Source organism: Ramlibacter sp., assembly GCF_036676645.1.
In the GTDB taxonomy this organism is placed as follows: Bacteria; Pseudomonadota; Gammaproteobacteria; order Burkholderiales; family Burkholderiaceae_C; genus Ramlibacter.
In genome coordinates this window covers 1-49,394 of sequence record NZ_JAKFCM010000010.1, presented here as the reverse complement: position 1 = coordinate 49,394, position 49,394 = coordinate 1, and the positions used below count along the sequence as shown (strand labels likewise).

51 protein-coding genes are annotated in these 49,394 nt (G+C 72.1%); 22 read left to right on the top strand and 29 right to left on the bottom strand.

Annotated features, from left to right (window positions below):
• Positions 1-523 precede the first annotated feature (523 nt).
• The gene (gene pyrE / locus V6M57_RS01255; RefSeq protein WP_332813162.1) at positions 524-1,204 is read right to left on the bottom strand and encodes an orotate phosphoribosyltransferase; all 681 of its coding nucleotides are present in this window, start codon (positions 1,202-1,204) and stop codon (positions 524-526) included.
• Between pyrE and V6M57_RS01250 the strand changes: the two genes are divergently transcribed.
• Positions 1,203-2,006: an exodeoxyribonuclease III gene (locus V6M57_RS01250; protein WP_332813161.1), complete on the top strand. Its 804-nt coding sequence runs from the start codon at positions 1,203-1,205 to the stop codon at positions 2,004-2,006. The two genes, pyrE and V6M57_RS01250, sit on opposite strands and share 2 nt — an antisense overlap.
• A gap of 16 nt (positions 2,007-2,022) precedes the next feature.
• Here V6M57_RS01250 and V6M57_RS01245 read toward each other — a convergent pair whose 3' ends face one another.
• A complete protein-coding gene (locus V6M57_RS01245; RefSeq protein ID WP_332813160.1) occupies positions 2,023-2,427 on the bottom strand; it encodes an HIT family protein in 405 nt (134 codons plus the stop codon).
• 204 nt (positions 2,428-2,631) lie between these two features.
• On the opposite strand from V6M57_RS01245, the gene V6M57_RS01240 reads away from it, so the two are divergent.
• The 3 genes from V6M57_RS01240 to V6M57_RS01230 all read left to right on the top strand — a co-directional run bounded on the left by V6M57_RS01240 (position 2,632) and on the right by V6M57_RS01230 (position 4,473).
• Complete coding sequence (locus V6M57_RS01240) at positions 2,632-3,012, top strand: hypothetical protein (protein ID WP_332813159.1); 381 nt, start codon at positions 2,632-2,634, stop codon at positions 3,010-3,012.
• A gap of 81 nt (positions 3,013-3,093) precedes the next feature.
• Positions 3,094-4,014: a cysteine synthase A gene (cysK, locus tag V6M57_RS01235; protein WP_332813158.1), complete on the top strand. Its 921-nt coding sequence runs from the start codon at positions 3,094-3,096 to the stop codon at positions 4,012-4,014.
• An 87-nt stretch (positions 4,015-4,101) separates the two neighbouring features.
• Complete coding sequence (locus V6M57_RS01230; protein WP_332813157.1) at positions 4,102-4,473, top strand: PA2779 family protein; 372 nt, start codon at positions 4,102-4,104, stop codon at positions 4,471-4,473.
• 4 nt (positions 4,474-4,477) lie between these two features.
• Here V6M57_RS01230 and fusA read toward each other — a convergent pair whose 3' ends face one another.
• The 3 genes from fusA to V6M57_RS01215 form a co-directional block, all read right to left on the bottom strand.
• On the bottom strand, positions 4,478-6,529 hold the full coding sequence (gene fusA / locus V6M57_RS01225; RefSeq protein ID WP_332813156.1) for an elongation factor G: 2,052 nt from the start codon (positions 6,527-6,529) through the stop codon (positions 4,478-4,480).
• 167 nt (positions 6,530-6,696) lie between these two features.
• Positions 6,697-7,041, bottom strand: coding sequence for a RidA family protein (locus V6M57_RS01220; RefSeq protein WP_332813155.1), 345 nt, complete (start codon positions 7,039-7,041; stop codon positions 6,697-6,699).
• Between the two features lie 83 nt (positions 7,042-7,124).
• On the bottom strand, positions 7,125-8,414 hold the full coding sequence (locus V6M57_RS01215) for an O-acetylhomoserine aminocarboxypropyltransferase/cysteine synthase family protein (RefSeq protein WP_332813154.1): 1,290 nt from the start codon (positions 8,412-8,414) through the stop codon (positions 7,125-7,127).
• Positions 8,415-8,704: 290 nt separating this feature from the next.
• Between V6M57_RS01215 and V6M57_RS01210 the strand changes: the two genes are divergently transcribed.
• Positions 8,705-9,115: a hypothetical protein gene (locus V6M57_RS01210; RefSeq protein ID WP_332813153.1), complete on the top strand. Its 411-nt coding sequence runs from the start codon at positions 8,705-8,707 to the stop codon at positions 9,113-9,115.
• Positions 9,116-9,140: 25 nt separating this feature from the next.
• On the opposite strand, the gene V6M57_RS01205 is transcribed toward V6M57_RS01210, so the two are convergent.
• Positions 9,141-9,854, bottom strand: a complete 714-nt coding sequence (locus V6M57_RS01205) for a Crp/Fnr family transcriptional regulator (protein ID WP_332813152.1) — start codon at positions 9,852-9,854, stop codon at positions 9,141-9,143.
• 141 nt (positions 9,855-9,995) lie between these two features.
• Here V6M57_RS01205 and V6M57_RS01200 point away from each other — a divergent pair, with 141 nt between their 5' ends.
• Together V6M57_RS01200 and V6M57_RS01195 are read left to right on the top strand one after the other, a co-directional pair.
• Positions 9,996-11,345, top strand: coding sequence for an NAD(P)/FAD-dependent oxidoreductase (locus tag V6M57_RS01200; protein WP_332813151.1), 1,350 nt, complete (start codon positions 9,996-9,998; stop codon positions 11,343-11,345).
• An 18-nt stretch (positions 11,346-11,363) separates the two neighbouring features.
• A complete protein-coding gene (locus tag V6M57_RS01195; RefSeq protein ID WP_332813150.1) occupies positions 11,364-11,747 on the top strand; it encodes a DUF5368 family protein in 384 nt (127 codons plus the stop codon).
• A gap of 42 nt (positions 11,748-11,789) precedes the next feature.
• Here V6M57_RS01195 and V6M57_RS01190 read toward each other — a convergent pair whose 3' ends face one another.
• The 4 genes from V6M57_RS01190 to V6M57_RS01175 all read right to left on the bottom strand — a co-directional run bounded on the left by V6M57_RS01190 (position 11,790) and on the right by V6M57_RS01175 (position 14,841).
• Complete coding sequence (locus V6M57_RS01190) at positions 11,790-12,293, bottom strand: hypothetical protein (RefSeq protein ID WP_332813149.1); 504 nt, start codon at positions 12,291-12,293, stop codon at positions 11,790-11,792.
• 153 nt (positions 12,294-12,446) lie between these two features.
• On the bottom strand, positions 12,447-13,850 hold the full coding sequence (locus V6M57_RS01185; RefSeq protein ID WP_332813148.1) for a sensor histidine kinase: 1,404 nt from the start codon (positions 13,848-13,850) through the stop codon (positions 12,447-12,449).
• Positions 13,847-14,509, bottom strand: coding sequence for a response regulator transcription factor (locus tag V6M57_RS01180; RefSeq protein ID WP_332813147.1), 663 nt, complete (start codon positions 14,507-14,509; stop codon positions 13,847-13,849). The genes V6M57_RS01185 and V6M57_RS01180 overlap by 4 nt, the downstream gene beginning before the upstream one ends.
• Positions 14,509-14,841 (bottom strand): PepSY domain-containing protein, encoded by a 333-nt coding sequence (locus V6M57_RS01175; protein ID WP_332813146.1) that lies wholly within the window; start codon positions 14,839-14,841, stop codon positions 14,509-14,511. Before V6M57_RS01175 ends, V6M57_RS01180 begins: the two co-directional genes overlap by 1 nt.
• A gap of 124 nt (positions 14,842-14,965) precedes the next feature.
• Between V6M57_RS01175 and V6M57_RS01170 the strand changes: the two genes are divergently transcribed.
• Genes V6M57_RS01170 through V6M57_RS01155 form a run of 4 tightly spaced genes read left to right on the top strand, consistent with a single transcriptional unit; the run spans position 14,966 to position 17,385 of the window.
• Positions 14,966-15,394 carry a DUF1924 domain-containing protein gene (locus V6M57_RS01170; RefSeq protein WP_332813145.1) on the top strand — a complete coding sequence of 143 codons (429 nt, stop codon included), beginning with the start codon at positions 14,966-14,968 and terminating at the stop codon, positions 15,392-15,394.
• Positions 15,391-15,903, top strand: coding sequence for a diheme cytochrome c (locus V6M57_RS01165; protein WP_332813144.1), 513 nt, complete (start codon positions 15,391-15,393; stop codon positions 15,901-15,903). The genes V6M57_RS01170 and V6M57_RS01165 overlap by 4 nt, the downstream gene beginning before the upstream one ends.
• A gap of 20 nt (positions 15,904-15,923) precedes the next feature.
• A complete protein-coding gene (locus tag V6M57_RS01160) occupies positions 15,924-16,721 on the top strand; it encodes a cytochrome b/b6 domain-containing protein (RefSeq protein ID WP_332813143.1) in 798 nt (265 codons plus the stop codon).
• A gap of 28 nt (positions 16,722-16,749) precedes the next feature.
• Positions 16,750-17,385: a lipoyl protein ligase domain-containing protein gene (locus V6M57_RS01155; RefSeq protein WP_332813142.1), complete on the top strand. Its 636-nt coding sequence runs from the start codon at positions 16,750-16,752 to the stop codon at positions 17,383-17,385.
• Here the strand turns inward: V6M57_RS01155 and V6M57_RS01150 are convergent.
• The 3 genes from V6M57_RS01150 to V6M57_RS01140 form a co-directional block, all read right to left on the bottom strand.
• The gene (locus tag V6M57_RS01150; RefSeq protein WP_332813141.1) at positions 17,354-18,541 is read right to left on the bottom strand and encodes a phospholipase A; all 1,188 of its coding nucleotides are present in this window, start codon (positions 18,539-18,541) and stop codon (positions 17,354-17,356) included. The two genes, V6M57_RS01155 and V6M57_RS01150, sit on opposite strands and share 32 nt — an antisense overlap.
• Before the next feature lie 138 nt (positions 18,542-18,679).
• Positions 18,680-19,078, bottom strand: coding sequence for a hypothetical protein (locus V6M57_RS01145; RefSeq protein WP_332813140.1), 399 nt, complete (start codon positions 19,076-19,078; stop codon positions 18,680-18,682).
• Entirely contained in the window at positions 19,075-21,156 is a 2,082-nt protein-coding gene (locus V6M57_RS01140; protein WP_332813139.1) for an ATP-dependent helicase, read from the bottom strand. Before V6M57_RS01140 ends, V6M57_RS01145 begins: the two co-directional genes overlap by 4 nt.
• Before the next feature lie 115 nt (positions 21,157-21,271).
• Here V6M57_RS01140 and V6M57_RS01135 point away from each other — a divergent pair, with 115 nt between their 5' ends.
• On the top strand, positions 21,272-22,237 hold the full coding sequence (locus V6M57_RS01135; RefSeq protein WP_332813138.1) for an AEC family transporter: 966 nt from the start codon (positions 21,272-21,274) through the stop codon (positions 22,235-22,237).
• A gap of 154 nt (positions 22,238-22,391) precedes the next feature.
• On the opposite strand, the gene V6M57_RS01130 is transcribed toward V6M57_RS01135, so the two are convergent.
• From V6M57_RS01130 to V6M57_RS01120, 3 genes are all read right to left on the bottom strand, one after another.
• Entirely contained in the window at positions 22,392-23,918 is a 1,527-nt protein-coding gene (locus tag V6M57_RS01130; RefSeq protein ID WP_332813137.1) for an MFS transporter, read from the bottom strand.
• A 44-nt stretch (positions 23,919-23,962) separates the two neighbouring features.
• The gene (locus tag V6M57_RS01125) at positions 23,963-24,265 is read right to left on the bottom strand and encodes a hypothetical protein (RefSeq protein WP_332813136.1); all 303 of its coding nucleotides are present in this window, start codon (positions 24,263-24,265) and stop codon (positions 23,963-23,965) included.
• 92 nt (positions 24,266-24,357) lie between these two features.
• On the bottom strand, positions 24,358-25,545 hold the full coding sequence (locus V6M57_RS01120) for an esterase/lipase family protein (protein WP_332813135.1): 1,188 nt from the start codon (positions 25,543-25,545) through the stop codon (positions 24,358-24,360).
• A 238-nt stretch (positions 25,546-25,783) separates the two neighbouring features.
• Between V6M57_RS01120 and V6M57_RS01115 the strand changes: the two genes are divergently transcribed.
• Positions 25,784-26,188 carry a hypothetical protein gene (locus V6M57_RS01115; RefSeq protein ID WP_332813134.1) on the top strand — a complete coding sequence of 135 codons (405 nt, stop codon included), beginning with the start codon at positions 25,784-25,786 and terminating at the stop codon, positions 26,186-26,188.
• A gap of 148 nt (positions 26,189-26,336) precedes the next feature.
• Here the strand turns inward: V6M57_RS01115 and V6M57_RS01110 are convergent, their stop codons facing one another.
• The 3 genes from V6M57_RS01110 to V6M57_RS01100 all read right to left on the bottom strand — a co-directional run bounded on the left by V6M57_RS01110 (position 26,337) and on the right by V6M57_RS01100 (position 28,268).
• Positions 26,337-26,786 carry a universal stress protein gene (locus V6M57_RS01110; RefSeq protein WP_332813133.1) on the bottom strand — a complete coding sequence of 150 codons (450 nt, stop codon included), beginning with the start codon at positions 26,784-26,786 and terminating at the stop codon, positions 26,337-26,339.
• An 81-nt stretch (positions 26,787-26,867) separates the two neighbouring features.
• Entirely contained in the window at positions 26,868-27,806 is a 939-nt protein-coding gene (locus V6M57_RS01105) for a 1-phosphofructokinase family hexose kinase (RefSeq protein WP_332813132.1), read from the bottom strand.
• Positions 27,807-27,842: 36 nt separating this feature from the next.
• Positions 27,843-28,268 (bottom strand): Hsp20/alpha crystallin family protein, encoded by a 426-nt coding sequence (locus V6M57_RS01100; protein ID WP_332813131.1) that lies wholly within the window; start codon positions 28,266-28,268, stop codon positions 27,843-27,845.
• Between the two features lie 170 nt (positions 28,269-28,438).
• Between V6M57_RS01100 and V6M57_RS01095 the strand changes: the two genes are divergently transcribed.
• Entirely contained in the window at positions 28,439-29,446 is a 1,008-nt protein-coding gene (locus V6M57_RS01095; RefSeq protein WP_332813130.1) for an asparaginase, read from the top strand.
• A gap of 105 nt (positions 29,447-29,551) precedes the next feature.
• On the opposite strand, the gene V6M57_RS01090 is transcribed toward V6M57_RS01095, so the two are convergent.
• The 8 genes from V6M57_RS01090 to V6M57_RS01055 form a co-directional block, all read right to left on the bottom strand.
• Complete coding sequence (locus tag V6M57_RS01090; RefSeq protein WP_332813129.1) at positions 29,552-30,691, bottom strand: YeeE/YedE family protein; 1,140 nt, start codon at positions 30,689-30,691, stop codon at positions 29,552-29,554.
• A gap of 139 nt (positions 30,692-30,830) precedes the next feature.
• Entirely contained in the window at positions 30,831-32,243 is a 1,413-nt protein-coding gene (locus V6M57_RS01085) for an enolase C-terminal domain-like protein (protein WP_332813128.1), read from the bottom strand.
• Entirely contained in the window at positions 32,236-33,087 is an 852-nt protein-coding gene (locus tag V6M57_RS01080) for a sugar phosphate isomerase/epimerase family protein (RefSeq protein WP_332813127.1), read from the bottom strand. The genes V6M57_RS01085 and V6M57_RS01080 overlap by 8 nt, the downstream gene beginning before the upstream one ends.
• On the bottom strand, positions 33,084-34,589 hold the full coding sequence (locus V6M57_RS01075; RefSeq protein ID WP_332813126.1) for a tripartite tricarboxylate transporter permease: 1,506 nt from the start codon (positions 34,587-34,589) through the stop codon (positions 33,084-33,086). The genes V6M57_RS01080 and V6M57_RS01075 overlap by 4 nt, the downstream gene beginning before the upstream one ends.
• A gap of 15 nt (positions 34,590-34,604) precedes the next feature.
• Positions 34,605-35,138, bottom strand: coding sequence for a tripartite tricarboxylate transporter TctB family protein (locus V6M57_RS01070; protein ID WP_332813125.1), 534 nt, complete (start codon positions 35,136-35,138; stop codon positions 34,605-34,607).
• A 10-nt stretch (positions 35,139-35,148) separates the two neighbouring features.
• Entirely contained in the window at positions 35,149-36,159 is a 1,011-nt protein-coding gene (locus V6M57_RS01065; protein WP_332813124.1) for a Bug family tripartite tricarboxylate transporter substrate binding protein, read from the bottom strand.
• Between the two features lie 113 nt (positions 36,160-36,272).
• The gene (locus V6M57_RS01060; RefSeq protein WP_332813123.1) at positions 36,273-37,340 is read right to left on the bottom strand and encodes a dihydrodipicolinate synthase family protein; all 1,068 of its coding nucleotides are present in this window, start codon (positions 37,338-37,340) and stop codon (positions 36,273-36,275) included.
• A 110-nt stretch (positions 37,341-37,450) separates the two neighbouring features.
• A complete protein-coding gene (locus tag V6M57_RS01055) occupies positions 37,451-38,473 on the bottom strand; it encodes an NAD-dependent epimerase/dehydratase family protein (RefSeq protein ID WP_332813122.1) in 1,023 nt (340 codons plus the stop codon).
• Between the two features lie 267 nt (positions 38,474-38,740).
• Here V6M57_RS01055 and V6M57_RS01050 point away from each other — a divergent pair, with 267 nt between their 5' ends.
• The 3 genes from V6M57_RS01050 to V6M57_RS01040 all read left to right on the top strand — a co-directional run bounded on the left by V6M57_RS01050 (position 38,741) and on the right by V6M57_RS01040 (position 40,833).
• Positions 38,741-39,448: a TerC family protein gene (locus V6M57_RS01050; protein ID WP_332813121.1), complete on the top strand. Its 708-nt coding sequence runs from the start codon at positions 38,741-38,743 to the stop codon at positions 39,446-39,448.
• A 74-nt stretch (positions 39,449-39,522) separates the two neighbouring features.
• Entirely contained in the window at positions 39,523-40,440 is a 918-nt protein-coding gene (gene rocF, locus V6M57_RS01045) for an arginase (RefSeq protein WP_332813120.1), read from the top strand.
• 105 nt (positions 40,441-40,545) lie between these two features.
• Positions 40,546-40,833, top strand: coding sequence for a hypothetical protein (locus V6M57_RS01040; protein ID WP_332813119.1), 288 nt, complete (start codon positions 40,546-40,548; stop codon positions 40,831-40,833).
• Between the two features lie 64 nt (positions 40,834-40,897).
• Here V6M57_RS01040 and V6M57_RS01035 read toward each other — a convergent pair whose 3' ends face one another.
• A complete protein-coding gene (locus V6M57_RS01035; RefSeq protein ID WP_332813118.1) occupies positions 40,898-41,266 on the bottom strand; it encodes a hypothetical protein in 369 nt (122 codons plus the stop codon).
• 125 nt (positions 41,267-41,391) lie between these two features.
• Between V6M57_RS01035 and V6M57_RS01030 the strand changes: the two genes are divergently transcribed.
• From V6M57_RS01030 to V6M57_RS01020, 3 genes are read left to right on the top strand one after another with little or no spacing between them, the layout of a single operon-like run.
• Positions 41,392-44,199: a PAS domain S-box protein gene (locus V6M57_RS01030; protein ID WP_332813117.1), complete on the top strand. Its 2,808-nt coding sequence runs from the start codon at positions 41,392-41,394 to the stop codon at positions 44,197-44,199.
• A 46-nt stretch (positions 44,200-44,245) separates the two neighbouring features.
• The gene (gene glpK / locus V6M57_RS01025; protein ID WP_332813116.1) at positions 44,246-45,739 is read left to right on the top strand and encodes a glycerol kinase GlpK; all 1,494 of its coding nucleotides are present in this window, start codon (positions 44,246-44,248) and stop codon (positions 45,737-45,739) included.
• 48 nt (positions 45,740-45,787) lie between these two features.
• Positions 45,788-46,339, top strand: coding sequence for a DUF3617 domain-containing protein (locus tag V6M57_RS01020; protein WP_332813115.1), 552 nt, complete (start codon positions 45,788-45,790; stop codon positions 46,337-46,339).
• A 6-nt stretch (positions 46,340-46,345) separates the two neighbouring features.
• Here the strand turns inward: V6M57_RS01020 and V6M57_RS01015 are convergent, their stop codons facing one another.
• Complete coding sequence (locus V6M57_RS01015) at positions 46,346-47,035, bottom strand: YggS family pyridoxal phosphate-dependent enzyme (RefSeq protein ID WP_332813114.1); 690 nt, start codon at positions 47,033-47,035, stop codon at positions 46,346-46,348.
• Positions 47,036-47,086: 51 nt separating this feature from the next.
• Between V6M57_RS01015 and V6M57_RS01010 the strand changes: the two genes are divergently transcribed.
• Both V6M57_RS01010 and V6M57_RS01005 read left to right on the top strand, forming a co-directional pair.
• A complete protein-coding gene (locus tag V6M57_RS01010) occupies positions 47,087-48,130 on the top strand; it encodes a type IV pilus twitching motility protein PilT (protein WP_332813113.1) in 1,044 nt (347 codons plus the stop codon).
• A 140-nt stretch (positions 48,131-48,270) separates the two neighbouring features.
• On the top strand, positions 48,271-49,394 hold a 1,124-nt coding region (locus tag V6M57_RS01005; RefSeq protein WP_332813112.1), incomplete at its 3' end, for a PilT/PilU family type 4a pilus ATPase.

Below are 49,394 nucleotides of genomic sequence, written 5' to 3'. Positions count from 1 at the left end.
GGCCAGCTTTCCAGCGGCTCCAGAGCTCCGCCTGCTGCCACCGAGTCAGCCCTCGCGACTTCGCCATCTCCATCCCGATCTCCAACAGTTTCGATACTGTTGCATTGACCGGTTGAACTCACCCCTGGCTTTCGCCAGGATGACAGTGAACGGTGTCATTGCGGCGACGAGGCGCAATCGATCACCGGCTCCCTGAACACGCCCGGCCGCTCGCAGGCGGCAGGAGGTGGATCCCCGGCTTGCGCCGGGGATGACACGAGGGGGTGTCATTGCGGCCTCGAGCCGCAATCCATCACCGCTCCCTGAACACGCCCGGCCGCTCGCAGGCGGCAGGAGGTGGATCCCCGGCTTGCGCCGGGATGACACGAGGGGGTGTCGTTGCGGCCTCGAGCCGCAATCCATCTCCCGCACTGGAATCACGTACGGTGCCTGCAGGCACCTGGAGATGGATCCCGGCTTTCGCCAGGATGAAGCGGAAGCTGCCCCACGGGCGGGGTTGCCGCCGGCGCCCTCGGTCCTTGACTCAATCCACCCCGTAACGTTCCCGGTACGCCAGCACCTTGGCGTAGTGCGCGCCAAGCTCGTCACCGGCGTGCTGCTCCAGGTAGGCCAGCAGGTCGGACAGTTCGGCGATCGCGCACACCTGCAGCCCGAGTTGCCGCCGCACGTACTGCACCGCGCTGTGCTCGACGTCGCGGCCGCCCTCGGTGGCCTTTTCCTGGCGGTCCAGCGCAATCGCCACCGCGTGCGGCGTAGCGCCGGCAGCGCGGATCAACGCGATCGACTCGCGCGCCGCCGTGCCGGCCGACATCACGTCGTCGACGATCAGCACGCGCCCCCGCACCGGCGCGCCGACCAGGTTGCCGCCTTCGCCATGGTCCTTGGCTTCCTTGCGGTTGTACGCGTAAGGCGCGTTTCGGCCGGCACGCGCCAGCTCGATGGCCACCGCCGCCGCCAGCGGGATGCCCTTGTACGCGGGCCCGAACAGCATGTCGAACTCGATGCCCGAAGCCAGGATGCGGCGTGCATAGAATTGCGCCAGCCGGCCGAGCTTGGCGCCGTCGTCGAACAGGCCCGCGTTGAAGAAGTAGGGCGACAGGCGGCCGGCCTTGGTCCTGAATTCGCCGAAGCGCAACACGCCGGCCTCCACCGCGAACTGCACGAAGTCCTGCGCCAGGGTGTCCTGGCTGCGCGCTGCCACCATGGGAAATTCCTTGTTCAAGCTCACCAGCCTCAACCTCAACGGGATCCGGTCCGCCGCGACGAAAGGCGTGGAGCAGTGGCTGGCGCAGGCGAAGCCGGATTGTATTTGCGTGCAGGAGGTCAAGTGCCAGGCCCCCGAGGTGCAGGGCCGCTTCGAGGCACTGGCCGGGCGGAAAGGCTACTTCCACTTCGCGCAGAAGAAGGGCTACTCGGGCGTGGGCGTGTACAGCCGGCACGAGCCGACCGACGTGGTGGTCGGATTCGGCTCCGCGGAGTTCGACGCCGAGGGCCGCTATGTCGAACTGCGATTCGACACGCCGCAGCGCAAGTTCTCGGTGATCAGCGCCTACTTTCCCAGCGGCTCCTCCGGCGAGGAGCGCCAGCAGGCCAAGTTCCGTTTCCTCGACGAATTCGAGCCGCACCTGCTGCGGCTCAAGGGCGAGCGCGACTTCGTGCTGTGCGGCGACGTCAACATCGCGCACAAGGAGCAGGACCTGAAGAACTGGCGCGGCAACCGCAAGAACAGCGGCTTCCTGCCCGAGGAGCGCGCCTGGATGACCCGGCTGCTCGACGAGCATCGCATCGTCGACGTCTACCGCCACCTGCAGCCGCACACCACCGACGAGAGCTACACGTGGTGGAGCAACCGCGGCCAGGCCTATGCGAAGAACGTCGGCTGGCGGCTGGACTACCACCTGGCGACGCCGGCCATCGCCGCGACGGCGCGGCGCGAGGAGATCTACCGCCGCGAGCGCTTCTCCGACCACGCGCCGGTGACGGTGGACTACGAGCTGAAGATGTAGCGCCCGGCGCCGCGGATCAGAGCCTGATGCGGGCGGCGATCCGCCGCAGCTCTTCGAGCGAGGGGTTCTTGCGCGGCCACACCAGCCCGACGCCGTCGTCGGGGTGCCGAGGCAGCACGTGCACGTGCAGGTGCGGCACGGTCTGCCAGCCGGCCACCCGGTTGGCCTGCAGGATGGTCAGGCCCTCGGGCTGGAAGGCGGCTTGCACCGCCCGGGCCACCCGGTGCACGGTGCGGAACAGCGCGGCGGCCGTGTCCTCGTCGACATCGAGCAGGGTTTCGGCCTGCTGCCGGGTCGCCACCAGCACGTGCCCGGGATTGAGCTGGCCCGCGTCCATGAAGGCGAAGGTCAGCTCGTCCTCGTGGACGATCGCCGCCGGCACTTCGCGGCGCAGGATGCGGGTGAAGATGGTGGGTTCCAAGTCGGGTACCTCCAGGCAGGACCGGTGCCCCGGATTCTCGTCCATCGCTTCGACACCGCCGCCCTCGACGCGTGCCGGCGATCGGCCGCGTGTAGGCCTAAAGATGTTCAGGATTTCCCTCATGTAAGAGTCCGTGTCGGTCTCCGGGCCGTCATCTGCGCCGCTTAGCATGGTCCTGCAGTCCAGCCATACGAGGGAGTCCGCATGAACGAACACCACCCGCAGTTCTGGTTCCGGGCCGAGCACGTCGGCGCCGACTTCACGACCGAGGGCGAGCGGCAGATCGCGGCGTGGCTGCGCGAGCAACTGCAGGCGGTGGGCTACGAGGTGCAGGCTCCGCAGGAGCGATCCTGGGGGCAGCGCATCTGCATCCAGTCGCCGGTGCCGCTGTACGTCGACTGCGCCGCGGCGCGCCGGGTCACGGGCTCGCCCTTTGCGCCACCGTGCTGGATCGCCGAGGTCACGGCCGAGGGCGGCCTGAGGGCGGGCCGCGAGGGCCGGCTGGTCCCGGTGCCGGCGGTGGCCCAGGTCGGGCGCGACCTGCAGCGCATCCTGGGCGACAGCGCCGGCGCCTGGTCTCATTAGATGGGGCCCGGGCGAGGCCGGCACCCCCGCCGGCGCCGGCCCGGCGCACAATGGCCGCCTCGCTGCAAGGAGAGCGCTTCGATGAAGGCCAACAGCATCCTCGAGACCATCGGCCGCACGCCGCACGTGCGGATCAACCGGCTGTTCGGCGACAGCCACCAGGTGTGGGTGAAGAGCGAGCGCGCCAACCCGGGCGGCTCGATCAAGGACCGCATCGCCCTGTCCATGATCGAGGACGCCGAGCGGTCGGGCCGGCTCGGGCCCGGCGGCACCATCATCGAGCCGACCTCGGGCAACACCGGCATCGGGCTGGCGATGGTGGCCGCCGTCAAGGGCTACCGGCTGGTGCTGGTGATGCCCGACAGCATGTCGGTCGAGCGGCGCCGGCTGATGCTGGCCTATGGCGCCAGCTTCGACCTGACCCCGCGCGAGAAGGGCATGAAAGGGGCCATCGCGCGGGCCGAGGAGCTGGCCGCACAGACGCCCGGCGCCTGGATTCCGCAGCAGTTCGAGAACCCGGCCAACGTGGCCGTGCACGAGCAGACCACGGCGCGCGAGATCCTGGAAGACTTCCCGGATGGACTGGACTGCATCGTCACCGGCGTGGGCACCGGCGGGCACATCACCGCCTGCGCGAAGGTGCTCAAGCCGAAGTGGCCGCAGCTGAAGGTGTTCGCCGTGGAGCCCACCGCCTCGCCCGTGCTCTCGGGCGGCCAGCCGGGCCCGCACCCGCTGCAGGGGATCGGCGCCGGCTTCATCCCGAAGATCATGGACATGAAGCTGATCGACGGCGTGATCCAGGTCGACGCCGAGCCGGCGCGCGAGATGGCGCGCCGCTGTGCGCGCGAGGAGGGCCTGCTGGTGGGGATCTCCTCGGGCGCCGCACTCGCCGCGATCGCGCAGAAGCTGCCGGACCTGCCCGCCGGCGCCAGGGTGCTGGGCTTCAACTACGACACCGGCGAGCGCTACCTGTCGGTGGAAGGGTTCCTGCCCGCTCCGTGAGCCACAGCCCATCCGGTAACGCGGCCCCACGCGGCCGGCCGCGGCCGATATAGTCGGGCGCTCCACTTCCCCCGAGCGAGGCTGCCCATGAAGAAGCCATCGACGCCCCTCATTCGCCGCTCCTGCCAGTGCCTGGCCGCGGTCATCGCGCTGCAGGCTCCGCTGGCGCAAGCGGAACTGATCGGCCCCGAAGCCGTGATGGCGGCGCAGCCGCCGACGCAGGAGCAGCTCGATCGCGCCAAGGTGCAGCAGTTCCTCGACAGCGCCGCGCTGAAGGACCGGCTTCGTGCCATGGGTGTGGGCGGTCTCGACGCCAGCCACCGCGTCGATGCGATGACCCAGCAGGAAGTGCACGCGCTCGCCCAGCGCATCGACAGCCTGCCCGCCGGCGGTGCGTTCAGCGACCGCGACATCATCCTGGTCCTGCTGATCGCGCTGCTGATCGTGGTGGCGCTGTAGCCGCCTATTCCTCCTTCGGCTTGAACTGCTGCGCCAGTTGCGCCTGCACGCCGGGCGGCACCGGCTCGTAGTGGCTGAAGGCCAGCGTGTAGCGGCCCTGGCCGCCGGTCAGCGAATTCAGGCGCAGCTGGTAGCTGGCCAGCTCCGACAGCGGGGCCAGCGCCTGCACCGTCGAGAGGCCGTCGGCCCCCGACCGGGTGCCGCTCACCTGGCCGCGGCGCGACGCCAGGTCGCCGGTGATGTCGCCCAGGTTGGGCTCGGGCGCGCTGATCTCCATGCCGACGATGGGCTCCAGCACGCACGGCCGTCCCGCCCTGACCGCATCGACCAGCGCCTTGCGGCCGGCGGTGACGAAGGCGATCTCCTTGCTGTCCACGCTGTGGTGCTTGCCGTCGTACACCGTGACCTTCAGGTCCACCACGGGGTAGCCGGCCACCACGCCCTGCTCCATCGCCTGGCGCACGCCCTTTTCCACCGCCGGCATGAAGTTGCCGGGGATGGCGCCGCCCTTGACCTCGTCGACGAACTGGAAGCCGGCGCCGCGCGGCAGCGGCTCGATGCGCAGGAACACCTCGCCGAACTGGCCGGCGCCGCCGGTCTGCTTCTTGTGGCGGTGGTGGCCCTCGGCCGCCGCGGTGACGGTCTCGCGGTAGGCGATGCGCGGCGGCCGCGTCTCGACCTGGCAGCCGTGCACCTCGGTCAGCCGCTCCAGCAGCGTGCGCAGGTGCAGTTCGCCCAGCCCGTAGACCACCGTCTCATGGCTGCCGGCCGGCTGCTCCACGCGCAGGCAGGGGTCCTCGCTCACCAGCTTCTGCAGGATATCGTGCAGGCGCTGCTCGTCGCCGCGCCGCTTCGGCTCGATCGCCAGCCCGTGCACCGGCACCGGGAACTGCAGCGGCTTCAGGTGGATGTGCGCGTCCTCGGCGGCGTCGTGCAGCACCGCATCGAAGTGCATCTCCTCCACCTTGGCGATCGCGCACAGGTCGCCGGGGACCGCCTGGGCCACCTCGGCCAGCTTGTTGCCCTGCAGCTGGAAGAGGTGACCCACCTTGAAAGGGCGGCGGCCGTCTCCCACGTAGAGCTGGCTGTCGCGCGTGATCGTGCCCTGGTGCACGCGCGCGACGCCCATCTTGCCGACGTAGGGATCCTGCGTGACCTTGAAGACGTGGGCCAGCACGTGCCGGTCCGGGTCCACCGCCACCGGGATCGGCCGCGCGTCCTCGCCTTCCCCCTGCAGGAATTCGGGCGGGTTGCCCTCGGTCGGGTCGGGCAGCAGCCGCTCGATCACGTCCAGCAGCTCGGCCACGCCGGCCCCGGTGCGCGCGGAAACGAAGCAGATCGGCACCAGGTGGCCTTCGCGCAGCGCCTGCTCCAGCGGCGCGTGCAGCTCGGCCGGGTCGACGTCGCCTTCGTTGAGGTAGCGCTCGACGAAGGCCGCGTCCACCTCCACCACCTGTTCGACCAGCGCGCGGTGCGCCTGTTCCACCGACGAGAAATCGGGCGCCGGCCCGTCGTCCTTCAGCTTCCAGAAGCAGTCCAGTACCGCCTGCCCGTCCTGCGCCGGCAGGTTGACCGGCAGGCACTCCTTGCCGAAGGCCGCCTGGATCTGCGCGACCAGCGCCTGCAGCCCCGCGCCCTGCGCGTCGATGCGGTTGACCACGACGATGCGGTCGCGCCCGAGCTCGCCGGCCCGCTCCATCATGCGCAGCGCCATCGGCTCGATGCCGGTGGCGGCGTTGATGACGATGGCCGCGGTCTCCACCGCCTGCAGCGCCGGCAGCGAGTGGCCCAGGAAATCGGGCGCGCCGGGCGTGTCGACCAGGTAGGCGGTGATGCCGGCGTGCTCCAGGTGCAGCACGCTGCCCGACAGCGAGCGCAGCAGCCGCTTTTCCAGCGGGTCCCAGTCGGAGACCGTGCTGCCCTTCTCCACGCTGCCGGGGGCGCCCACCGCTCCGGCCTTCCACAGCAAGGCTTCGGCCAGGCTGGTCTTGCCGGCGCCACTCGGGCCCACCAGGGCCACGGTACGGCGGGCGGCAATGTCACGGTGAGCGGCCACTGGACACCCCTTTCGCAAGGCAGGACGCGGCCTCGCAGCGAGGCCGCCTTCGCCTTCATTGTGGGTGCAATTGGCGGCGCGCTGCAGCCCCTGCGGACGCCGAGGCGAGGCAAGCCCTGCGCGTGGATGGGCTGCCGGCGCATGAGCCCGGCGCGGGACGCCGGCCGCTACACCGCCGCCGTGACCACCACTTCGATGCGCCACTCCTTCTTCGCCAGGCTGGCCTGGACGGTGGCGCGCGGCGGCGCGTTGCCGGCGGGCAGCCAGGCCTCCCAGACCTCGTTCATGCCGGCGAAGTCGGCCAGGTCGGGCAGGAAGACCTGGGCCATCAGGATCTTCGACTTGTCCGAGCCGGCGCGCGCCAGCAGCGCGTCGATCGCGGCGAGCACCTGCCGCGTCTGGCCACGGATGTCCTGGGTGGCGTCGCCGGCCACCTGGCCGGCCAGGTAGGCGGTGCCGTTGTGCACCGCCATTTCGGACAGGCGGGTGCCCACGTCGAAGCGCTGGATCAAGTCGGTTCCTTTCGTGCGGCCTTCCAGGCCCTTGTGCAGGAGTCGCGCCGCGGGTCGGCAGCGCCAGGTGCCATTGTTGCGGATCAGCGGGCGGCCGCGGCCAGCGCCTGCGCCAGGTCGGCCTTCAGGTCGTCGACGTGCTCGATGCCGATCGACAGGCGCACCGTCTCTTCCGACACGCCGGCCTTCTTCAGCTCCTCGGGCGAGAGCTGCCGGTGCGTCGTCGAGGCCGGGTGGGTGGCCAGCGAGCGCACGTCGCCGATGTTGACCAGCCGGATGAACAGCTGGAGTGCATCGAGGAAGCGCGCACCGGCCTCGCGGCCGCCCTTGACGCCGAAGGTCAGGATGCCCGAGGCCCGTCCGCCCAGGTACTTCTTCGCCAGCTCGTGCTGCGGGTGTTGCGGCAGGCCGGCGTAGCTGACCCATTCCACGCCCTCGTGCTGCTGCAGGAACTGCGCGATCGCCAGGGCGTTGTCGCAGATGCGGTCCATGCGCAGCGCCAGCGTCTCGATGCCCTGCAGCACCAGCCAGGCGTTGAACGGCGAGATCGCCGCGCCCATGTTGCGCAGCGGTACCACGCGCGCGCGGCCGATGTAGGCGGCCGGGCCCAGCGCCTGCGTGTAGACCACGCCGTGGTAGCTCACGTCCGGCTCGTTCAGGCGCCGGAAGCGCGCCGCGTGCTGCGCCCACGGGAACTTGCCGCTGTCCACGATGGCGCCGCCGATGCTGTTGCCGTGCCCGTTGAGGTACTTGGTCAGCGCGTGCACCACGATGTCGGCGCCGTGCTCGAAGGGGCGCAACAGGTAGGGGCTGGGCACGGTGTTGTCCACGATCAGCGGCACGCCGTGGTCGTGCGCCACCCGCGCCAGTGCCGCGATGTCGGACACGTTGCCGAGCGGATTGCCGATCGATTCGCAGAAGACGGCCTTGGTGCGGTCGTCGATCAGTGCCGCGAAGGATTGCGGCCGGGCCGGGTCGGCGAAGCGCACCTCGATGCCCTGCTGCGGGAAGGTGTGGGCGAACAGGTTGTAGGTGCCGCCGTACAGCGCGCTGGCGGCGACGATGTTGTCGCCGGCCTCGGCGATGGTCTGGATCGCGGCCGTGATGGCCGCCATGCCCGAGGCCATCGCGAGCGCCGCCACGCCGCCTTCCAGCGCCGCCAGCCGCTGCTCCAGCACCGACTGGGTCGGATTCATGATGCGCGTGTAGATGTTGCCCTCGACCTTCAGGTCGAACAGGTCGGCGCCGTGCTGGGCGCTGTCGAAGGCGTAGGCCACCGTCTGGTACAGCGGCGGCACCACTGCGCGCGTGGTGGGGTCGGGCGAATAGCCGGCGTGCACCGACAGCGTCTCGAATTTCCAGTCCTGGCTCATGGGGCTCTCCGTGCGGGCGTGCAGCCCGCCGCGGGCCGGCGGGCAAAAGGGCGTAGCTTGCCTGCGAAATCGCGGCGGCCAACGAAAGAGTTCTCATGAGCTTATGGAGAAGCCCGAACCCCCGTCCCGCCCTGGCGCGCCCCGCCGCATCCACCTGTGCTGGAGCCGGCCGGGACTTGATGCAACACAAGACCGCGGGCGCGGCGCCCCTGCCATCAGCAACGTCCTACAGACACTGCCCGGCCGGCGGGAACACCATGGCGCCCCCGTAGTACCGCCGCATTCCCAAAGTGATCCCGACCAGCGCCACAACTCCCCAGGGAGCCCGCCCCTCCAGTGCCACCGGCACGCTGACCCTCGACCGGCCGGTGCGTGCCATGCCCAGGCCGCTGCAAGCGCGACCGCGCAAGGCCCTGCGCTACCACCTGCACCTGGCCCAGCGGGCCGACCGCTCGCCGGTGCGGGCCGTGGATTTCGGCGACCCCGCCGTCTTCGATGCCTGCTGCCGCCTGCTGGTGCAGTGCGCCGTGATCGGCCGGGTGGAAGCGCCCGCGCAGGGTCTGCCGGCCGGCACCCTGAGCTTCCGCTCGGCGCTGTCGGTGCACCGCATCTTCGAATGGCTCGGGCCCACCGTGCAGGCCTGCAACCGGTCGCTGCGCGCCACGCCCTGGCAGTTCCTGCTGCAGGCGGGCGACCCGTGAGAAGGGCGCCCGGGCAAGGGCGCCGCTAACCCCCGGCGCCGCGCGCCGCCCGCAGCGCCGCCACGTCCGGCACCGTGATGCGCCGGCCCGCCACGGTGAGCAGGCCCTGTGCCTGCAGCTCGCGCAGCAGGCGCGAGAAGTGCTCGGGCGACACGTGCAGGCGTGCCGCGATCGAGGCCTTGCTGGCCGGCAGCGTGATGGCTTCCGGGCCGGGGCTGGCCTCGGCCACCCGCGCCAGGAAGTCGATCACGCGCTCGCGCCCGCCGCCCTGCGCCTGGCGGTCGAGTTCCTGCACCAGGCTTTCGATGCGTGCGCTCAGCGCCGCGATGATGCGGCGCGCGAACACCGGGCTGCGGTCGATCTCGTCGAACACCGCCTCGCGCGGCAGGTGCAGCAGCAAGGCATCGCTGGCGGCCACCGCGTCGACCACCGCCGGGCGCTCCAGGAACATCACGGCCTCGCCGAAGCTGCGGCCGGCCGTCGCGACCCCGGTCAGGCGCTCGCGACCCTGGCCGTCGCGCGCCTGCAGCCGTACTTCGCCGAAGACGACCAGGTACATGCCGGTGGGCGCGTCGCCGCTGCGGAACAGCACCTGGCCGCGCTGCAGCGGCAGCCGCTGCGTGCGCGCGGCCAGCCGGTCCAGGGTGCTGCGGTCCATGCCCTGCAGCAGCGGCAAGGCGGCCAGCAGGGCCCGTTCCTTGGCGGTGGCCGGGGGGGTGGAGGCGCGGGGACTGGTCACTGCGGCTGGGCTGCGAAGCGGGCGCGGCCCGCAGCGGCGAACCATAGGGTCGGCGCCGGCCGTGTTGCTTGAGCTGGCTCAAGCCACCGTGCAGGGTGGCCGCTCCAATGGTCCGGTGTCCGCCCACGCGCAGGAGGCAACATGCAGGTCCGACTCGACGCCACGGCACGGCTTCCCGGCGGGGTGGATGCCGGCCGCCGCCGCTGGCTGCAGGGGCTGGCGGCGGCACCGCTGCTGGCCGGCGGCGCAACCGGCGCCGCGGCAGAGGCGGGCGCCGCGCTGAAGACCCGGGCCCGCATCGTCATCGCCGGCAGCGGCCTGGGCGGCATCGCGGTGGCCAGCCGCCTGTCCCGCCTGCTGGACGGCGCCTCGATCACCCTCGTGGATGCCAAGCTGGAGCACAACTACCAGCCCGGCTACACGCTGGTGGCCACCGGCGTGTGGCCGGTCGGCAAGGTGCGCGACCGCAACGCCGACTTCCAGCCGGCCGGGGCGCAGTGGGTGCAGGAGATGGTGGCCGGCTTCGACCCGGCGGCCAACCGCGTCGTCACCGCGGCGGGCCGGCGCATTCCCTACGACTTCCTGGTGGTGGCCACCGGGCTGCACCTGGACTACGCCCAGATCGAAGGCATGGACGTGGCGGCGATCGGCCGCGAGGGGCTGGGCAGCGTGTATGCCGGCCCGCAGGCGGCGCAGGCGACCTGGGCCGCGATGCAGGCCTATGCCGGCCGCGGCGGGCAGGCCCTCATGACGCTGCCGGCCACGCCGCTGAAGTGCGCGGGCGCGCTGAAGATGACCTTCATGCTGCGCGACCGGCTGCGCCAGGCCGGCACGCTCGACCGCTCGAAGGTGAGTTTCCTCTCGGCGCTGGGCAACGTGTTCGGCGTCAAGGCCGTCAACGACAACGTGCTGGCGCGCTGGAAGCAGCTGCGCATCGGCGTCGAGTACACGCAGAAGCTGGTGGCGGTGGACATCGGCGCGCGGCGCGCCACCTTCGTCTCGCCCGAAGGCGAGCGCAGCGAGCGGCCGTACGACTTCCTGCACGCCGTGCCGCCGATGCGCGCCCCCGATGCGGTCAAGGCCAGCGACCTGGCCTGGAAGGAGGGCCCGTTCGCCGCCGGCGGCTGGCTGGAAGTCGATCCGAAGACCCTGCAGCACCGCCGCTATCCCAACGTGTTCGGCGTCGGCGACATCAACGGCACCCCGCGCGGCAAGACCGCCGCCACGGTGAAGAAGAGCGCGCCCATCGTGGCCCACAACCTGGCGCAGGTGATCGCCGGCGCGCCGCCCGACCAGGCGTTCGACGGCTACACCTCCTGCCCGCTGATCACGCGCGAAGGCTCGGCGATGCTGATCGAGTTCGACTACGAGGGCCGCCTCACGCCCACGCTGCCGATGGTGGAGCCGCTGCAGGACAGCTACTTCGCCTGGCTGATGAAGTACCGCATGCTCAAGCCGGCCTACGTGGCCGTGCTCAAGGGCCGCGTCTGAACGGGAAGGAGCACCGCCATGTACGAGATCTGGCTCGCGCTGAACATCGTCCTGGAGATCGCGCGGCCGCTGGCCGTGCCGCTGCTGGTGGCCGCGGTGGCGCTGGCGGCGCTGTGGGGATGGGCGCTGCGGGCGGGCGGCGCCGGCTGGCGGCGCGGCTTCGCCTCGGCGCTGGCGGTGGCCGCCGTCGTCGCCCTGGCGGCCTTCCTGCTCGTGCCCTCGCTGACGAAATCGTCGCTGGCCGAACTGGGCTACGCGGTCGACTGGCTGGTGCTCGCGGCCATGGCCGCCGGTGCGGGCGCCGTGGCCGGCCTGTATGCCTGGCCGCTGCTGGCGCTGCGCGCCGGGGCGGGGAAGCGCGGCCGCGGCCTGCGTGGCTCGCCCGCACCCGCCGGCCGCTGAGCGCCGCCGCGCGCGGCGGCAGCGCTCCCGGTGCGGCGGCGCTCAGCCGCGCAGCTTCTTCCAGCCCGGGTGGTCGAAGGTGCGGCCGTACTCGTTCAGCGCCCCCAGCAGCTTGACGGCGCCGTCGCGCGGCCTGGCCTTGGACTTGCCGGACATCGCCTCGGTGCTCTCGCCGATCTGGCCGATGATCACGTGCAGCGCGGCGTCGGCATCGGGCGGCAGCTTGCAGTTGGCGACGATGTGGGCCACCTGCTGCTCGGTCTTGGCGGCGATCGCCTGGTACTGCTCGGGCGTCAGCTGGTTCTTGTGGATGGCTTCCAGCTGCGGCTCCAGGGCATGGCGGATCTCCGTCATGCCCTCGCGCAGCGGCGCGTCGGTGGCCCAGCGCTTGCCGGCCGGCAGCGGCTTGGCGGCTGCGGCGGCATGGCCGTGGTCGTGGGCCGCGCCGGCGGCCAGCGCCGGGGTGCCCGCGAGGTTCAGGGCGACGAATCCTGCGGCAGCCAGCGTCAGGACCAGCAGCCGGGGCGTGGCGGGGAGGGATCTCATGGGGTGTCCTTTCAAGGTCGTTTCGGGAAGGACGAAGGCCTTCCTCCCTGCCATGGAGCGGCGCCGGCCGGGCCGATTCCCGCCGGCTGGCCCCGTCTTGATATCTGCTAAGAATCGATGCCGGGCGGGGTGCGCGCGGCGGCACCGCCGGCCTCAGGCGGCCGGCAGCAGCAGCACCGCCAGCAGCCCGCCGCGCTCGCCGCGCTGCAGGTCCAGCGTGCCGCCGTACAGGCCGACCAGGTCCTGCACGATCGCCAGCCCGAGCCCGCTGCCCGGCAGTGTTTCGTCCAGCCGGACCCCCCGGCGCGCGGCCTGCGCGCGCTGTGCATCGTCGATGCCGGGTCCGTCGTCTTCCACCTCGATGCGAAGCTGCCGCCCCGCGGCGCCGCCGGCGGACGTCGCGCGGACATGGATCCCGCTGCGCGCCCACTTGCAGGCGTTGTCCAGCAGGTTGCCCAGGATCTCCTGCAGGTCCTGTTCCTCGCCCTGGAAGGCCAGGGTCGGCTCGACCGGTGCGAACTCGATGTGCAGGCCGCGCTGCGCGTGCACGCGGGCCATCACGCGCGCCAGCCCCTGCAGCACGGGCTCGACGCGCGTGGCCCGGCCGCCCGGGCGCGCCAGCGCGGCCGAGCGCGAGCGTGCCAGGTGCCAGTCCACGTGCCGGGCCGCCAGGTCGACCTGCTCGTGCACCAGCCGGCCCAGTTCCGCCGCTTCGCCGGCCGGCGCGGCGCCGGCGCCGGACAGGAGGCGGTCGCCCACCTGCCGCAGCACCGCCAGCGGCGTCTTGACGGCGTGCGCCAGGTTGCCGGCGTGCTTGCGCGCCTGCTCCACCATGGCCGCGTTGTGCGCCAGCACCGCATTGAATTCGTCCACCAGCGGCTGCACCTCGGCCGGGAAGCGGCCCTGCAGGCGCTGCGCGCGCTGGCCGCGCACCGCTTCCAGCGCCTCGCGCAGCGCCCGCAGGGGCGCCAGTCCCACCAGCACCTGGATCCAGGAGGCCGCCAGCAGCAGCGCGAACAGCACCAGCAGCGACAGCGCGAGCTGGCCGCGGAACCGCCGGACGGCCGCGTCCAGCGGCGCCGTGTCGGCCGCGACGGCGAGCCGCCAGCCGGCTTGCGGCTGGCGCGGGTCGTGCACGTCGCGCTCCAGCACCAGGACGGGGCGGCCGAGCGGACCGACCGCTTCATGCACGTGCACGTCGCGCGCGCCCACGTTGTCCGGCGGCAGCGCCAGGGCCTGGTCCCAGAGCGAGCGCGAACGCAGCACGCCGGCGCGGCCGGCCCCGTCCAGCTGCCAGTACAGGCCGGAGTAGGGCCGCTCCCAGCGCGGATCGCTCAGCGCGGCGGTATCGACGACGGGCTGCGCCGCGGCGTCGAAGTCGAGCCGTGCCGTGAGCTGGTCCAGCTGTCCCTGCAGCCCCTCGCGGAACTGCTGCATCGCGTGCTCGCGGAACAGCGCCGACAGTCCCCAGCCGGCCGCCAGCAGCGCCAGCGCCAGCACCCCCGCGGTGGCGGCCAGCAGCCGCCGGCGCAGCGACGGCGCAGGCGTGGCCTTCATGCGCCGGGCACGAGCCGGTAGCCCATGCCGCGCACCGTCTCGATCATCCCGGCGGGCAGCTTGCGGCGCAGGCGGGCGACGAACACCTCGATGGTGTTGGAGTCGCGCTCGAAGTCCTGCGCGTACAGGTGCTCGGTGAGCTCGGTGCGCGACACCACCGTGCCGGGCCGGTGCATCAGGTAGGCCAGCAGCTTGAACTCGTGGCTGGTCAGCGCCACCGGGGCGCCGTCGCAGGTCACGCGGCCGCTGCGCGTGTCCAGCGTGAGCGGGCCGCAGGCGAGCACCGCCGAGGCCAGCCCCTGCGCGCGCCGGATCAGGGCGCGCAGGCGCGCCAGCAGTTCCTCCACGTGGAAGGGTTTGGCCAGGTAGTCGTCGGCGCCGGCGTCGATGCCGGCCACCTTTTCGTGCCAGAGGTCGCGCGCGGTGAGGATCAGCACCGGCGTGGCCAGCCCGGCCGCGCGCCAGCGGCGCAGCACGCTCAGGCCGTCGAGCACCGGCAGGCCCAGGTCCAGCACGATGGCGTCGTACGGCTCCACCGATCCGAGGTGCAGCGCCTCCTGGCCGTCGTCGGCGGTGTCGACGGCGTAGCCGGCCTCGGCCAGCGCCTGCGACACCTGGCGGCGCAGGGCCGGCTCGTCTTCCACCAGCAGCAGCCGCATCAGCGTGCCTTTTCCCTGCGCCGCAGCACCTCGCCGCTCTTCGCATCGACTTCCAGCTTGAGCAGCGCGCCGCCGGGCTGAAGCAGCTTGAGTTCATAGACCCAGCGCTGCTGCTCGCGCTCCAGCTCCACCGCCATCACCTGGCCGGGGTGGGTCTGCGCGACCTGCTGCAGCACCCGGTCCAGCGGCAGCACGTCGCCGGCCTGCAGCGCGGCGCGCGCGCGGTCGTGGTCGTGCTCGTCGTGCCGGCCGGCCCAGCCGGCGGACGGGCCGGCGCCCAGCGCCAGCGCGGCGAGCAGCGGGAGCAGGCGGGCGAGGAGTCGGGTGCGCATGGAGCAGGGCGGGGCGGGTGAAGCATTGTGTCGCGCCGCAGCTGAACGGGGCATGAACGCCGCCTTCATCGGCGGTACAGGGGCGGCTTTGCACCATCGCGGCCATTCGATGAAAGGAATCCGCATGACCCCCCATTCCCGCAGGGTCGCTGCCGTGCGCGCGCTGCCGTGGGCCCTCTCGCTGTGGCTGGTAGCGGGTGCGCCCGCGGCCGGCGCGGCCGACACCTCGGCCGCACAGCAACTGCAGCACTGGAGCGCCCAGGCCGGCCGGCCCGGCGACGCCGCCGCCGGCCGCGTGTTCTTCACCAGCCGGCATGGCGGCGAGTGGTCCTGCGCCTCCTGCCACGGCAACCCGCCCACGGCCAACGGCCGCCACGAGGGCACCGGCAAGACCATCGCGCCGCTGGCGCCGGCGTTCAACCCCAAGTCGTTCACCGACACCGCCAAGGTCGACAAGTGGTTCCGCCGCAACTGCCGCGACGTGTTGGAGCGCGAATGCAGCGCCAAGGAAAAAGCCGACGTGATGGCCTTCCTGCAGGGGCTCAAGCCATGAGCCGCATCGCCGCCTTCGCAGCCCACACCCTGCTGCCGCTGCTGCTGGCAGCCGCACCCTGGGCCGCCCGGGCCGACAGCCGGCCGATGCCGGCGCAGGTGCCGCCCGCCTATCCCGCCGAGTGCGGCAGTTGCCACCTGGCCTTCCCGCCCGGCGCGCTGCCGGCGCGCTCCTGGCTGCGCATGATGTCCGGGCTGGACGACCACTACGGCACCGACGCCTCGCTGGACGCGGCCACGGTGCAGCAGCTGTCCGGCTGGCTGGCGGACAACGCCGGCAGCTGGAAGCGGGTGCGCGAGCAGCCGCCGCAGGACCGCATCACGCGCTCGGAATGGTTCGAGCGCAAGCACCGGCGCATCGAGCCGGCCGCCTGGAAGCTGCCCAGCATCAAGAGCGCCGCCAACTGCGCGGCCTGCCACGGCCGTGCCGAGCAGGGCCGGTTCGACGACGACCACCTGCGCGTGCCCGCCGGCCTCGACCCCCGTTCGCGGCGTGCCTTCGACGATTGACATCCCAAGGAGCTGTTGCCATGACCTCTTCTCCCTCCACGCTGGCGGCCGGCGCATCGGCCGCGGGGCCGGTGCCCAGCCGCCGCGTCGTCGACGCCCCTACCCGCATGTTCCACTGGCTGTTCGCGCTGAGCTTCGCCGGCGCCTGGCTGACCGGCGACGCCGAGCGCTGGCGCGCGCTGCACGTGGTGCTCGGCTACACCCTGGCAGGCCTGCTGGCGTTCCGCGTCGTCTATGGCCTGGTGGGGCCGAGGCACGCCCGCCTGAGCCTCACCTGGCGGCGGATCGCCGCGGCACCGCAGTGGCTGCGCTCGGCGTTCTCGACGCGGCTGGCCGGTGCCAACTGGCGGCAGGGGCAGAACCTGCTGGCCCCGCTGGCGATCCTGTCGATGATGGTGCTGGTGCTGCCGGTCACGCTCAGCGGCTATGCCACCTTCCACGAGTGGTCCGACGGCGAATGGCTGGAGGAGATCCACGAGTTCTTCGCCAACGCGATGCTGTTCGTGGTGTTCGCGCACCTTGCGCTGCTCGCGGCGCTGAGCCTGCTGCGGCGCCAGAACCAGGCCTTGCCCATGCTGACCGGCCGCCTGCCCGGCCGCGGCCCCGACCTGGCGAAGAAGAACCGGGCCGGCCTCGCGCTGCTGCTGCTGGCCGCGGTGCTGGCCTATGGCAGCTGGGAGTGGCAGCAGGCGCCCCACGGGCTGCTGCCGTCCAAGGCCTGGCGCGGCGACGACCATCGCCAGCGCCGGCACGGCGACGACGACGAGCGGGCGCGCGCGCCGGTGCGGCCGGCCCCGGTTCGGTCGATACTCGTGTGATGGCCATAGCCTCCCGGTCCGCACCCGCATGAAGCCCGCACGCCTCTGGGCGTGCGTGGGCCTGGTGCCCGCCGTCGTCCTCGGCCGCAGCCAGCGCGGCCTGTCCACCCACCCCGTGCTGCGGGTGCAGCGCCGCGCCAGCGGCGGTGGCGCGGTGCTGACCGGGCCCTGGATGCTGGAGGCGATGCTGCGGCTGCCGCGCTCGCATCCGGTGGCGGCCCGGGGCCCGGCGGAAGCGGCCCGCTGGTTCGGCCAGTTGCACCTGGACTGGCTGCGCGAGCAGGGCATCGCGGGCGCCGCGCTGCACGAAGGCCGGACCACCGCGCACTGGTCCTGCTTTGCCGGGCTCGGCCCGGGCGAGGTGCTGGCGCAGGGACGCAAGCTCACCGGCATCGCGCAGACCTGGCGCCGCCAGAACATCTACCTGTCGTCGGGCACCTTGCTGTTCGCGCCGCCCTGGGAGCGGCTGTGCGAGGTGCTGGGCCGGCCCGCCGGCGACGCGGCCGCCCTGCGCGCCCAGGCCACCTCCGTCCAGGAATGCCTGGGGCGCCAGGTGCAGGCATCCGGGTGGCTGCGCACGCTGCGCGAAAAGCTGGATTCCGCTTGCCTGTCCGCGTCGGCCGGCGCTGCGATCACCAGTCCACCAGGCTCAGCCCCACGCTGAAGGTCACGCGCCGGCGGTTGTAGTCCAGCAGGCTGTCGCCGTAGCCGGCGAACAGTTGCGTGTGCAGCTGCAGGCCACTGGACGAACCGGTGCCCTTGTCGGCCAGCGCGCGGAACCACTCGACGCGGATCGAGCCGCGGCCCGGCCGTTTCAGCGAATGGCGGGCCGTCATCGACCACAGGTTGTCGGCATCGGCCGACCAGATCGCCTGCAGTTCCGCGCGGCCCAGCCAGTCGCTGACGGCGGGGTTGTCGTCGGTGCCGGCTTCGGCCGCGCGGCGCCAGACCCGCCCGTGCAGCTGCAGCGAGCCGTGCTCTGCGCCGGCCATCAGGTAGGTGCGGTTCCAGCTGCGCGACAGCGGCAGCGACTGGCCGTTGGACTGGTGCGCCACCCCCACGCCGGCATAGCGCAGGCGCCACCGTCCCGGCAGCGCCGACTGCACCGGCGCCACGTACATGATTTCCGGTTCGTGGTCGGTGTTGCGGAAGGGCCGCGACAGGGCGGGCGTGAACAGCTGCCAGTACGACTGCTGCGTGTAGCCCAGCCAGAGCGAATCGCTCTCGTCCTCGTCACTCACCAGCAGGCCCTTGGCCACCTTGGTGCGCACCGACAGCTGCAGCCGCAGCTCGGTGTTGCGGTAGTCCACGTCGGTCAGGGCGGTGTTGAGCGGGTTGTCCGAGGTCGGGCGCCGGTTCACGCTGTCGGAGGCGACCACGCCGATGCTGATCGGCCGGTAGCCGCGCAGCCCGAAGGTGCCGCAATCGGCGCCGGGCTCCAGTTCCCAGAAGCGCGACATCGAGGAATAGCGGGGATCGCGGCAACCCTCCAGCCGGGTCAGGCGCAGGCCGATGCGGGTGCCGGCAGCCGAGCGCACCGGCGGCTCCGGCACCGGCGGCTCCGGCGCCGCCGGATCCGCCTCTGCTGCCGTCGCGGGCGCTGCCGCGGCGGGCGCCGCAGGCCCGGATGCAGGCGAGGCGTTGGCGGAGGCGCTGGCGCCGCCCTGGCTGCGCGACCAGCCGTCGAAGCAGGCCAGCCGCGCCGCGGGGTCGGCCACCGCGGTGCAGGCCTGCCAGGCTTGCGGGGAAGGAGGTTGCGCCTGCGCCGCCAGCGACGCGAACACGAGGCCGGCGGCCCCGCGCGTGAGGAAAACAGGCATCGGGCGATGCTAGCCGCAAGCCCGGCGCAAACTGCCGCGCTTGCGTTTCAAGGCGCTACAGCCTTGCGCATCGTGGGACCTGCGCACGGCCTGCGCCCGGCCTGCCGAAGACAGGAGCAACCGGGCCTGCCCGCCTCGCTACAGCTTGCGCAGCACGAAGGACCGCGCGGGCCGGTCGTCCTGCGGCTGCCAGCTGCCGCGGATCTCGCGCCCGCACGATCCCTCGACCACGTCGCCGAGCCAGGCGGCATCGATGCGCCGCCCGTCGGCCGATTCCTCCAGCGTGAGCGCGCCGTCCTCGATGTCCCCGGCCACCAGCCCGCGCCCCCCATTGCGGTTGATGGCCCCGCGCAGGCTTTGCGCATACTCCGGATGGCGCTCCAGCAGCAGCGTGGCGCCCTGCGGCAGGCCCTCGAATTCGGCGCGCCACAGCCCGAGCAGGTGGGCCTGCGTGACATCGGCCGGCGACGGGCAGGCGTCCGCGCCCGCGACCGCGGTGGCGCCCGCCAGCAGCAGGCCCGCCAGCAGCGCCTTCATGGCGTGCCGGCGGCGGCCGCCGCGCTGGCCGCGCTCCTGCGCGCGAACTCGGCGCGCAGCGCCTTGAGCTTCTCGCGCGGGTCTTCCTTCACGGTGGCGGTGTCCAGCGCCATCTCGGCGATGAAGCGGCTGGGCTGGGCGGCCACCACTTCGCGGCCCTTCTTGCGCCGCTTGGTCCAGCTCACCGCCAGCGACCGCTGGGCGCGCGTGATGCCCACGTACATCAGGCGGCGCTCTTCCTGCAGCCGCTGCACGATGCTCTCGCTCATCGGGCCATCGGCGCGGCCGCTGGGGCTGTCGTCTTCCCCCAGCTTGAAGGGCAGCAGGCCCTCCACGCAACCCACCAGCATCACGTGCGGCCACTCCAGCCCCTTGGCCGCGTGCAGGGTGGAGAGCGTCACCACGTTCTGGTCCTGTTCGCGCTCGGAGAGCGTGGACAGCAGCGAGATGGTCTGCGCCACCTCCAGCAGGCTCTTCTTCTCGCCGGCCGCAGCCACGCCCGCCGTGTCATCGACCTCGCCCCCGCAGCGCCCGGCCATCCAGTCGCAGAACTCCAGCACGTTGGTCCAGCGCGCCGCCGCCAGCTTCTCGCTGTCCTCGCTGTCGTACAGGTGCTTCTCGTAGCCGATGTCCTTGAGCCAGTCGGCCAGGAAGGCCTTCGCATCCTCGGCGCCCAGCGTGTGGCGGGCGCGATATTCGAGGTCGTTCACGTAGCGGCCGAATTCGTGCAGGCTGCCCACCGCCTTGGCCGGCAGCGCCGCGCCGAGCGAGGAGGAGAACAGGGCCTCGAACAGCGACAGCTTGTACTGGCTGGCGAACACGCCCAGGTTCGCGAGCGTGGTGTGGCCGATGCCGCGCTTGGGCGTGGTCACCGCGCGCAGGAAGGCCGGGTCGTCGTCGTTGTTCACCCACAGCCGCAGCCAGGCGCACAGGTCGCGGATCTCGGCACGGTCGAAGAAGCTCTGGCCGCCCGAGACCTTGTAGGGGATCTGCGCCTTGCGCAGGGCCTGCTCGAACACCCGGGCCTGGTGGTTGGCCCGGTACAGCACCGCGAAGTCCTTCCAGTCCTTGCCCTGCCCGTTGGCACGGATCGACTGGATGCGGGCGACGACGCGCTCGGCCTCGTGCGCCTCGTTGTCGCAATCGACCACCCGCACCGGCTCGCCCTCGCCCAGCTCGGAGAACAGGGTCTTGGGGAACAGCTTGGGGTTGGGCTGGATGACGTTGTTGGCGGCGCGCAGGATGGCGCCGGTGGAGCGGTAGTTCTGCTCCAGCTTGACCACCTTCAGCTGCGGCCAGTCCTGCGGCAGGCGCTTGAGGTTGTCCAGCGTGGCGCCGCGCCAGCCGTAGATCGACTGGTCGTCGTCGCCCACCGCGGTGAAGCGGCCACGCTCGCCCACCAGCAGCTTGAGCAGCTCGTACTGCGTGGCGTTGGTGTCCTGGTATTCGTCGACCAGCACGTGGCCCAGGTGCTGCTGCCACTTCGTGCGGACTTCGGCGTGGTCGCGCAGCAGCTTCAGCGGCAGCCCGATCAGGTCGTCGAAGTCCACGCTCTGGTAGGCGGTGAGCCGCTCCTGGTAGCGCGCCATGATGCGGGCGGTGACCTTCTCGTGGTCGTCCCTGGCCTGCGCCTCGGCCTGGGCCGCGTCCAGGCCCATGTTCTTCCACAGGCTGATCGCCCACTGCCACTGGCGCGCGGTGGCGGCGTCGGTGGTGCCGCCGGCGTCCTTCAGGATCGCGGTGACGTCGTCGGTGTCGAGGATGGAGAACTGCGGCTTGAGGCCCAGCACGGCGCCGTCCTGGCGCAGCAATCGCACGCCCAGCGCGTGGAAGGTGCAGATCACCACCTCCTTGGCCTCGCGACCGATCAGGCCCCTGGCGCGCTCGCGCATCTCGGCGGCGGCCTTGTTGGTGAAGGTGATGGCCAGGATGCGGCGCGCTGCCACGCCCGACTGGATCAGGCGGGCGACCTTGTGCGTGATCACGCGCGTCTTGCCCGAGCCGGCCCCGGCCAGCACCAGGCAGGGCCCGTGCATGTAGTTCACTGCTTCCTGCTGGGCGAGGTTGAGGCCGGACATTCGGGGGGTACTGCGGGCACGGGGCGCGGGGAGGGGGAAGCGGCGCATCATAAGCGCCGGCCTGCGCGCACCGGCGGCAAAAAGACCGCTGCGGGTTGCACGGACAATACGCCGCGTGCTCGATGTCCTGAAGGTCACCTTCCCCTTCTTTGCCCTGGTGCTGTGCGGCTACCTGGCTGCGCGCTGGCGCCTGCTGCCGCTGGAGGCGATCGGCGGGCTCAACTCGTTCGTCCTGTACTTCGCGCTGCCGGCCATGCTGTACGAGTTCGGCGCCGGCACGCCGCTGCCGCAGTTGCTGGACCCGGTGGCGTTCACCGTGTACCTGGCGTGCGCGCTGCTGATGGTGGCGGGCACGGTGCGGTTCAGCCTGAATGCGCGGATCGGGTGGAACGACGCCGCCTTCGGGGCGCTGGTGGCCGCTTTCCCCAACACCGGCTTCATGGGCGTGCCGCTGCTGGTGGCGCTGCTGGGGGCCGCGGCGGCCGGCCCGGCCATCCTGACCATCATGATCGACCTGGTGATCACCAGTTCGCTGTGCATCGCGCTCTCGCGGCTGGACGGCGCCGACGAGCACGGCGCGGCCACGGCGGCCCGCAAGGCGCTGCGCGGCATGGCGCTGAACCCGATGCCGTGGTCGATCGCGCTGGGCGCGCTGTCCTCCGGCCTGGGCGTGCTGCCGATCCAGCCGGTGATGGCCACGATCTCGCTGCTGGCCGACGCGGCCTCGCCGGTGGCGCTGTTCACCATCGGGGCGGTGCTGGCGCGCTCGCAGGTCGTGGCCGCCGCGTCCGAACACGGTCCGCTGCCGGCGCGCGATTTCGTGCCGGTCGCGGCGGCCAAGCTGCTGGTGCACCCGCTGCTGGTCTTCGCGGCCGGCCATGCCGCCATCGCGCTGGGCCTGCTGCTGGACCGCTTCTCGCTGTCCGTGATGGTGCTGGTGGCGGCGCTGCCCAGCGCCAGCAACGTATCGATGCTGGCCGAGCGCTTCGAGGCCGACAACGGGCGGATCGCCCGCATCATCCTGCTCACCACCGCGGTGGCGTTCCTCACGTTCTCGGCGGCCGTCGCGATGGTGAAGTGACACGCAACGGGTTCGTCCGTTCCGTGTCTCCGTTCCCTGTCATTCCGGCGAAAGCCGGAATCCACCGCCTCCCCGATCGAGACGGCGGCGATGGATTGCGGCTCGAGCCCCGATGACACCCGTCAATTGGCGGCGTGAGGGCCGCGATGGCATGTCAGGTGCCTTGCCGGCGGTCGAAGCCGCGCTGCTCCGGCCAGCGCGGCGGCTCCTGCATGCGGCGGCGCTCGGCGCGCCACCACTTGCGGCGTTCGTTCAGCCGCTCGAACGGGAACAGCCCCGGCAAGGCGGCCGACGACAGGTTGTTCAGCGAGCGCCGGGCCTCCAGCACGAAGGCCTGCACCACCTGGCGCTCGCTGACCTCCTGCCCTTCCTCGATGCGGTACAGCGCGTGGATCACGTACAGGCCCAGCATCGCCGAGATCGCGAACAGGAACTCCCAGTGCGCGAAGCTGAAGATGCCCACCTCCTTCCACTGCCCGGGCGATTGCCAGCGCACCACGGCCGACAACTCGCTGGCCTGGAACGCCTGGGCCAGCGCGCCGGCCAGCAGCGGCGCGATGCCGCCCGCCACCGCCGAGGCCAGCCCGATCGCGGCCAGGTAGACCGTGCCCTGACCGTGCGGGGCCAGCTTCAGGCCCAGGTTGCCGGTGGCCAGCACGATCCCGCCGGTGGCGATGCCCATCACGAAATGGATGGCGTACAGCAGCCCGAGCTGCCACTGCGCATCGCTCACCCCGTCGACGAACACCAGCGCCAGCACGCAGGTGAAGTGCACGGGCAGCGCCACCGCCAGCACGCCCTTGTTGGACAGCCGGTCCGACAGCCGGCCCCAGAGGTACAGGGTGAGCGCGTTGCTCACCTGGCTGGTCACCCACAGGCTGGTGACCGTGCCCACCGCGTAGCTGCGCTGCTCGATCAGGTAGACGGTCAGGAACGGCGCGGTGAAATTGGAGGCGATGGTCCATGCCGCCAGGAAGATCAGCAGTCGGCGGAAGTTCGGATGCGTGAACGGCCGGCGCAGGCGCTCCAGCACACCGCCGTCCGGCCCGCCCGCGGGCATGGCCGGCTCGGGCGCGCGACCCAGGTGCCAGGAGCTGATGAAGCCGGCGACGCCCGCGATCGCGAACGCGGCCGCATAGGCGTACATCGGATCGCCCTTGGGCGCGCTGTCGACCAGCTGGCCGGCGGCCAGCGTGCCGACGCAGGCCAGCGCCGTGCCGAAGAACAGGCGGCGCGAAAAGAAGCTGCCCAGCCCCTCATGCGGGATCAGCTGGTGCAGCCACGAGTTGATGGCGCAGCCGCCGACCGCATTGAAGGTGGCGATCAGCACCTGCGCGGCGATCAGCGCCGCCAGCGCGTAGCCGCCCGGCACGAAGGGCAGCACGGCCATCGCCAGCACCACCACCCGTGCCGCGGTGATCGTCAGCACGCCGATGCGCCGTCGCAGCCGCACCCGTTCGACCAGCAGGGTGGCCGGCAGCTGCGAGGCCTGCGCCAGGAAGGGAATGGCCGCCAGCAGGCCGACCTGCAGCGGGGTTGCGCCCAGGGTGAGCGCGAAGGCGACCAGGATCACGCCGCCGGAAAACGCGCCCGACAGGCTCGCCCATGCGAGATCCTGCACCAGCGCGCGCTGGCCGTGCGCCAGCTGTTCCGCCGTGACGTGGGCAACCGGGCGCAGCATCGTTCAGCGGGCGCCCCCTGCGCCCGGCTGCGCGCCGCAGGACCTCAGGCGGCGCCGTGCAGGCGCGCGGCGAAGTCGCCGTGCAGCGCCTTCGTCAGGTTGCGGCCGCGCCGCTCCGCTTCCGGATCGGGCAGGTCCAGCATCTCGCGCACGGTGGGCAGGGGCTCCAGGCAGGGCCCGAGCGCCGCCTCGAGGACACCCAGGCCGGTGGTTTCCAGTTCGGGGGAACCGCTTCGTTCCAGGTGCGCCTTGAGGTCGCGCACCACGCGGTGCATGAAGAGCTTGGTCGTTTCGGGCACCAGCAGGTCGCCGTTCATCTGCTCCTGGGCTCGGGGAAGATAGGACATCGCACGCACTCCACAAGTTGTGGCCAGTGTGCGGCGCCCGGTTCGCGCCTGCTGTCAGCGGCCTGCCTGCCCCCATGTGCGCGCGCGGCCCCTCAGGCCGACAGCCACTGGCGCATCTTGCGAAAGACGGCATCGCTGGCCAGCAAGCCCATGTGGTCCACGCCCTGCGCGACCCAGCGGTGTTCGTCGGCCAGGCCCGGGTCCTCGCGCATGCTCCCGGCGCGATCCAGCGCGCTGGCCACGGACACCAGTGAGTCGCCGCCGCCGTCGCCGACGGCGCCGGCTATCGCATGCACGCGCACGGTGGGCGGCAGCTGCGCGCCGGCGCCGGGCGGTGCCACGCCTGCGCGCGGATCGGCGGCCAGCACGCGGCCGGCGATGAAATCGTCGATGCCGGCGCTGCGCCGCCGCGGCAGCCGCGCGGGCAGCAGGCCCGCGGCGTGTCCGCCGCCCAGGCGTGCCAGCCAGGCCGCGACCTGGCGCGGATCGGCGCCGCCGTGCGGGGTGCCCAGGCACACCAGCTGCCGCACGCGCGCGGGCCAGGCCATGCCGCTGCGGCCGGCCTGGTGCAACGCGCTGCGCAGCACCAGCCCGCCCATGCCGTGCCCCACCAGCACCACGCCCTGCAGCGGCTGCGGCCAGTGCGACAGCACGGCCTGCAGTTCGGACGCGAGCTCGCGGCCCACTGCGGCAACCGGCCGGCCGCTGCTGTAGTGCGCATGCAGGGGCGTGCAGTCGAAGGCGGCAGCCAGCGCCTGCGCGTGGCCCGCGCCATGGCGCCTCCAGTGCAGCGGGTCCAGGCCGAGGTCGTGCGCCAGCACCAGCACGCGCGGTGTCGGCGTGTCGCCGCTGCGCTGCAGGCAGGTGCGGATCGCCAGCGGGTTGTCGCTGCGGTGGAGGTGGTCACCGGCCAGGGCATTCAGGAGCGCGAGCAGCGCCTCGCGCCGGGGAGAAGGCTCGTCCGGTTCCCGCTCGCGGTGCGGATCGGCCAGCGTGGCCTGCAGCGAAGCGAGCGCGAGGTCCATGGCGCCGCCGGCCAGCCCGGTCGTGCCGCGCAGTCCGTAATAGAGGGTGGCGCCCCAGCCGCTGCGCGGCGCAGCGATGCGCGCCCCCAGCGGGGGCGGCTGGACGCGGGCCAGGCGGTCGTGGGCGGCTTCCATGCGGTCGATGCCCAGCTTCACGCCGTCCATCGCCAGCCGCATGCCGCCGCGCAGGTCGCGCACGGCGGCGGCGGCCTGGCGCGGCCAGGCGGCACGCGTCGTCGCTGCGGGGCTCGGCATTGGCATCCTCCCTGTCCTTGTGCGCCGCCCATGCTAGGCGCGCGACGCCGGCGCCTGCGTAGGAAGAGGGTGACAAAAGCGGCGGCCGCACCGGCTTGCCGACCCGGCACGGCCGCACACCCCGCGCCGCCGCGTTCCTACACCCCGACGCCGGCCGGGCTGCCCAGAATGGCCGCAGGACTCGCGGCTGCGGCCGCGCTCCGCTTCTCATCATTTTTTTGGATCCGGGAGTTTCGACATGCTGAAGACCACACTGACCGCCGCGCTGCTGACCACGGCTGCCCTGGGCCTCGCCGCCTGCGATGTGCAGAAGACCGACGAAGGCAGCGTCGCGCTGCCCAAGTACGACGTCGACAAGACGCAGGAAGCCAGCGTCAACCTGCCGAAGTACGACGTCCGGAAGACGCAGGAGGGCAACGTCACCCTGCCGAAGGTGGACGTCCAGAAGACCGAGGAGGGCAAGGTGGACCTGCCCAACTACAACGTCAGGACGCCGGACGTGGACGTCGGCACCACGCAAAAGCAGGTCACCCTGCCGGATGTGGACGTGAATGCCGAGAAGAAGACCATCGAGGTGCCCAAGGTCACGGTGACCACGCCCGACGAGAAGGAGCAGCAGGCGAAGGCGGGCGAGAAGCAGTAGCCGGGCGGTGTCGTGCCGGGCTCGGGCCCGGCATCCCTTTCCGGAAGTCGGGCGCCGGGCGGCGGCCGGGAACTCGATTGCGGGTCAAGCCCGCAACGACATGCGCGCCTGGGCCTGCAGCGGCGCGCGCAGCGCCGTCATGGCGCGCTCACTCGGGCTCGCTGCCGCGGATCACCAGCACCGGTGCCGTCGCCAGCCGGATGATCTGCTCGGCGCCGCTGCCCAGCAGCAGGCGCCCCATGCCGCGGCGCCCGTGGGTGCCGACCACGATCAGGTCGGCCTTCCACTCCTTGGCGCACTGGGCGATCGATTCACCCAGGCGGTTGGCGGTCTGTTCCAGCAAGCGGGTCTCGACGTCGACGCCGGCGTCGCGCGCGCGCTGGGCCGCCTCGTTCAGCGACCTCGCCCCGGCCTCGCGCGCCACCATGAGCAGCTGGCCCGAGTAGTCCATGCCGGCGACGAAGGCGAGCTCCTCCACCGCATGCACTGCCAGCAGCCGGCCGCCGGACGCGCTGGCGAACTCGATGGCGGTGGACAGGGCCTGCAGCGCGGTGGCGCTGCCGTCGACGGGAACGAGGATGCGTTGGTAGCTGGGCATGGGAACCTCCTGCGCGCGGACAACCGCGGCCCCGAGCATATCGGCGCGCGGCGGCCGCCGCCGTCGCCGGCACGACGCCGGTCAGGCCGGCCGCACCTGCACCTGCCCGCGCAGCCGGTCCACGTCCTGCGCTCGTGCGAGGCTGGTGCCGCCGCCCAGCAGCGAGGCGCTGCCGGCTGCCATCGCGGTGGCCAGCCCGTCGGCGAGGTCGCCGGAGCGCTCCAGCGCGAACACCAGCCCGGCCAGGAAACTGTCGCCGGCGCCCACCGTGCCGGCCACGTCCACCGCCAGGCCCGGCGCGCGCAGCGCCTGCTCGCGCGTGACCAGCAGCGCGCCTTGCGCGCCGAGCGAGACGGCGATGACCTCGGCCCGGCCCCGGGCGATCAGCGCCCGCGCCGCGCGCAGCCAGTCGGCCTCGCCGGCCAGCGGCTCGCCGGCGAGCGCGCGCAGTTCCGACAGGCTGGGCTTGGCCAGGTACAGCCCGGCCTCGAAGGCGGCCGGCAGGGCCGCACCGGAGGTGTCGACCACCAGCCGGCTGCCCAGCCCGCGCGCCACCGCCGCCAGCTCGTGCTGGAACGACAGCGGCACGCCCGGCGCCAGGCTGCCGCTGGCGACGATCCAGCGCGGCGCCGGCGCGAAGCGGCCGAGTGCGTCGAGGCAGGCGCGCCATTCGCGCTCGCCCAGTTCCGGTCCCGGCAGCACGAAGCGGTACTCGCGGCCGGTGGCGCTCTCGCCGACCGTGAAGCTCTCGCGCGTCTCGCCGCCGATGCCGATGCAGTGCACCGGCACGTCCTCGGCCTGCACCAGGTCGCGCAGGCGGTCGCCGGTCGGCCCGCCGCAGGGGAACACGGCCGTCACGCCGGCGCCGAGCCGGCGCAGCACCCGCGCCACGTTGATGCCGCCGCCGCCGGGGTCGAAGCGCGGCTGCGCGCAGCGCAGCTTGTGCGCATCGACCACGCGCTCGGTGTGCGTGGAGACGTCGAGCGCGGGGTTCAGCGTCAGCGTGACGAAGTCGGCCATGCGGGGATTGTCCCCCGCGCGGCGCTGCCGGCGGGATCAGGCGATGGTGATCTTGCGCGCGGCCGCCGGCGCCTTCTTGGGCAGCTGCAGGCTCAGCACGCCGTCGGCGTAGCTGGCCTGCACCTTGCCGTCGTCGATGTCGCTGGCCAGGCTGAAGCTGCGCGACATGCTGCCGTAGTAACGCTCGCTGCGCAGCACCTTGTCGCCTTCGCCGCGGGTCTCCTTCTCGCTCTTGCATTCCGCGTCGATGCGCACCACGTTGCCGTCCACCCGCACGTGGATGTCCTCCTTGCGCACGCCGGGCAGGTCGGCCTTGACCTGGTAGCCCTGGTCGTTCTCGCTCACGTCGATGCGCATGCGCAGGGGCTGGTTGTCTTCGTTGTGCATCGGCGCGAAGAAGCGCCGGAAGGCTGCATCGAAGGGATCGCTGAACGCGGGGTCCAGCACTCGCAGGTTGCTCATGGTGGTCTTGCTCCTTGCTCGTCGATGGGTCGGCGCCGGTCGGCGCCGGCTCCCATGGTCCCCGGCCCGGAACCGCTGTCCAGCCAAAGCCGGCGGCATCGCGCGTAGGCGCACGCTTGCGTCGGGCTGGGAGGGTCCAGGCGTGCGCACGCGAGCGCGACAATGCGGCGATGAGTGGACTCGTGCCCCTGATCGACACCTTCCGCGGCGGCACGCTGGAGTGCCGGCACTTCGGCGCGGTGGCGGTGTGCGACGCCCAGGGCCGCGTGCGGGCCCAGGCCGGCGACCCGCACTGGCTGAGCTTCACCCGATCGACCCTCAAGCCGTTCCAGGCCCTGCCCTTCGTCGAAGCCGGCGGCCCGGCCCACTTCCGTTTCAGCGAGCGGCAGCTGGCCCTGCTGTGCGCCAGCCACAGCGGCGAGCCCATGCACGTGCGGGAGGTGCAGGACATGCTGGCCAAGGCGGGCCTGGACCACACGGTGCTCCAGTGCGGCTGCCACCTGCCGATCTACGTCGGCGACGGCGTCGGGCCGGCGCCCGACCGCTTCGACGAGCGCCACCACAACTGCAGCGGCAAGCACGCCGGCTTCGTCGCCTGGTGCGTGCAGCATCGCCAGCCGGTCGAGAGCTACCTGGACCCCGGCCATCCGCTGCAGCAGGCCGTGCGGCGCGACGTGGCCCGTGCGGCCGGGCTGGCGCCCGAGCGCATGAAGAGCGGCACCGACGGCTGCTCGGCGCCCAACTACGCGCTGCCGCTGTCCAGCTTGGCGCGGGCCTATGCGCGGCTGGCCAGCGGCGAGCGCGACGCCGAGTTCGGCGCCAGCTTCGGGCCGCTCTCGCAGGCCATGCGCGCCCATCCCGAACTGGTGTCCGGCACCGGGCGCAACGACCTGGCCTTCATGCAGGCCGGCCGCGGCGACTGGGTGAGCAAGGCCGGCGCCGATGGGGTGCAGGCGGTGGCCAGCGTGAGCCGGGGCGAGGCGATCGCGGTGAAGGTGATCGACGGCAGCAAGCTGGCGGCGACCGCGGCCGCGCTGGCGGTCATGGACCAGCTCGGCTGGCTGGACGAGCGCCAGCGCGAGGAGCTGCGGCCCTGGCGGGCCGAGGTGGTTCGCAGCGTGCGCGGCGCACCGGTGGGCGAGCGGCGCGCGGCGTTCCGGCTCGGGCGCGGCGGCTGACGCCGGCACCCGCCCGGCGCCTGCACGGGACGGACGAGACGCGGCGGCACGGGATCGCGGCCACCGTCTGCCCCGGCGAAGGCGGCAGCCGGCGTGTCGGGGCGGTCAGGCCGCGGCAGCGCCGGCCTGGGCCTGCTCGTCGCTGCGCTGCTGCCACCACAGCACGCCCAGCGCGCCGGCCACCATGCCGATCACCGCCAGCAGCGAGCCGGCCGACAGCAGGGCGGCGCCGGTGATGCCGTTGCCGACCGAGCAGCCCAGCGCCGTCACCCCGCCGAAGCCCATCAGGGCGCCGGCCGCCACGTTGGTGAGCAGCTCGCGCGGGGTGCGCGGGGTCTCCAGCCGCCAGTCGCCGCGCCAGCGCGCGCTCAGGTGGCTGCCCAGCACCATGCCGGCCACCAGCATCACGCCGAAGGTGGCCACCGTGTTGCGGTCGGTCCAGAGGGTCAGGAGGTCGAAGGTGTGGGCCAGCGGCGCCACGAACGACAGGCCTTCCGGCCGGCGGCCCTGGGTGCCCAGCCAGGCCGCGTCCAGGGTTTCGGGGTGCTCGGCGACGAAGCCGACATGGCCGGTCAGCCAGAAGGCGGCGGCGACCAGTACGCCGACGCCGGCGCCGCCGATCCAGGCGCTGGACTCCAGCCGGCCGCGCAGGCGCCAGGCCAGGCCGCCCACGGCCAGCAGCAGCAGGGCCGCGAAGGCGGCGCGAACCGCGCCGGCCGACAGGCCGAGCGCGCCGCCGAGCAGCGAGCCGAGGTCCTGCGGCCGCGACAGCGTGACCGACAGGCTGTCGAACAGCGCCGTGCGGGGCACGGCGAGGATGCCCCGGATGGTCATGATGGAAACGAGCGCCACCACCGCCAGCGTGATCCAGGCGTTCAGGTCGCCCTGGCCGGCCTTGACCAGGCAACGCTGCGGGCAGCCGGGCGCCAGCATCATGCCGACCCCGAACAGCAGCCCGCCGGCCAGCGCCGAGAACCAGGGCAGGCGCTCGCTCCAGGCCAGGGCGCGGGTCGCGTCGAAGGCGCCGGCGGCGATCATCGCCTGCAGCAGCACCGCGCCGACGGCCACCGCCAGCACCCAGGAGAACAGGCGCGAGGGGCCGCGGAAGGTGACCCAGTCGGCGATGCCGCCGCGCACGCAGAACCGGGTGGCCTGGGCCACCGCCCCGAACGCCATGCCCAGCGGCAGCGCGCCCCAGACCACCAGGCGGGTCAGGAGGGTGAGAGTCTCGGGGGTGGCATCCATGGGGGCTCGTGCTCGGCGTGGGCCGGGATGATAAACAAGGCCGTGCGCCGGCGCCGGCGGGTGTTCCGATGGCAGCGGCGGGATCGGGGTGGGAGCCGGATGGCGGGGCAAGCCTGCCCCGGCAGGAGGCCGGCCGCGCTCAGGCCAGCGCCTGCATGGCGCCGAAGTCCGGCATGGCCGAGCTGGCGTAGCCGATGCCGGCAAGCGAACCGAGCGCCACGCGGCCGTCGCGGATGCGCAGGCGCACGGCGCCGTGGCTGCGCTCGTACAGGTCGGGATGCGCGCGCAGGAAGGCCTGCTGCTCGGCCTCGGGCAGGGCCGCCATGCCGTTGACGTAGTGGTGGCCGTTGCGCTCGACGTGGCGGATGCCCAGCAGGTTGGCCAGCGCCAGGTCCTGCTGCACCGACAGCCCCGCCTGCGTGGTCAGGTCCTCGCCGGACATGAAGTACAGGGGCTCGCCCGCTTCGCGGTTCCAGGCCGCGCAGCGCGCCGCGTTGAGGAGGGAGCGGTACACGCCCTTGCAGGTCTTGGACGACACCCCGGCGTAGCCGTGCGCGCGCGCCTGCACGAAGGCGTCGAGCTCGCCATCCGACTCGTCGATGATCACCGGCTTGCCCAGTTGCGCGCCGCGCAGGTCCTCGGTGAGCGCCAGCTTGCGCGCGATCGGCTGCTCGATGAACACGATCGAATCCCACAGCCGCGCCAGCGCCGGCGTGGCGCGGATCGCCGCCACCAGTTCGGCCACGCCGGCGGCGCACTGGTACTGCTCGTTGCCGTCCAGCGAGACGAAGTAGGGGTCGGGACTGCGGTCGAGCACTGCCGCGATCGCCTGCAGGCGCTGCAGGTCGGCCGGCACCTGGCCGCCCACCTTCAGCTTGAACCAGCGGTGGCCGTGGGCGGCGATCGCTTCCTCCAGCGTTTCGGGCAGGCCGTCGCCCACCCGCTGCGGCAGGTCGGCCCCGGTGATCGCGTCCAGCAGGCCGACGGTGTGGCGCGCCTCGATGTCGGCGCGCGGCTGCAGGCCGGCCAGCAGTGCGTCGATCGCCAGGCCGTCGAACTCGGGCCGGCCCGGCCCGATGCCGGCCAGGTTGCGGCGCACCGCGTCGTAGAAGGACAAGCCGGCCAGCCGGCACACCGCATCGAGCACCGCCCGGTCGACCAGGGCCGGCCCGTAGGCCGCCAGCAGCGGGTTGAAGCCGCGCCGGCCGCACAACGCCTGGTGCGCATCGTGGTGGCGGGCGAAGTGGCCGAAGGCGGTGGCCGGCGCGGCGTCGGCCAGGTAGGCCTCGCGCGCCAGCCGCAGCACCTGGCGCAGCTGATCGAAGTTGTCCTCGTTGGACAGCTGCAGGTTCTTGTCGAACCACTTGGGCGCCATCAGCTCGGCCGCCGCACCCCAGTGGCCGAGGCCGCCGGCCGCCTCCACCCGCACGCGCGCGAACGCCTGCGGGCACTCGGTGAGCGTGACCACGCCGAAGCGGAACGGCAGGCGCAGCTTCACCGGCCGTTCGTACAGCTCGATCTCGCGCAGCCGCACGGGCAGGGCATCAGCCATGGTGCTGCAGTCCTTCCAGCAGCCCGCGCAGGTAGCCGATGGCGCGCGCGGCGCAGCCGGGCCCGTCGGGCACGTAGTCGAAGGGTTCGACCGCGATGATCCCGCCGTAGTGGCCCTGCTGCTGCAGCGACAGCAGCGTCCGCAGGATGGGCTCGAACGCCATCGCGCCCTGGCCGGGCCCGCGCCGGTTCGGGTCGTTGACCTGCACGTGGGCGACCTGGCCGCCGGGGATCCAGCGCGCCATCAGCTCGGCGACCGGCTCGCGCTCGGCCTGGCCGGCCGCGCTGCAGTCGATCATGGTCCTGAGGGCGGGCGAGCCGACCTCCTGCACCATCCAGGCGGCTTCCGCCACGGTGTTGACCAGGTCGGTCTCGCGCGGCGACAGCGGCTCCAGGCAGTAGGTCACGCCGCAGGCTTCGGCCCGGCGGGCGGCGCGCGCCAGGCCCTCGCGGGCGCGTGCCCAGGCCTGCGCGCGGGTGGCGCCGGGCGGCACCGAACGCTGCCGCGGCGAGCCGTGCACCAGGTAGCGACCGCCCATGGCTGCGCACAGCTCGACCAGGCGCTCCATCACGGCCGCCGTGCGATCGCGCAGCGCGGCGTCGTCGCCGACCAGCGACAGGCCGGCGGGCGCCACCAGCAGCCAGTGGAGGCCGGACACCTGCAGGCCATGGTCGTTCGCGATGCGGGCGAAGGCGGCGGCCTGCGCGTCGGTCATCCGCGACGGGTCTTCGGCCAGCGTGAACGGCGCCACCTCCAGCGCGTCGTAGCCGAGCGCAGCCGCCAGCCGGCACTGCTGCTCGAAGGGCAGTGGCTGCAGCACCTCGTTGCACAGGGCGATCTTCATGCGGGTCCCGCCGCCGGCCGGCGCGTGAACAGGCGGCGCACCCGCGGCAGCCTGAGGATCATCACCAGCGCGATCAGGGCGAACAGCGTGCCCGAGATCGGCCGGGTGAAGAAGGGCGACAGGTCGCCGTCGGACAGCACCAGCCCGCGGCGGAAGTTCTTCTCCAGCAGGTCGCCCAGCACGATGCCCAGCACCATCGGCGCGACCGGGTAGCCGAAGCGGCGCATCAGGAAGCCGATCAGCCCGAAGGCCACCATCACCCAGACGTCGAACAGGCGCGAGGCCAGCGCATAGGTGCCGATGGTGCACAGCACCAGCAGCATGGGCATGATGATGGTGGTGGGCACGCGCAGCACCTGCACCAGCAGCTTGGTCAGCGTGAGCCCGTAGATGAAGATGCCGATGGTGGCCAGCATCATCATGGCGACCACGTCGTAGACGAACTGGGGCGACTCGACCATGATCATCGGCCCCGGCTTGACGCCGTGGATCAGCATGGCCGCCATCAGCACCGCCGCCGGCGCCGAACCCGGCACCTGCAGCGTCAGCACCGGGATGATGGCGCCGGGCACGCAGGCGTTGTCGCCGGTCTCCGCGGCCATCAGGCCCTCGACCGAGCCCTTGCCGAACTGCTCCTTCTCCTTGCTGGCGCGCTTGGCGGCGGCGTAGGACGACCAGGCGGCCACGTCCTCGCCCACGCCCGGCACGATGCCCATGAAGGTGCCGATCAGCCCGCTGCGCACGATGGTGCGCCAGTAGCGCACCACGTCGGCGATCCTCGGGATCACCGAGTCGAGCGCACTCACCTTCACCGGCGGGCGCTTCTCCTGCATGGCCACCAGGATCTCGGCGAAGCCGAAGGCGCCGACCAGCGCCGGCACCAGCGAGATGCCGCCGGCCAGGTCGCGGTTGCCGAAGTTGAAGCGCTCGTAGGCATGGATGCCGTCCTGGCCGATGGTGGCGATGAACAGCCCGGCGATGCCGGCGATCCAGCCCTTGAGCGGGTCGCCGCCGGTGAGCGTGGCCGAGACGATCACGCCGAACACCGCCAGCCAGAAGAACTCGTAGGCACCGAACCGGAGCGCGAACTCGCCCAGCACCGGGGTGAACAGCGCCAGCGCCAGCATGCCGATCAGGGTGCCCAGCACCGAGCCGCTGGTGGCGATGCCCATGGCCTTGCCGGCCATGCCCTGGCGCGCCAGCGCGTAGCCGTCCAGGCAGGACGCAGCCGACGCCGGCGTGCCGGGGATGTTCAGCAGGATGGCGCTGCGGCTGCCGCCGTAGATGGCGCCCACGTAGGTGCAGATCAGCACCAGCAGCGCCTGCGAGGACGGCAGCTTGATGGTCAGCGTGGTCATCAGCGCCACGCCCATGGTCGCCGTCAGCCCCGGCAGCGCGCCGATCACCACCCCCACCAGCGCCGAGGCCAGCACCAGCAGGATCGAGCCGGGAGTCAGGAAGCTGGCCAGCGAGTGGCCGAACGCGAACAGGCCTTGGAACATCGGGAAACGGGGGACTCAGGGAAGCCGGACGTAGAAGATGTCCTGGAACACCAGCGTGACCACCGCGCTGGTGACGGCGCCATAGGCCAGCGCCAGCAGCGCCTGGTGCAGCACGCCGCGGCCCAGCGAGCCCTGCCGCGCGCGGTCGAAGCAGAAGATGAAACCGGCCACGAACAGCAGCGTGGCCAGCCAGAACGGCAGGCCGTGGCCGACCAGCACGACCGAATAGGCCAGCATGGCGCCGACCACGGCCGCCATGTAGCGGCGGTTGCCGGCCTGCGCCGGACCGGCCGCCGGCGCGCCGGATGCCTGCAGGCCGCCGCGCAGGATCGCGCGCCCCACCAGCACCAGGCCCAGCAGCAGCAGGGCCCCGCCGAGCAGCATCGGCACCAGGCCGGGGATCTCGTACGGGTTGATGTGCAGGTGCTCCAGCCGGTCCATGCGCCAGGCGCCGACGAAGACGAACGCGCCGAAGGCGGTCCACACCAGCGCCGACACCAGGTCGGCCCGCGGCGAAACGGCGCCCTCGGGCGCCGATTCCATGCTCATCGCGTTGGGCTCAGGGCTTGGGGATGCCCACCTGGTCGGGCGACACCTTGGTCTTGCCGGTGGCGTGCAGCAGCCAGGCGTTGGCCTGGATCGCCGGCATGGCGGCGGCCAGCGCGGCGTCGCCGGCGACCGGCTTGAACAGCGCGCCGCGGTTGACCGCGTAGGCCTTGATGGCAGCGTTGTTGGCGATGTTCTCGGACCAGATCTTCTGCATCGTGCCCACCACCTCGGGCGGCACGCCCTTGGGGATGAAGATGCCGAAGTAGTTGGCCGGCGCCGTGAAGCCGGGGATGGTCTTGCTGATCGGCTCGATGGGGCCGTAGCCCTCGATCTCCAGCGCCTGGTCGGACACGGTGGCCAGCGGCCGGATGCGCTTGCCGCGGATCATCTCGGCCTGCTCCACCGCCAGCTGGGTGGTGATGTCGGTCTCGCCCGACACGGTGGCCACCACGGCGGGGTTGCCGCCGTCGTAGGTGACGTGGCGGTACTTGACGCCCGTGGCGCGCGAAATCGCTTCCATCGCGTTGTGCCCGCCGGAGGTGACGCCGGCCGTGGCGACCTTGATCTCGCCGGGCTTGGCCTTCATCGCGTCCAGCAGCTGCTTCATGTCCTTGTAGGGCGTGTTGGCGCCGGCGCCGACCACCGCGATGTTGGCCACGGAGAGGAACAGGTGCCAGTCCCGGGCCGGCACGTCCAGCATGCCCAGCGCCTGGTAGGCCCCCAGGTCCTGCGCGGCGCCGGCCGTCCAGGTGTAGCCGTCCCTGGCCGCATCCCAGGCGTTCTTGGTGCCGATGGAGCCGGATGCGCCCGGCTGGTTGACCACGATGATCTTCTGCCCCAGCACCTTCTCCAGTTCCGCCGCGGTGACGCGGGTGATCTGGTCGGTCGAGCCGCCGGCGGCCCACGGGACGATCAGGTTGATCGGCTTGGTGGGTTTCCACTGCTGCGCCAGTGCGGGGGTCGCGAGGCCCAGGGCCAGTGCGGCGGCTGCGAGGGACTTGAGAAGGAAGCGCTTGTGCATGTTCGTCTCCGATGCAATTCCCCAAATGGTGAATTGATGCACTCTAGGCCCGCCGTGCCGGGCCTGTCAACGGAGGATTCTCCGGGGGCGCGCCGTCGCTGCGCCGCGCCCGCTCAGGCCAGCCAGCGCGCGCGGTGCTGCGCCACGAAGGCGTCGTCGACCAGGTGCGGGTAGTCGCGCTGCACGCGCGCGAGCTCTTCCGATTGCCCGGCACTGAGCCCTTCGGCCGGATCCAGGCACCAGATGCCCTGCAGCAGTCCCTGCTGCCGCAGCACCTCGTGGCAGCCGGCGATGCAGCCGTGGAAGTCGTGCGCCACGTCGAACAGGGCCGCATTGCAGTCGGTCACCTGCGCGTCCAGCGCCAGCAGCTCGGCCGGCGCCTGGCCGCTGTCCACCGCGGCGTGGATGCGCTCGAGCAGCTGCACGGCGCGTTGCGTCCACACGCTCCAGTGCCCGAGCAGGCCGCCGCGGATGCGCACGGTCACCGGCCGGCCTTCGTGCACGAACGTGAAGGGGCACAGCAGGTCCAGCACGATGTGGTCATCGTTGCCGGTGTACAGCGTCACCCGGTCGCCGGCGCCGGCGGCCACCACGCCGCGGATCACGTCCAGCGTGCGGTAGCGGTTGAAGGGCGCCATCTTGATCGCGACCACGTTGTCGATGGCGGCGAAGCGCCGCCAGAACGCGGCCGTCAGGGGGATGCCGCCCACCGCCGGCTGCAGGTAGAAGCCCACCAGCGGCAGGACGCCGGCCACCGCTTCGCAGTGGGCGACCAGCTGGTCCTCGGTGCTGCCCTTCATCGCCGCCAGGCTGAGCAGGCCGGCGTGGTAGCCGAGGCGGCGCGCGAGTTCCGCCTCGCGCACCGCCTGTCCGGTGGCGCCGGACAGGCCCGCCACCATGAACAGCGGCCGGCGCCCGCCCAGCGGCTCCCAGTCGCGCGCCGTCTGCATGGCCAGCGACAGCACCGGCTCGTACAGCCCGACGTCGCGGATCGCGAACTGGGTCGAATGCACGCCGACGGCGACCCCGCCGGCGCCGGCATCGAGGTAGTAGCGGGTCAGCGCGCGCTGGCGCCGTTCGTCCAGGCGGCGCTGGCCGTCCAGGGCCAGCAGGTGCGCCGGGATGACGGCGCCGCGGCGCAGCACGGCCAGGCTCTCGGGAGGTATCTCGTTCCAGTGCATTTCAAAGAACTCCAGAGGCCCCTTCCAGTGCCACCGCGGAACCGGCTCCGCCGGGCCGCTGGTGGCGCCCCCTCGAGGGGGCGCGGCCGGGAGGCCGCTTCGGGGGTGGGTCAGTACTTTCCGTCGCGCGCCTCGTAGTGGGTGGGCTTGCCCAGGCTGGCGCCGCCGCGCGCCACCCAGTCGGCGGTCCAGTCCAGCATGCGCTCGATCCCGACCTGCGGCGGGCCGAACAGGCGGAAGGCTTCGCTGCAGTCCACCAGCCAGGCCGTGGGCGCTTCCTCGCCCTGCAGGATCGGTTCGAGGCCGAGGCGCTCGCCCAATCCCATGGCCACCTCGCAGATCGCGATGCGCGGGCCGCTCAGGTTCAGCGGCGAGGTGGGGGTGTCGCAGTGCGCCAGCGTGCGCAGCGCCCAGTCGTTGGCCTCGCCCTGCCAGATGACGTTGGCGTGGCCCATGGCCAGGTCGATCGGCTGGCGCCGAAGCACCTTCTGCGCCACGTCGTGCAGCACGCCGTAGCGCATGTCGATCGCGTAGGACAGGCGCAGCAGCCGCCCGGGCGTGCCGTGCCGGTGCGAGAAGTGCTGGAACAGCCGCTCGCGCGCCACGCAGGAGTTGGCGTACTCGCCCGAGGGCGCCGTGGGCGGCAGCGACTCCGGCGCGCCCGGCCCGCGGGTGTCGACGAAGGGGTACACGCAGGCGGTGGAGAACGCCACGATGCGCGAGCGGGCAAAGCGCTCGGCCACCAGCGCCGGCACGTGGGCGTTCATCGCCCAGGTCAGCCATTCGCTGCCGGTGGAGCCGAACTTGCGGCCGGCCATGAACACCACGTTGGGCGCATCCGGCAGGTCGGCCAGCGCCTCGCGCGAGAGCAGGTCGGCCTCCAGGCAGTCGATGCCCTCGCGCTGCAGCTCCTGGCGCAGGCCCGGCTGCGAGAAGCGCGCCACGCCGATGACGCGCCGGCCGGGGTCGGCGCGCTTGGCCATGCGGGCCAGCGTGGGCCCCATCTTGCCGCCCACCCCCAGCACCAGGATGTCGCCCGGTGCGCGCTGCAGGGCCTGCGCCAGGGCCGCCGACGGTTGCGACATCGCGTCTTCGAGCTGGTCGACGTCATGGAAGCGGTCGGGCAGGTTCATGGCGGTCTCCGGGGCCACGATCTTCGGCCGGATGGTGCGTCCGGGCCATGCGGCCAACCCGTAGAACGAAGGGGCGAAGGCGGCCGGGCCGCGCACGGGGCAGGGGTAAGGGGTTGCCGCAGCGGCCGCCGTGCGAGGGAGGGCGGATAATTCCGGCTGGCCCTCCCATGGGCTGCCTGCCCGCGCGGCCGCGGCCACGCCGGTCTCGCGCGGTGCCTGCGGCCGCCGCGCCGCGCCACCTTCGAAGAACACGCAGCAGACTTTTCCATGCTCGAGATACTGACCCCCGCGTTCTGGCTCGCCGTCGGCCAGATCATCCTGATCGACATCCTGCTGGGCGGCGACAACGCCGTGGTGATCGCGCTGGCCTGCCGCGGGCTGCCCAAGCAGCAGCGCAAGCTGGGCATCATCTACGGGACCGCGGGCGCCATCGTGCTGCGCGTGATCCTGATCGCCTTCGCGCTCGCCCTGCTCGCCATTCCGTACCTGAAGGTGGTGGGCGGCCTGCTGCTGGTGTGGATCGGCGTCAAGCTGCTGCTGCCGCCCGGGGACGAGGACGACCACGCCAGCGTGGCGTCCAGCGACAAGCTGTGGGGCGCCGTCAAGACCGTGATCGTGGCCGACCTGGTGATGAGCGTGGACAACGTGCTGGCCATCGCGGGCGCCGCCGAGAACGCCGGCCAGCACCAGCTGTTCCTGGTGATCTTCGGCCTGATCGTCAGCATCCCGATCATCGTGGCCGGCAGCCAGCTGGTGCTCAAGCTGATGGACCGCTTCCCGATCATCATCACGCTGGGCGGCATGCTGCTGGGCTGGATCGCGGGGCACATGATCTTCACCGACCCGGCGCTGCACGCACACCTGCCCGACTCCAAGGTCTGGGAATACGGCTTCGCCGTCGCCGGTGCGCTGCTGGTGCTGGTCCTGGGCAAGGGGCTGGCCGCGCGCCGCGAAGGGAGCTCGGAAGCCGCCTGAAGGCAGGAGAGTCGTCCCCGCGAAGCTGGCAGGGCACCGCCCCACGCGCGCGCCATCGGCCCGACAATCGCGCCATGGGCACAGACCGGACCGTCAGCCTCATCGGCGCCCCCACCGACGTCGGCGCCAGCGTGCGTGGCGCCGGCATGGGGCCCGACGCGCTGCGGGTGGCCGGCCTCATGGAGGCGCTGCGCGCGGACCGGCTGGAGGTGGTGGACCGGGGCAACCTGTCCGGGCCGCCCAATCCCTGGGAGCCGCCGCACGGCGGGCTGCGCCACCTGGACGAGGTGGTCGCCTGGAACTGGAGCGTGTACGGCGCCGTCGAGCAGGCGCTGGCCGAGGGCCACGTGCCGCTGCTGATGGGCGGCGACCACTGCCTGGCGATCGGCTCGATCAGCGCCGTGGCGCGCCACTGCCGGGCCCGGGGCAAGCGGCTGCGGGTGGTCTGGCTGGACGCCCACACCGACGTCAACACCGAAGCCATCAGCCCCAGCGGCAACCTGCACGGCATGCCGGTGGCCTGCCTGCTGGGGCACGGGCCCCAGCCGCTGGTGGGCTGGAGCGGCGAGCCGGCGGCGATCGCGCCGGACCAGATCGACTTCATCGGCATCCGCAGCGTCGATGCCGACGAGAAGCAGGCCATCCGCGCGCTTGGCCTGCAGGTGTTCGACATGCGCCACCTCGACGAGCACGGCATGCGCACCACCATGGCCGAGGTGCTGGCCGACGTGCACGAGGACACCCACCTGCACGTGAGCTTCGACCTCGACTGCCTGGACCCGATGGAGGCGCCCGGCGTGGGCACCGGCGTGCGCGGCGGCCCCACCTACCGCGAGATGCAGCTGTGCATGGAAATGATCGCCGACACCGGCCGGCTCGGCTCGCTGGACGTGGTGGAGATCAACCCGGCGCTGGATGTGCGCAACCGCACCGCCGAGCTGGCGGTGGAGTTCGTGCAGAGCCTGTTCGGCGCCTCCACGCTGGTGCGCTGAGGCCCGCCGTTTCCGCCGCGTCACGTCGGCGCCAAAGTGTCAACCACCCGGCCGCCCGTCGCGGTGCGGCGCTAGTCTGGCGGGTTGCAGCCGCCTTCTTCCGCCATGGACCCCGCCGTCGAGCAGCAGGATTTCAGTCCGCCCCGGCCGCGGCGCGTGATCCTGCGCGGCCTGCCGGTCGCCATCGTGGCGCACGTGCTGTTCGTGCTGGCGCTGGCCTGGACCCTGGACTGGAAGCGCCAGCCGGATCCGTCGATGGCGGCGATTCCGCTGCCGCCCCCGGCCGCGGCGCCGGCCGATCCGACCCGCGCCATGGGCGCGCCACCGCCGGCGCAAGCGGAGCCGGAGGCGGCCCAGCCGGGCCGCCAGGAGGCACCGCGGGGCACGCGCTGAGCCGTCAGGCGGCGCGCGGCAACGCAGCGCCAGCGCGACGCCACGCGCATCCGACCCCGATGGCTCAGCGTTGGGCGTCGCCGTCGGCTTCGGGTTCGCTGTCGGAGTCGAGGTCGGTGAACTCCTGGCTGTCGGGGTCGGCTTCCGGGAAACCGTTGCCGGACCCGGGGCCGGCCTCTTCCTCTTCTTCCTCCCCGCCGGCGCCCATGTGCACCACCCGATCGGGGGCGATGTCGGCGCCCTCCTCGAAGTCGCCGCCGAACACCCCGGCTCGCTCGCCGGTGCCGGGGCCGTCGGAGTCGGCGTGCACCTCGCGCGTGCCGCGCGCGTCGCTGCCGGTGTCGGAGTTGTCGCTCGGGCCGAGCGCGTCGCTGTCTCGGCCGCGGGGCTGGACGGGCGCGGGGTCGGCGCCCAGGATGCTGCTGTAGGCCATGGGGTTCTCCTGTGGTCTGGCCGCAGTGTGGGTGCGTCGCCGCTGCTGTTGCGTAGTCGGCAGGGCGCGACTGCTGTCGGACGCGGCGCATAATCGGCCGCTCACTCCCGTTCGCCGGCAGGAGCATGACAGCTGCGCAGCCCGACCCGCCGGAGGAGCCTTCCGGTAGTCCTCCCTCCGAACGCCTCGCCGAGCGCGGCAGCGCAGCGCCGCAGCAGCCGGGTGTCGAGCGTTTTCCGGGCCGCCGCGCCGCGCCGGCCGACCTGCACCTGAAGCTGCTGGAGCGGCTGGGGCCGCCTTCGGTGCTGGTCGATGCCCGCCGCGCGGTCGTCCATTTGTCCCCCCAGGCGGGCCGCTACCTGCAATGGCGCGGCGGCGGCCCCTCCCACGATCTGCTCGAGCTGGCCGACCCGGCACTGCGCCCGGTGCTGGCTGCCACGCTGCTCCAGGCCGCCCGGACCCAGGCGGAGGCCCGGTCGGAACCGGTGGAGCTGGACGGCGAAGACGGTCGGCACGGCCTGTCGGTTCGCGTGGTCCCGGCGGCCGACCTGGCGCCCGGCTCGATGCTGGTGCTGTTCGAACGCTGCGCGCTGGCCGCGGACGCGGGCCAGGCCGAACTCGAGCGCACCAATCGCGAGCTGCTCGAGTTGCTGGAGGCGACCGGCATGGCCACCGTGTTCGTCGATCCGCAGCTGCGCGTGCGGCGCTACACGCCCTCGGCGACCCGCCTGTTCAGCCTGATCCCGGCCGACCAGGGGCGGCGGCTGACCGACCTCGCGACGCCGCTGGACTATGCCGAGCTGGCGGCCGACGCCCGCCGCGTGCTGGAGCGGGTGGAGCCGTTCGAGCGCGAGGTCGGCGACCGCGCCGGCCGCTGCTACCTGGCGCGGCTGCTGCCGTACCCCGCCGCGCAGGCCGGTGCGGCCGGCGTGGCGCTGTCCTTCCTGGATGTCACGGAGCGCAAGCAGGCCGGCGAGCAGCTGCGCTGGCTGTCCACGGTGGTCCACTCGTCCACCGACGCGATCATCAGCTTCTCGGTCGACTTCACCATCCTGAGCTGGAACGCCGGCGCCGAGCGCCTCTACGGCTACCCGGCGCAGGAGGTGGTCGGGCGGACGCTGTTCATGCTGGCGCCGGGCCGCGAGGCCGAGTACCACGAGAACATGCGGCGCATCCGCCTGGGCCAGGCCATCCAGTACGAGGCCGTGCGGCGCCGCAAGGACGGCACGGACGCACCCATTTCCGTGCGCGTCTCGCCCATCCACGGTCCGGACGGCGACGTCATCGGCGGCACCGCCATCGCGCGCGACATGAGCGCGGCGCTGCAGGCCAGCGCGGCGCTCAGGGCCAGCGAGGAGCGGCTGCGGCTGATGGTGGAGAACGCACGCGAGTACGCGATCTTCTCGATGGACCTGCAGCGCCGCGTGACGCGATGGAACGCGGGGGCCGAGCGCCTGCTGGGCTACTCCGAGGCCGAGATCCTCGGCCGGCCGGCCGACCTGATCTTCACGCCGGAGGACCGCGCCGCCGGGGCCCCGGACGCCGAAGCGCAGGGCGCCCTGCTGCACGAGCGCGCCGGCGGCGACCGCACGCACCTGCGTCGCGACGGCAGCCGCTTCTGGGCGGAGGGCGTGATCATGCTGATGCGCGACGGCGCCGGGCAGGCGGTCGGCTTCGTCAAGATCCTGCGCGACTGCAGCCAGGCGCGCGAGGCGCAACAGGCGATCGAGCGCAGCCAGGCCGAGTTGCGCCAGGCCCTGCAGGAAACGGAGCAGGCCCGGCGCGCGCTGGAGGCGTCGGACGCCAACAAGGACCGTTTCCTGGCCGTGTTGTCGCACGAGCTGCGCAATCCGCTGGCGTCGATCGCCAGCGCGTCGGAGCTGCTGCTGATGGCGCGCCTGCCCGAGTCGGCCCGGCAGAAGGCCGCCGAGGTGGTGCAGCGGCAGGCGCGCGCGATGAAGGCGCTGCTGGACGAACTGCTGGACGTCTCCCGGCTGACCCTCGGGCGACTGAGCATGACGCGCCACCCGGTGGCGGTGGCCGTCGTGATCCAGTCGGCCCTCGAGGCGACCCGGCCGCTGGTGCAGGCGGCTTCGCACGAGCTGGTGGTGCATCTGCCGCCACCGTCGGTGCAGGTCGACGGCGATCCGATGCGGCTGGCGCAGGTGGTGTCCAACCTGGTCACCAACGCGGCCAAGTACACCCCCGAGAGCGGCCGCATCGATGTCTCGGCCGAGGTCTTCCACGACGAGGTGGTGATCGAGGTGTCGGACAACGGCATCGGCATCGACCCGTCGCAGATCGACCGCATGTTCGACCTGTTCTCGCAGGGCCAGGGCTCGCTCGACCGCTCCAACGGCGGGCTGGGCATCGGGCTGGCGCTGGCGCGCAACATCGTCGAGCTGCACGGCGGCTGGATCATGGCCAGCTCGGCCGGCCTGGGGCAGGGCTGCCAGGTGCGGGTGGGGCTGCCGCTGCTGCGCGACGCCGCCGGTGCTGCGTCCATCGCCGGCGAGCCGCCGCCCCAGCAGGCGCCGGAGCCGGCCGCGGCTGCCGAGGGCGAGCTGATCCTGGTGGCCGACGACAACGGCGATGCGGCCTGGGGCCTGGCCAAGCTGCTGGAGCTGTCCGGGTTCCGGGCGGTGCTGGCGCGCAGCGGCGGCGAAGCGCTCCAGCTGGCCGAGCAGGAACGCCCGGCGGTCGCACTGCTGGACATCGGCATGCCGGACCTCAGCGGCCACGAGGTCGCGCGCCGGCTGCGGGCCACCGACTGGGGCCGCGCGATGATCCTGATCGCCGCCACCGGCTGGGGCCAGGACGCCGACGTGCAGCAGTCGATGGAAGCCGGCTTCGACGCCCACCTGACCAAGCCGCTCAACGTGGGGCGCATCCGCGGCCTGATCGAAGAGCTGTCGGCGCGCCGCAAGAGCTGACCGGCGCCGGTGCGGGCGCGATCCGGGTTGCGGCTAGCATCCCCGGATGACCTACCTGCTTGCGCTCGACCAGGGCACCTCCAGTTCCCGCAGCATCGTCTTCGACGCTGCCGGCGGCATCGTCGCCATGGCGCAGCGCGAGCTGCCGCAGGTCTACCCGCAGCCCGGCTGGGTCGAGCACGATCCGATCGAGATCTGGCGCGGCCAGCTGGCCACCGCGCAGGAGGCGCTGGCGAAGGCCGGCATCGCCGCCCGCGACGTGGCGGCGCTGGGCATCACCAACCAGCGCGAGACCGCGGTGGTGTGGAACCGCAAGACCGGGCAGCCGATCCACCATGCCATCGTCTGGCAGGACCGGCGCGGCGAGCCGCTGTGCGCGCAGCTGCGCGAGCAGGGGCAGGCCGACCGCATCCAGCAGCGCACCGGCCTGCTGATCGATTCCTACTTCTCGGGCACCAAGATCCGCTGGCTGCTGGACCACGTGCCCGGCGCCCGTGCCGCGGCCGAGCGGGGCGAGCTGGCCTTCGGCACCATCGACAGCTGGCTGCTGTGGCAGCTCACCGGCGGCGCGCTGCACGCCACCGACGTGACCAATGCCTCGCGCACGATGCTGTTCGACGTGCATCGCAACCGCTGGGACCAGGAGCTGCTGGATTTGCTGCAGGTGCCCGCCTCGCTGATGCCGCAGGTGCTGCCCTCCAGCGCCGACTATGGCCGCACGCTGGAATCGCTGCTGGGTGCGCCGGTGCGCATCGGCGGCGTCGCCGGCGACCAGCAGAGCGCGCTGTTCGGCCAGGCGTGCTTCCGCGAGGGCCTGGCCAAGAACACCTACGGCACCGGCTGCTTCCTGCTGATGCACACCGGCGGGCGCTTCCAGCGCTCGGCCAACGGCCTGCTCACCACCAGCGCGGCCCAGACGTCGGCGCAGCCGCAGTACGCGATGGAGGGGAGCGTGTTCGTGGGCGGCGCGGTGGTGCAGTGGCTGCGCGACGGCCTGGGCGCGATCCAGAGCAGCGCGCAGGTGCAGGCGCTGGCCGAGAGCGTGCCGGACGCCGGTGGCGTCATGCTGGTGCCGGCCTTCACCGGGCTGGGCGCGCCCTACTGGAAGCCTCATGCCCGCGGCACCATCACCGGGCTGACGCGCGGCACCACGGTGGCCCACATCGCACGCGCCGCGCTGGAGAGCATCGCCTACCAGAGCGCGGCGCTGCTGCAGGCGATGGCACGCGACGCGCAGGCCGCGGGCGTGGCGCCCGTCACCGAGCTGCGGGTGGACGGGGGCGCCTGCGTCAACGACCTGCTGATGCAGTTCCAGGCCGACCTGCTGGGCATCCCGGTGGTGCGGCCGGCCGTCACCGAGACCACGGCCCTGGGTGCCGCCTACCTGGCAGGGTTGTCGGCCGGCGTGTATGCAGGCACCGACGAACTGCAGGCGCAGTGGCAGGTGCAGCGGCGCTTCACGCCGGTGCTGCCGCGCGAGCGCGCGCTCGAGGCGATGTCGCGCTGGGAACACGCGGTACGGCAATCCACCCTTGCGTGAGCGGCGGGCATGGCCACAATCGGCGCATTCCACGCCCAAGGGGGAGAGATGAAGAGCCTGCCGTACGCCCTGGCGCTGCTGGCCGCCTGCGCACTCGCACCTGCCGCCGCGCAGACCACGCTCAAGCCGGGCCTGTGGGAGGTCCAGCAGAAGTTCCACGGCAATCCCGAGCTGGACGAAGCCATGAAGCAGATGCGCGAGCAGATGGCGTCCATGCCGCCCGAGCAGCGCAAGCAGATGGAGGCCATGATGGCGAGCCAGGGCGTGCAGGTGGCGCCCGGCGGCAAGGGCATGCGCATGTGCATGACCCGGGAGATGGTCGAGCGCAACGACATCGCCGGCCCGCAGGGTGACTGCAAGACCACGCAGCAGCAGCGCAGCGGGAACTCGATGAAGGTGGTGTTCACCTGCACCAACCCGCCCTCGCGCGGCGAGAGCCAGATCACCATGAAGGGCAACGAGGCCTACACGTCCCGCACCACCATCACCAGCACCGAGCGCGGCAAGACCGAGACCACGCACATGGAATCGTCGGGCCAGTGGCTGTCGGCCGACTGCGGCAGCGTCAAGCCGCCCGTGCCGCCCGCCGTCCGGAAATAGCCTGCGTCAGCGGCGCGGCCGGCTGCCGAAGATCGCGGTCCCCACCCGCACCATCGTGCTGCCGGCGGCGATGGCCGCCTCCAGGTCGGCGCTCATGCCCATGGACAGCGTGTCCAGCGGCAGCCCCTCGGACTGCAGTTGGCGGAACAGCGCGGCGGCCCGGGCATGCACCTGCAGCTGGGCGTCGAAGTCCGGGGCCGGCTCGGGAATCGTCATCAGCCCGCGCAGGCGCAGGCGCGGCAGCCGCGCCACTTCGCGCGCCAGCCCCGCCGCTTCGTCCGGCGGCACGCCCGACTTGCTGGCGCCGCCGTCGACGTTGACCTGGATGCACACCGACAGCGGCGGCTTGCCTTCCGGGCGCTGGTCGGACAGGCGCTGCGCGGTCTTCAGGCGGTCGACCGTGTGCGCCCAGTCGAAGTGCTGCGCCACCAGCCGGGTCTTGTTGCTCTGGATCGGGCCGATGCAGTGCCACTGCAGCGGCAGGTCGGCCAGCAGCGCCATCTTCTCCACCGCTTCCTGGATGTAGTTCTCGCCGAAGGCGAGCTGGCCGCCGGCGTGGGCCTCGCGCACCGCCTCGGGGCCGAAGGTCTTGGAGACGGCCAGCAGCGTGACTTCGTCCACGTCGCGGTGCGACGCGGCACAGGCGGCGGCGATGCGCGCCCGGACGGTCTGGAGGTTGTGGCGAATGCTCGTCATAATCGGCCGGCGCTTTTGACACGCACCGCAAGACGTCTGAGAGGGGATCCGGTGGATATTACCCAGCTGCTGGCATTCAGCGTGAAGAACAAGGCTTCCGACCTGCACCTGTCGGCCGGCCTGCCGCCCATGATCCGGGTGCACGGCGACGTGCGCCGCATCAACGTCGAGGCGCTGGACCACAAGCAGGTGCACGCCATGGTGTACGACATCATGAACGACACCCAGCGCAAGCAGTACGAGGAATTCCTCGAGTGCGACTTCTCGTTCGAGATCGAGGGACTGGCGCGCTTCCGCGTCAACGCCTTCAACCAGAACCGCGGTGCGGCCGCCGTGTTCCGGACCATCCCGTCCAAGATCCTGAGCCTGGAGCAGCTCAACGCCCCCAAGATCTTCGGCGACCTGGCGCTCAAGCCGCGCGGCATGGTACTGGTGACCGGGCCCACCGGCTCGGGCAAGTCCACCACCCTGGCGGCCATGATCAACCACCTGAACGAGACCGAGTACGGCCACATCCTGACGGTGGAGGACCCGATCGAATTCGTGCACGAGTCCAAGAAGTGCCTGGTCAACCAGCGCGAGGTCGGGCCAATGACGCTGTCGTTCGCGGCGGCGCTGAAGTCGGCGCTGCGCGAGGACCCCGACTGCATCCTGGTGGGCGAAATGCGCGACCTGGAGACGATCCGGCTGGCCATGACGGCGGCCGAGACCGGCCACCTGGTGTTCGGCACCCTGCACACCTCCAGCGCCGCCAAGACCATCGACCGGATCATCGACGTGTTCCCGGCCGAGGAGAAGGAGATGGTGCGCGCGATGCTGTCCGAATCGCTGCAGGCGGTGATCTCGCAGACCCTGTGCAAGACCAAGGACGGCTCCGGCCGGGTCGCGGCGCACGAGATCATGCTGGGCACGTCGGCCATCCGCAACCTGATCCGCGAAGCCAAGGTGGCGCAGATGTACTCGGCCATCCAGACCGGCAGCAACTTCGGCATGCAGACGCTGGACCAGAACCTGTCGGACCTGGTCAAGCGCAACCTGATCTCGCCGGCCGAAGCGCGGTCGAAGGCGAAGATCCCGGAGAACTTTCCTGGTTGAAGGGACTAGGGACTAGGGGCTGGGGACTAGGGGAAAAGACAGAAAACCAGGGACTGGTCGCGAGGGCGGGACGAGGGGTATTCCCCTGGCCCCTGGTCCCTGGCCCCTAGCCCCTGCGAAGCGACGCAAGGAGCGAGCGAATGGAACGCGACCAGGCCAGCAAATTCATCAACGACCTGCTCAAGCTGATGATCAGCCGCAACGGCAGCGACCTGTTCATCACGGGCGACTTCCCGCCGGCGATCAAGGTGGACGGCAAGGTCACCAAGGTGTCGCCGCAGCCGCTGTCCGGCCAGCACACGCTGGCGCTGGCGCGCTCGATCATGAACGACAAGCAGGCGGCGGAATTCGAGCGCACCAAGGAGTGCAACTTCGCGATCTCGCCGCCGGGCATCGGGCGCTTCCGCGTCAACGCCTTCGTGCAGCAGGGCAAGGTCGGCATGGTGCTGCGGGTGATCCCGCAGGTGCTGCCCACCATCGACAAGCTGGGCGTGCCGCAGGTGCTCAAGGAAGTGGTGATGGCCAAGCGGGGCATGTGCATCCTGGTGGGCGCCACCGGCTCGGGCAAGTCGACCACGCTGGCGGCCATGGTCGACTGGCGCAACGAGAACTCCTGGGGACACATCATCACGATCGAGGACCCGGTCGAATTCGTGCACCCGCACAAGAACTGCGTGATCACGCAGCGCGAGGTGGGGCTGGACACCGACAGCTGGGAGGCGGCGCTGAAGAACACGCTGCGCCAGGCGCCCGACGTGATCCTGATGGGGGAGATCCGCGACCGCGAGACCATGGAGCACGCGATCGCCTTCGCCGAGACCGGCCACCTGTGCATGGCCACGCTGCACGCCAACAGCGCCAACCAGGCGCTGGACCGGGTGATCAACTTCTTCCCCGAGGAGCGGCGCGCGCAGCTGCTGATGGACCTGTCGCTCAACCTCAAGGCGATGATTTCGCAGCGGCTGGTGCCCAAGCAGGACGGCAAGGGCCGGCACGCGGTGGTGGAGATCATGCTCAACACGCCGCTGATCTCCGACCTGATCTTCAAGGGCGAGGTCTCCGAGATCAAGGAGATCATGAAGAAGGGCCGCAACCTGGGCATGCAGACCTTCGACCAGGCGCTGTACGACGCCTACGAGGCCAACGTCATCAGCTACGAGGACGCGCTCCGCAACGCCGACTCGCTCAACGACCTGCGGCTGCAGATCAAGCTCAACTCGCAGCGCGCCAAGACGCAGGACCTGTCGTCCGGGACGGAGCACCT

What these genes read in the sequence shown, in the direction of transcription:
- V6M57_RS01140 (WP_332813139.1), bottom strand. Translation starts at nt 21,156, where the DNA reads ATGTCCGGCCTCAACCTCGCCCAGCAGGAAGCAGTGAACTACATGCAC.
- V6M57_RS01240 (WP_332813159.1), top strand. Translation starts at nt 2,632, where the DNA reads ATGAACGAACACCACCCGCAGTTCTGGTTCCGGGCCGAGCACGTCGGC.
- V6M57_RS01050 (WP_332813121.1), top strand. Translation starts at nt 38,741, where the DNA reads ATGCTCGAGATACTGACCCCCGCGTTCTGGCTCGCCGTCGGCCAGATC.
- V6M57_RS01125 (WP_332813136.1), bottom strand. Translation starts at nt 24,265, where the DNA reads ATGTCCTATCTTCCCCGAGCCCAGGAGCAGATGAACGGCGACCTGCTG.
- V6M57_RS01020 (WP_332813115.1), top strand. Translation starts at nt 45,788, where the DNA reads ATGAAGAGCCTGCCGTACGCCCTGGCGCTGCTGGCCGCCTGCGCACTC.
- V6M57_RS01165 (WP_332813144.1), top strand. Translation starts at nt 15,391, where the DNA reads ATGAGCCGCATCGCCGCCTTCGCAGCCCACACCCTGCTGCCGCTGCTG.
- V6M57_RS01175 (WP_332813146.1), bottom strand. Translation starts at nt 14,841, where the DNA reads ATGCGCACCCGACTCCTCGCCCGCCTGCTCCCGCTGCTCGCCGCGCTG.
- V6M57_RS01060 (WP_332813123.1), bottom strand. Translation starts at nt 37,340, where the DNA reads ATGCACTGGAACGAGATACCTCCCGAGAGCCTGGCCGTGCTGCGCCGC.
- V6M57_RS01195 (WP_332813150.1), top strand. Translation starts at nt 11,364, where the DNA reads ATGTACGAGATCTGGCTCGCGCTGAACATCGTCCTGGAGATCGCGCGG.
- pyrE (WP_332813162.1), bottom strand. Translation starts at nt 1,204, where the DNA reads ATGGTGGCAGCGCGCAGCCAGGACACCCTGGCGCAGGACTTCGTGCAG.
- V6M57_RS01070 (WP_332813125.1), bottom strand. Translation starts at nt 35,138, where the DNA reads ATGAGCATGGAATCGGCGCCCGAGGGCGCCGTTTCGCCGCGGGCCGAC.
- V6M57_RS01150 (WP_332813141.1), bottom strand. Translation starts at nt 18,541, where the DNA reads ATGCCTGTTTTCCTCACGCGCGGGGCCGCCGGCCTCGTGTTCGCGTCG.
- V6M57_RS01230 (WP_332813157.1), top strand. Translation starts at nt 4,102, where the DNA reads ATGAAGAAGCCATCGACGCCCCTCATTCGCCGCTCCTGCCAGTGCCTG.
- V6M57_RS01055 (WP_332813122.1), bottom strand. Translation starts at nt 38,473, where the DNA reads ATGAACCTGCCCGACCGCTTCCATGACGTCGACCAGCTCGAAGACGCG.
- V6M57_RS01185 (WP_332813148.1), bottom strand. Translation starts at nt 13,850, where the DNA reads ATGAAGGCCACGCCTGCGCCGTCGCTGCGCCGGCGGCTGCTGGCCGCC.
- V6M57_RS01170 (WP_332813145.1), top strand. Translation starts at nt 14,966, where the DNA reads ATGACCCCCCATTCCCGCAGGGTCGCTGCCGTGCGCGCGCTGCCGTGG.
- V6M57_RS01015 (WP_332813114.1), bottom strand. Translation starts at nt 47,035, where the DNA reads ATGACGAGCATTCGCCACAACCTCCAGACCGTCCGGGCGCGCATCGCC.
- V6M57_RS01110 (WP_332813133.1), bottom strand. Translation starts at nt 26,786, where the DNA reads ATGCCCAGCTACCAACGCATCCTCGTTCCCGTCGACGGCAGCGCCACC.
- V6M57_RS01035 (WP_332813118.1), bottom strand. Translation starts at nt 41,266, where the DNA reads ATGGCCTACAGCAGCATCCTGGGCGCCGACCCCGCGCCCGTCCAGCCC.
- V6M57_RS01130 (WP_332813137.1), bottom strand. Translation starts at nt 23,918, where the DNA reads ATGCTGCGCCCGGTTGCCCACGTCACGGCGGAACAGCTGGCGCACGGC.
- V6M57_RS01105 (WP_332813132.1), bottom strand. Translation starts at nt 27,806, where the DNA reads ATGGCCGACTTCGTCACGCTGACGCTGAACCCCGCGCTCGACGTCTCC.
- V6M57_RS01095 (WP_332813130.1), top strand. Translation starts at nt 28,439, where the DNA reads ATGAGTGGACTCGTGCCCCTGATCGACACCTTCCGCGGCGGCACGCTG.
- V6M57_RS01250 (WP_332813161.1), top strand. Translation starts at nt 1,203, where the DNA reads ATGGGAAATTCCTTGTTCAAGCTCACCAGCCTCAACCTCAACGGGATC.
- V6M57_RS01120 (WP_332813135.1), bottom strand. Translation starts at nt 25,545, where the DNA reads ATGCCGAGCCCCGCAGCGACGACGCGTGCCGCCTGGCCGCGCCAGGCC.
- V6M57_RS01090 (WP_332813129.1), bottom strand. Translation starts at nt 30,691, where the DNA reads ATGGATGCCACCCCCGAGACTCTCACCCTCCTGACCCGCCTGGTGGTC.
- V6M57_RS01100 (WP_332813131.1), bottom strand. Translation starts at nt 28,268, where the DNA reads ATGAGCAACCTGCGAGTGCTGGACCCCGCGTTCAGCGATCCCTTCGAT.
- glpK (WP_332813116.1), top strand. Translation starts at nt 44,246, where the DNA reads ATGACCTACCTGCTTGCGCTCGACCAGGGCACCTCCAGTTCCCGCAGC.
- cysK (WP_332813158.1), top strand. Translation starts at nt 3,094, where the DNA reads ATGAAGGCCAACAGCATCCTCGAGACCATCGGCCGCACGCCGCACGTG.
- V6M57_RS01190 (WP_332813149.1), bottom strand. Translation starts at nt 12,293, where the DNA reads ATGAGATCCCTCCCCGCCACGCCCCGGCTGCTGGTCCTGACGCTGGCT.
- V6M57_RS01160 (WP_332813143.1), top strand. Translation starts at nt 15,924, where the DNA reads ATGACCTCTTCTCCCTCCACGCTGGCGGCCGGCGCATCGGCCGCGGGG.
- V6M57_RS01030 (WP_332813117.1), top strand. Translation starts at nt 41,392, where the DNA reads ATGACAGCTGCGCAGCCCGACCCGCCGGAGGAGCCTTCCGGTAGTCCT.
- V6M57_RS01180 (WP_332813147.1), bottom strand. Translation starts at nt 14,509, where the DNA reads ATGCGGCTGCTGCTGGTGGAAGACGAGCCGGCCCTGCGCCGCCAGGTG.
- V6M57_RS01155 (WP_332813142.1), top strand. Translation starts at nt 16,750, where the DNA reads ATGAAGCCCGCACGCCTCTGGGCGTGCGTGGGCCTGGTGCCCGCCGTC.
- V6M57_RS01080 (WP_332813127.1), bottom strand. Translation starts at nt 33,087, where the DNA reads ATGAAGATCGCCCTGTGCAACGAGGTGCTGCAGCCACTGCCCTTCGAG.
- V6M57_RS01200 (WP_332813151.1), top strand. Translation starts at nt 9,996, where the DNA reads ATGCAGGTCCGACTCGACGCCACGGCACGGCTTCCCGGCGGGGTGGAT.
- V6M57_RS01085 (WP_332813128.1), bottom strand. Translation starts at nt 32,243, where the DNA reads ATGGCTGATGCCCTGCCCGTGCGGCTGCGCGAGATCGAGCTGTACGAA.
- V6M57_RS01075 (WP_332813126.1), bottom strand. Translation starts at nt 34,589, where the DNA reads ATGTTCCAAGGCCTGTTCGCGTTCGGCCACTCGCTGGCCAGCTTCCTG.
- V6M57_RS01115 (WP_332813134.1), top strand. Translation starts at nt 25,784, where the DNA reads ATGCTGAAGACCACACTGACCGCCGCGCTGCTGACCACGGCTGCCCTG.
- V6M57_RS01145 (WP_332813140.1), bottom strand. Translation starts at nt 19,078, where the DNA reads ATGAAGGCGCTGCTGGCGGGCCTGCTGCTGGCGGGCGCCACCGCGGTC.
- V6M57_RS01040 (WP_332813119.1), top strand. Translation starts at nt 40,546, where the DNA reads ATGGACCCCGCCGTCGAGCAGCAGGATTTCAGTCCGCCCCGGCCGCGG.
- rocF (WP_332813120.1), top strand. Translation starts at nt 39,523, where the DNA reads ATGGGCACAGACCGGACCGTCAGCCTCATCGGCGCCCCCACCGACGTC.
- V6M57_RS01065 (WP_332813124.1), bottom strand. Translation starts at nt 36,159, where the DNA reads ATGCACAAGCGCTTCCTTCTCAAGTCCCTCGCAGCCGCCGCACTGGCC.
- V6M57_RS01215 (WP_332813154.1), bottom strand. Translation starts at nt 8,414, where the DNA reads ATGAGCCAGGACTGGAAATTCGAGACGCTGTCGGTGCACGCCGGCTAT.